The organism is Lyngbya aestuarii BL J (assembly GCF_000478195.2).
GTDB lineage: Bacteria > Cyanobacteriota > Cyanobacteriia > Cyanobacteriales > Microcoleaceae > Capilliphycus > Capilliphycus aestuarii.
The window spans coordinates 1-48,808 of the sequence record NZ_AUZM01000046.1 but is presented as its reverse complement, the minus strand read 5'-3'; the positions used below and the strand labels follow the sequence as shown (position 1 = coordinate 48,808).

The window sequence follows — 48,808 nt, the reverse complement described above, 5'->3', positions numbered from 1 at the left end:
AGTGGGATTGTAAATTAATTGAGTTTAACGGGGAAGACAATCATGTTCATCTTCTTTTTCAGTACCATCGGTGACATTGCTTTAAGTAATTTGGTTAATAATCTCAAATCTGTAACGTCCCGAAAGCTTAGACAAGAATTTTCCGACCACTTAAATTCTTTCTATTGGAAAGATGTTTTATGGAATGGCTCTTACTTTGTTGCTAGTTGTGGTGGAATAACTATTTCAACTCGGCGACAATATATCGAAAATCAGAACAAACCTAATTCCGATAAACCCTGACCGCAATTCATCTCACGCTGCTCTGTCGGGTCAGACGTGAGGCTTCTTGGGGAAGAAGCTAAAAATGGAAAAAGTACCTGGGAGTCTGGCCGTGTTTCGACCCCAAGCACTTCTTCTACAGACCTCACTCCTCACACTGATACTAATATACACGATAATCTCAGCTTGTCAAGCGATCAGTCTGTTAAATAAATCTAAACTCATCTAAACTCATCTAAACAGTCGTTGCGGGTTGAGGTTGGAACTGGAACATCGAATAGATCACATTCCGGCGAATGTCGGTCATCATATCGAGGAATTGTTCATAACCTTCCCGTTTGTACTCAATCAAGGGGTCTTTTTGACCGTAGCCCCGTAGTCCAACTGATTCGCGTAACGCATCCATCTGCTGAAGGTGTTCGCGCCAGAGGGTGTCAATTTGCTGCAAGATAAAGAATCGTTCCGCTTCTCGCATCAAACCCGGTTTAATTTGATTAACTTGGGCTTCCTTGATATCGTAGGCGTTGCGTAACTGTTCGTGTAAGAAGGTCTTAATCTCATCGACATTCAAATCAATCAGTTGGTCTGCATTTAAGTCTGACAGCAAATAAACAAACTCTTTGACCTTACTGACCACATTTTCCAAATCCCACTCCTCCGAGGGCAAATCAGGGTTAATATAGGCATCAACAATGTCATTCATCGTCTGTTCGCCGTACTTAATCACCTGTTCTTTCAAGTCCTGACCTTCCAACACCCGACGTCGTTCGGCGTATATTGCCCGTCGTTGGTTGTTCATCACCTCGTCGTACTCAAACACCTGTTTCCGGATGTCATAGTAATAGGTTTCGACCTTTTTCTGAGCATTTTCGAGCGATCGCGTTAACAGTTTCGACTCAATGGGCATATCCTCATCAACGTGAAACGCATCCATCAAACCTGCGACCCGATCTCCGCCAAAAATCCGCAGTAGATTATCCTGCAAACTGAGGAAGAAGCGAGTCGAACCGGGATCACCTTGTCGTCCTGCCCGTCCTCGCAGTTGATTATCAATTCGGCGAGATTCGTGACGTTCAGTCCCGATCACGTGTAACCCTCCGAGTTGAACCACTTCATCGTGTTCCTGCTCAGTAAAATTTTCGTATTCGGTAACAATGGTTTTATAAACTTCTCGCAACCGTTGAATCACCGGATCAGTCGTGGGTGCTTTTTCTGAGGCAATCGCCAGTTTGTCTTCAGCCAACAATTCCGATAAACTGCGATCTCCGTATTGAGACACCGCAAACTCAACCGTCTCTTTTAGTTGTTGTTCAGTCTCTCGCGAGAGTTGAGTCGGAAAAATTTGAGGGGAGACTTTCCAAGATTTACCCTTTTTCTCACCCCCAAAGCCCTGACCCCCTCCGCTTCCGCCTCCACCCGAAAAAGCCCGTTTCATCGCGAGTTCTCGTTCATCTTCGGGCTTAACAATGCGAGGCATGAAATATTCCCGCATTTTTAGTCGGGCCATGAAGTCGGCATTTCCCCCTAAGATAATATCGGTTCCGCGACCGGCCATATTGGTGGAAATCGTTACCGCCCCTTTGCGTCCAGCTTGGGCAATAATTTCCGATTCCCGTTCGACGTTTTCCGGTTTAGCATTGAGCAGATTATAGGGAATCTGACGTTCGGCCAACAACCGAGACAGTAACTCAGATTTTTCAACACTGGTGGTTCCCACAAGCACCGGACGGCCAACTTCATTCATTTTGGCGCATTCTTCAGCGATCGCACTCCATTTCCCCAGTTCAGTTTTGTAGACCACATCAGATAAATCTACGCGACCTGTGGTTCGGTTTGTCGGTACAATCGTGACTTGCAGGCTATAAATTTTCTCAAATTCAACTTCTTCTGTTTTCGCCGTTCCCGTCATCCCCGATAATTTGGGATAAAGCAGGAAGAAGTTTTGATAGGTAATAGTCGCTAGCGTTTGGGTTTCGGGCTGAATATCAACGCTTTCTTTGGCTTCAATGGCTTGATGTAAGCCATCACTCCAACGGCGTCCCGGCATCACCCGTCCCGTAAATTCATCGACGATCACCACTTCATCCTCACGGACAATGTAGTTGACATCTTTGGTAAATAGCTCTTTGGCTTTGACCGCGTTAAACACAAAATGCGCCCAAGGGTCGTTGGGATCGTATAAATCTCTGACCCCAAGTAGTTCTTCTGCTTTGGCAAACCCTTCATCACCCAAAAGTACATTCCGGGCTTTTTCATCCACCTCGTAATCTTCTTCGGGTTGGAGTGTTTTGGCCACTTGAGCCGCACGAATGTATTTTTGGCTGGGACGTTCGACTTGACCCGAGATGATCAAAGGAGTCCGGGCTTCATCAATGAGAACCGAGTCTACTTCATCGATAATACAAAAGTTAAAGGGACGCTGAACAACATCATCCATAGAGGTTGACATATTATCGCGGAGATAATCAAAGCCCACCTCGCTATTGGTTGCATAGGTGATATCACAGCCATAGTTTCTCTGGCGTTCCTCTGGACTCATGCCCTGCTGAATTAATCCAACGCTCAATCCCAGAAAGCGATGGACTTGACCCATCCATTCGGCATCGCGGCGAGCGAGATAATCGTTAACAGTAATAATATGAACGCCATGACCCGATAGTGCGTTGAGATAGGCGGGTAGGGTTGCTACGAGCGTTTTTCCCTCTCCGGTTTTCATTTCGGCAATTTCGCCTTTATGAAGGATCATCCCTCCCAACAGTTGCACATCAAAATGGCGCATTCCTAAAACTCGCAGTGCAGCTTCTCGGGTCACTGCAAAGGCTTCGGGTAGAATTTCATCTAAAATTTGCTCCCGCTCATCACGCGATTTTGCTTTGGCTAGAATTTCTCTAAACTCTCCCGTTTTTGCGGTCAATTCCTGATCGGAGAGTGCGTGAATTTCTTCTTCTAAAACATTTATATCCGTTACGATCGGTTGATATTTCTTGAGTTTGCGAGCGTTTGGATCGCCCAGCAGAGCTTTCAGCATGGCAACAACAGGACCTTTACACCGACGAGAACTTATTGCTTATTGTAGCAATTGATGCCTCAAAGCTGGATCTTTTCGGGGATGAACCTTGAAATTTTGCCGATAACCTGCCTGATTTTTATGATTTATTTTTAAGTTTCGAGCCGTTGAAAACCGTGTTGACCTATCGGTTTAAGGAGAATCTGTCCATTCTGAGGTTAATTTCCGAAAGTTATATTCGGAGGCTGATGGATGACAATTGAGGCAATTCTTGACCGAGATCGGTTGAGAAAATTCAACGCGCGGATGAAGGGCTTTAAAAAAACGAGAGCGTTCAACTCGAAAGGGAAGTTGTTCTTCTTTGAGGTCTAGGGGACGTGAGAAGGTTTGTAAGTAGTTCCAAATCAGTATCCGAGGGGGATCGACGAGGGGTTGCAGTTGGCGTCCGTAATGTTGGGTATCTTGGAGAAGTTGTCGCCAGGTTTGCGACGGTAAGACGGGGGGTGGAAGGGCAATATGACAAGCCGAACAGTTTTCAAGATAGAGTTGTTGTCCGAGTTCAAAGCGTCGGGGAACCCGATCTACACTGGCAATTTGATTGGAGGAGAGGGCAAGAGTATCTTGACTCTGAGGCGATCGGGGGATTGAACTTTGAGCCACCCAGTGGCCCAATACTGAAAAGAGAACAATTCCCAAGACAACTACCCGCAGACTCCGTTGCCTGAGTCGGGAAAAGTATCGTTTAGAATCGGATATATGCCGTCGTATCGGTAACTTTTGATTCACTGGCTTGTCTCTCAACTGAGGTTGGCGAGAGTCTAAAGGCTTGATCGTTTTGCTATCGGGGGGTTGAATTAGTTGATTTGCAAAAGCATTCCTTCTCGCGCCACAACTCCTTCAGGAAAGACGGCTTGTACATCGGCCTCAACTTGATCGAGAAAGTCATCATCGTGAGAGGGATCATGTTGATACATGACTATTTTTTTGACTCCGGCTTTTTTGGCAACTTCGACTCCCACTTGCCAGGTTGAATGTCCCCAGCCGACTTTAGAAGATTGAGGATGGTAGTATTCCTCGTTAGTATAGGTGGCATCATAGATTAGGACATCAGCACCCCGAGCCAAATACAAGACATTTTCATCGAATTGGTCTGGAAAATGTTCGGTATCACTACAATAAACCACGGTATGTCCTTGCCAAGTGACCCGATATCCGATGGCTCCATTGGGGTAATTCAAGGGAGCTGTCTCAATTTTGATATCTTCAAGTGATACAATCTCGCCGGGAATAATATCATAAAATTTCAGATCCGATTGCATGACGTGCATAGGAACCGGAAAGTTGGGATGAACCATCTGGTCGGCTAATCTTTGTTCAATGGTGCTACCATCTGGGGTAATTGCACCGTAGATGTGGAAGCGATTGATGGGGATAAACGCAGGCACGAAGAATGGAAACCCCTGAATGTGATCCCAGTGGGTATGAGAGAAGAACATACAGGCATCAAGAGGCATTTCTTTGAGTAAGCTTGTCCCCAGAACTCGTAAGCCTGTTCCGGCATCAAAAATTAGGAGTTTTTTCCCCAAGCGCATTTCGACACAAGAGGTATTGCCTCCATAGCGAACGGTTTGGGGGCCTGGAGTGGGAATCGTTCCTCTTACCCCCCAAAATTTCACGTAGAAGTCTAGTGAGGGGTTGGTTTCCATCTGAGCCTGTTCGGAAGGCTGTTGACTCTGAGCAGGTGGATCAGAAACTGACGACATCTTTGTGGTATTCAACCTTAAACGTAGGACTAAAAATTTAAGACTTGAAAGCCTCATCTCTTGTACTGATGAGGGGTACTTGATCAATTATGGAACAGTTGCACCGCTGTTTTTTATTGTTGTTGAAGATTTTATTACCGAAGCACCAATATTATTCTAGCCCCGAACCTCAAGAATTCGGTTTTTTTCGTCTACGAAAACGATTTTAGGAACGTGGGTTTTGATTTCTTCTGGAGTCAACTGTCCGTAAGACATCACAATGATCCGATCACCTGTCATTCCTAAGCGGGCAGCAGCACCATTAAGTTCGATAGCACCGGAACCTGCCGGCGCGGCGATCGCATAGGTGATCAGGCGCTCCCCATTAGCGAGATTCACGACTTGCACTTGTTCATGGACGAGAATATCGGCTGCTTCTAGTAGAGTTTGATCGATACTAATACTACCGACATATTCTAAATTAGCAGTCGTGATGGTGCAGTTGTGAATTTTCGCTAATAGGAGCGTGCGATACATGGTCTTACCTTCGGGGTTTACCGATCAATATTTTCTTAAACCGAGTCTCGACCTTTGGAGTTCCCGGCAGCGATGCACTCTTGTATCAAAGGATTGACCTGATCGACATCTTTCCACCCGAGAATCTCGGTGACTTTTTTTTCTAAGTTTTTGTAGGTTCTGAAGAATTCAGCAATTTCATCTAAGCGATGAGGAGCAACATCTTTGAGTGACTTCACCTGCTTATAGCGAGGGTCTTTTTCCGGAACACAAAGGATTTTTTCGTCGCGATCGCCACCATCTATCATTTCTAGCATACCGATGGGTCGGGCTGTGATCACACATCCGGGGAAGGTGGGTTGATCCATCAGCACCATCCCATCAAGGGGATCTCCGTCATCGGCGAGAGTATTGGGAACAAATCCGTAATCATAAGGATATTGTACGGAGGCGTAAAGCACCCGATCAAGGGCGAAGGCTTGTAAGTCTTTGTCGTACTCGTACTTATTTTTGCTTCCGGCAGGAATTTCAATGAGTACGTTAATGAGTCCCGGCTCTGGCTGGGCTGGAATCTGCGATAAGTCCACTGATCGTTCTCCAAGCTATTTTTTAGGGGAAGTCTTCCTGAATCAGGCTGTCGAGTCATCAACAGATTGGAATGGATGATCTCCCATTTAGCATTCTAGGAGCGATCGTGTGATCGAGCCAACCCTAAACTCAGGAATTGAGCTGCGGGATCTCCCCACAGGACAATAGGAGTTGATCAGAAGCCTGGTTTAGAGGCTGGGCCGTTTCATTTTCCCCCTAAAATTTGATTGGACCGGAGTACCGGAGGTGGGGAGGTGGGGAGATGGGGAGTACCGGAGATGGGGAGATGGGGAGTACCGGAGGTGAGGAGTACCGGAGATGGGGAGTACCGGAGGTGGTGAGTCCACCCCCGTGCGCGGGGAACCCGCGTTGAGGGGAGTGGCTATCGGTGTTGGGGGAGAATTTCTATGCGCGAAAAAACTATTTTTAATCAGAAGCGCACTTCACCCATCACTCCCGGAACCCCATACCCCCGGCAATTTTTAACTCGGGAAGCGAGTCATCGCAGGCGATGACTTATAATGAAACAGCCCTGGGGTTTGGAGGGAAAAAACACCTTCCGTCTCAAAATTCTGAGCCGACAGAGAGCGATTTGGGATTTTTAGGGTTGATTGTTGGTTAAACCTTGGATCGGATAGGGAGGAGATTGCCAAGTTGCACCTTGACTGGGGGAATAGTGGGCAATCGTGAGTAGAGGTAGCGTTAGCGTCATTAGGGCAATGACTGTTCCCACAAAATTTGCAAACCAGTCGCTAGCATGACTAGAGGCACTAGGAGGGTGACTATCAGATTCCATACAAAATTCTTTCAAGCTTTGGAGCGTATATTCGGCGAGCTTTTACTGATTAAGTATAGCACGAAATTACCGGGTTTTATCTATCATCCCGAAGACAGATTTTCGGGTTCTCTTGACCTTGATGAGAACGATCAAGTTTCAGAAATTGAGCTGATTATCGGCATTGCATAGAGAAGTTGACCGGGTTTGAGAGTTAATCGAAACATCATCAAATGTTAACTTTTGGAGAGAATTCTCCTCTAATTTGGGGGGGGTTCAATGGACATCTGTCGTCTGAGTCTTAATGGGAGGATTGATGGATTTGGCTGTAGATTTCTTTGACGACATCAAGCAGAGTTAAGACTTGTTGCCATTGAGGAAGCTTCGGGTTACTGCTGCGGGCAAGTTCTGCTTGCAAACGGTTTTGAAGTTGCTCAATAAGCTGTTCGGTAGAAGTCGAGTCTTCATCTTTTTTGGACTCATGGCTGAGGGGAGTTGCTTCATTTTCCCACTCAACTTCACCGTTCTCTGGCAAATTTTCCCGTAAATCCTGAGCGGTTTCTGCCAGCATTAAGGCCCTTTGAGCGATGTTATCGGGAAGTTTAGGACGCTCAGATAAGGCAATGCGAGACAGTTCGAGTAACAGTTGCCGAACCTCTTCTAGCCACTGACTTTGTTGCTGCCAATTCAGGTCAGGGTTGAATTGGCTGGTGTTTTGTTGAAGGACTTGTGCATTTTGGGCGAGGGGAAGGGCTTCTGTGGAGACTCTTTCGGGGAGTCGAGGTAAGTCAGCTAGTGATGCCCGAGCGATTTCGATCAACAGATTGTGAACCTTCTCCAGCCATTCAACATCGGAAAAATGGGAACTTAGTTTAGTCATATCTTAAGCACACTGTATCTCAAATTTTGAGGTCTATCGCCTGGATTTCATCTGTGAAAATCCTCTAGAATTTATTAATTCTATACCAATTTTATTCAGTTACACTCTTAATGCGACCAAAATTGAATCTAAAATTAACATTGTTTCAGATGTTTTCACAGTAATGATTGGCGATCGCGACTGAACTCCTGGGGGAGACTGTTGTCTAGCGGTTTTCTATTTTTCGGTCAACTTCCAAACACCATCCCAGTTTTCGCTCGGCGGTTTTGTGGTTTCATACAAAATACAACGATCAACATGAAGTTTAGCCGCTTTATTTTTAGGATCAATGTTTAAGACTTCCAAAAATTCTCGTTTGGCTTTTCTAAAGGCTTCTTTAGCTTGAGTCGCAAATTCTTTTTTCGCCAGATCAATCAGCTTTCTTAACTGAGGGAGTGACATTTCTTTGGCTTCATCCTCTAACATCTGCTGATTTTTGGGATCTGCACTAAACTGTTTGAGTTTAGCGATGAGTAATTTTTTGGTATCGCGAGGGGTAATTGCTTTGGCTTTGTCTCGAACATTGACGAGTGCTTGTTCCAGCGGACTTGCCTTCAATGCTTCGAGTTCTAGGCGATCTACTGTATTTTCTCCAAGAATGTCAACTAAGGTGGTTAGTGACCACTCCAACAGCATTTCTTCGATCAATTCTTTGTCATTGTAAGACAACTTTTTGATTTGGGCTTCAGACAGTTCTTCTAACTGATGTAACAACTCGATCAGATGTTGTTCGCTGAGTTTTTCTCGGGCGGTTTTGAGATAATACTCTCGTCCTTTGTGATAATGGTCGATGATGTTTTGTTGATCTTCTGAGAGGGGACGCGCAAGTTTTCCTTCCCGAATTCCAACTAACTCATAAATTTTAACGGGTTTACTTTTCCCTTTGACGGTGATGTAGTCAAGTTCACGGACAATTAACCGTTCTGCGTAGCGATGATAAGTATTGTCGCTAATAATAATATCGGTTCCGTATTGTTTACTGGTTCCTTCTAAACGAGAGGCCAAATTCACCCCATCTCCAATAGAAGTTAATTCCATCCGTTTACTAGAACCAATATTCCCACTGATGACTTCATCGGAATGTAATCCCATACCAATACTAATGGGTAATAACCCGTGATCAACTCGGATCTGATTAAATCCTTCCAAACGATAGCGCATTTCAAGGGCTGCTTGCATTGCCATCCAGGGATGATCCTCGAGCGGGGCTGGAGAACCAAATACCGCCATTAACGCATCGCCGATATATTTATCGAGAGTGCCTTTGTAGTTGAGTACGGTGTCTACCATTTCCTCAAAATATTCGTTGAGCATGGTAACGACTTCTTCGGCTTGTAGCTTTTCCGTCAGGGTTGTATAGCTTCTAATATCACTAAAGAGAACCGTAACATCTTTGCGTTTACCGCCTAACCCGATATCCCCACTGGCGAGTAATTGTTCGGCGACTTCTGGAGTCATGTAGCGATAAATGAGATTTTTGACCTCTTTTTCACCGCTAATATCTTCCATCACCACGAGAACCCCACTGACTTTTTTGGGATCGCTGACATCGGACATGGAGTTAATGGAGAGGTTAATACTTTGGGGTTCTTCTGCTGCACCCGATAATAGGGTTTGATCGGGATAATATTGTTGTCGATCTTTGGTGTCTTTTGGATGTAGGGCGGTTTCAAACCATTTGGTAAAGTCGCCTTCTTTGAGATGAATCAGATCGGGAACATACTGTCCGGCGGTGACATCGGCATCACTTAACCCGAGTAATTCTTGAGCGCATTCATTGGTGGCAATAATTTTCCCGTTTCTGTCAGTTGAAATGACGCCGTTGCTCAAACTGCGAAGAATATCGCGCTGCATTTGTTCTTGCTGACGCACGGTTTCAAACAGTTTGGCATTTTGTAGGGCAATTCCGGCTTGAATATTAAAGGCCCGCATGAATTCTAAATCGTTGCGGTTAAAACTGGCTTTCCATTGTTCAGGAGGTTCAGGCCAAGTTTCGGGGTCGTAGGGGGGATAGCCGCCTTGTTTTTTCTTGTTAATCAGTTGTGTGACTCCGATTAATTGGTCATCGGAATTGAACACGGGCATACACAACAGGCTACAGGTGCGATATCCAGTTTTTTGGTCTGTTTCTTGAGATTTAACGGAACGGGGATCTTCGTAAACATCAAAGGAAATTAGCAGAGGTTCCCCCGTGTCAGCGACGATTCCGGCAAATCCAGCATGAGCAGGGATGCGGATTTCGGTGAGTTTGCCCTCAATCGGAATTTTTGTCCAGAGTTCGCCTTTTTCTGCATCGAGAAGCCAAAGGGTGCTGCGATCGGCGTTCATTAGTTCTTTGGCCTGATCCATGACGTTTTTAAGCGTTTCTTCGAGATCCAGGCTACATTTACTCAGGGAGTTCACCGCATTCATCAAGGCTTTGGCGGCTCGTTGTTTTTGAGTGGCGGCGTAGAAGGATTTGGAGGACTCAAGAATCAGGCGAATGGAAGGGACAAACTCGGTAAACAGTTGCTCATCGTCTTCTGTAAACCCGCGCTTATCTATTTTTTCTTCTAGGGGGGCTTCGAGATCGCTTTCGGGTTTGAGTTTATTGAGAAGTTGGACAACCGCCACTAATTCTTCTTCTTCGTTGAGCAGCGGCATTGCCATCATGGTGTAGGTACGATACCCATATTTGCGATCTGATTCCTTGGCGGCTTGGGAACGAGGATCGTCGTAGAAGTCGTAAGGAATACTGACGACTTTTTTGGAGGTGGCTGCTTCTCCAGCAATTCCAGCATTACTGGGAATTCTTAATTCTAGGGGTCTTCCGTCTTCTCCTTTGGCAACAATTGACCAAAGTTCTTGTTTGTCATCATCGACTAACCAAATGGTTGTCCGATCGGCGCTGAGTAATTCACCAGTTTTGAGCGTGATCGAACAGAGCATTTCGTTGAGGATTGCCTCAAACCCTTGGGCGTCGAGCAAGTTGTCGAGAATCGAGAGGGTTTCATTAACGGTTTTGAGCTTTTGTTCAACCTCTTTGACGACTTGAACAAAGTTGTCCTTTTTCAAGGGGGCCAAAAATGAGGAAAAGCTACCACTATTGCTTGATCGCACAATCGCAGCACTACTTCCTCCATTCCCTGTAGATTGACCTGGGTGTATATTGTCTGGGGAGACAGAGGAGGTCACGTCTTGAGATGAAGAATCACTGTTTTGGCGATCGTGATCAACAGTAACGTCTACTGTTTTGAAGACGGTTTGCTCTTTGGGATTGCCTGGAGATGCAGATTTCATAGACCTTTACCAAAAAGACCTGTACTTTAAAATCATCGTTAATACAATGGACAGCAACTTTTGGGAGAATGAGTTGATGTCTCTACGTTATACAGATGAGCTTGGATATTCTTCAGTTTACGCGCTTCAGTCGGTCGGTGGTTAAATTATCAAACTGTGATTAAAGAACTGTAATCAATTTTTGCACTGATAGCCAGCAAAAGGATGTGCTTACTTCTACCAATTTTTGATTGGAGTTCAACGATCAAAACTGAGTTGACCCAGATTAGCTAAAAATCTAATGCCGACAGTAGACAGACTCAACTGAGTATATACCGAAGATAGAGCATAGAGAATAAGTTAGTTAATAGTATAAGGGTAAAGGTTAATATCGGGTAGGAAGTTACTCCCCCTTTTTTAATGAGGATCACAAGTCACAGGTTATAAGTCACGGTCTTTTGGGGTCTGAACTCCTAAGCGATGAAAAAAGAATATTATCCGAAGTGTCAGTCTCATAGGTATAATGGTCTATGAAGTTGTAATTTTCAGTTGACTTGGGTTCGGACTCTAAGCAAAATCTTAATGCAGAGGACGAGCTTTTGTACACTGAGACTAGGTTTCGTTAAATCTTCAAACTTCTTGTCTAGACTGAGGTCTTGATGAGATTTTGGGGGTGTTGTCTCTAAATTTTTTTAAAAAGAGGTTGGGATTGGGTGCTTAATGTTTGTTTTTATTGTGAGAGGGTTGTTTCGTCAGACAACAAAACAGCATGACAAACGGATGTACATATAACGACTATCAGGCGGAATCCTATTCCGAGGGTTATGCCACCATACCCGATCCGGAACTAGATCAGGAGGTCATCTACCAGTTTTTTCTCAAATCTATTCATCAGTGGGAACCTAAAAAGGTTTTAGATGAGTTTGAAAATATCTTTATTCATCTATGTTGTCCTGAGAGCGAACAAGTTGTTCAAGCGATCAACAATATCATTGAGTCGAAACGAGAGTTGAGTTTTAGAAATACTCTCAAGCGGGTTTGCTATATTCTGATTAATAACTGGTACATTAATAGAAAGCATAACTTTGTTCAACAATTTATTGAGTTATTAGAAGAAACAAAAGAAGATGAGAGCATTGCTATTGCTCCGAATTTGAATCGTTTGGGAAGTTGGCTGCGGAACTTCTTTAAGACTTCAGAATATCAAGCGATTAAAAACTGTGCATTAAAATCAAAAAAAGATTGGAGTCATCGTTATACTTCGTATTTACTGGTTCCCGAGTATATCAACAACGAAGATAACTCCCATGAACAAAAAGAATTTGCCCGAAATTTATCAAAACAGCTTAAAGACAAGTATAAATTTGATTTAGCCATGTATGTGGCGCGAGCAAATTCGACAACGATGTTGGGTGAAAAACGCTCAAATCCGACTCAGCTCGGAGATGATGTGATTCAACTGATCAAAAGAACAATATCGGCTCAAAGAATCTCTAGCTACAATCAGCAAGCTACACTCTTTCTCCGAGATACCCAAAATCTGAGTTACGCAGACTTCAAAAAGACCTTACCTCAATACTTAATGCTCTCCGGGAGCGATCAATTTCCGATTAATAAGGTTCGGGAAAAACTGAATAAAAAACTCAACATTCTTTACACCCATTATGAAGAGCGGGTGATCAATAAAGGCTTAATTATTCGCACTTGTAACCGTCTGATTGAAACCCTGACCACTGAAGACAGTAAAACCCCTTCTCCGATCTTTTCACTTTTAACTTCCCAGGGAAATCCCTTGACTCTGGTGATTCTGCTGTTAAAAATCGTCTTGATTTGTAGTTCGGCTCGGACTTACCTCGAACTGTGTATATCCAAGCTGATTCAACAATACCAAGACTATGAAGAAAACCAATGTAAACGTCTCATTCACTTTTTAGAAGTGTTTAATTTGGTCTTTACTATTTTCACAGAAAATGTACAGTTTCATCTAGTAAGAGTTCCTGAAGAAAAAGCTTCTTCTTTCGTAACCAGTTTTGACTCTTGTCGGATTTTTTGTCAATCCAAAGGGCCTGATTTGCGAGGAATTAACCTCAAAGGTATAAACTTGGGAAGTCTCGAACTTCGGGGTGCGGATCTGCGAGACAGCGATCTCAGCGAAATTGAACTTGTTCAAGTAGACTTACGACTCGCCAACCTCAGTGGTGTCAATCTCAGCGGTGCTATTTTAGATCAGTCTCAACTGTTAGTTGCTAATCTCACGGAAGCGGACTTAAGCCATGCGAGTTTAATTGCAACAGATTTGCGACGCGCCTATTTGAATAAAAGCAATCTCACCAATGCTAATCTGACTAAAGCAATTCTCGATTTAGCAAGTCTCCGACAGGCTAAATTAACCCACGCTAATCTCTTGGATGCCAGCTTAAATGCAACCGACTTGAGTTATGCAGACTTGTGTGGTGCGGATTTACAAAATGTTAATCTCAGAGGCGCTAATTTAACCGGAGTAAACCTCACCTATGCGAACCTAAAAGGTGCTAATCTCCAAGATGCTAACTTAACGGGTGCTAATCTGAGTGGAGTTAACTTTTCCAACGCTAATTTATCTCAAGCTAATCTCACCCGTACAAATTTAGAAGCCACTAATCTTTATCGAGTTGACTTAAATAAAGCCAATCTGAGTGAAGCCAATTTGAGAAATGCCAATCTTAGCGAAGCAAACTTAAAAAATGCGAATCTCAGCGAAGCAAATCTCAATTGTGCGATTTTACGTCAGGTCAACTTAAATCATGCGGTGATGGTCGGGGCGCAAATTTGTCGGGTAGATTTAACTCGGGCGACACTGGTTAAAGTCGATCTCAGTGAAGCGAATCTCGCTTATGCCCAAATTCGTCATGCTAATCTCAGAGCAGCGAAACTATTCAAAACCAATCTACGAGGGGCTAACTTATTTGGGAGTAACGTGATCGATGCGATTGTCAAAGAAGCAAAACTCGGGAATAATTCGGGACTATCGGATGATGTTCGTCAGTGTTTAAAACTGAGACAGTAGAACATCTTAACAAAACTTCGGTAAAGACGTTCTCTTGAACGTCTCTACTGTTGTTAACGGGTTGGGGTGAACTAAATCAGCTTAATCAAACGAAACGCAAACAGAAATCCGAATGCAACCGCTAAAGCAGCGACATAAATTCCACCATAAGCAATTACGGCACCAATACTCATTCTTTATTGCTCCACGAAACATCATAATCACTATTGAAACATGAGGTGAGCTAGAATACATCTGTGTCGGAATAAATTGATCAGGGGGACACAATGGAATCAGTGATTCGGGTGAATTTAGAACAGATGTCTTATGATATAGCGATCGCGCCTGGAAGTCTAGAGAAATTGGGAGAATTGATCACGCCTCTCCAACTCGGACAAAAAGTGTTGATTGTGTCCAACCCAGAGATTTTTCACCACTATGGACAACGGGTGATCACCTCTGTTGAAAAGACTGGCTTTGAGGTGGCTTGCTGTACCCTTCCAGCAGGGGAACCCCACAAAACCCTAGAAACTTTGCAAAAAGTCTATGATCTCGCCTTAGAACATCGCCTGGAACGTTCTGCAACGATGATTGCTTTAGGTGGGGGTATTGTTGGGGATATGACTGGGTTCGCGGCTTCGACTTGGTTGCGGGGGATTAATGTTGTCCAAGTTCCGACGACGCTGTTGGCGATGGTGGATGCGTCTATTGGCGGAAAAACTGGGGTTAATCATCCTCAAGGTAAAAATCTGATTGGGGCGTTTCATCAACCCCGAAAGGTGATTATTGATCCACTGGTTTTAAAAACGTTACCAGAACGAGAATTTCGGGCGGGAATGGCGGAAGTGATCAAATATGGAGTGATTTGGGATGGGGAGTTATTTACCCATTTAGAACAAGCCCAACGCTTAGATCAAATGCAGTTTATTGAGCCTTCGTTATTACAAGAAATTTTACAACGGTCTTGTCAAAGTAAAGCCGAAGTTGTTAGTAAAGATGAAAAAGAGTTGGGACTGCGGGCGATTTTAAACTATGGTCATACGATTGGTCATGCTGTAGAAAGTTTAACCGGATATACAACTGTTTTGCATGGGGAAGCGGTGGGAATTGGTATGGTTGCCGCGAGTCGAATTGCGGTAAAATTGGGGCTATGGGGTGAAGATTGCGATCGCCGTCAATTGGCTTTAATTGAAAAAGCGGGTTTACCGACAAAGTTACCGACGGGTCTTAATATTGATGATATTTTAACATCGTTACTAACGGATAAAAAGGTTAAAAATAAGAAAGTGCGGTTTATTTTACCGACAGAAATTGGTGTTGTGACGATTACCGATCAAGTTTCATCTGAGGTGATTCGAGAGGTTTTGCAAGGAATGTTTTAAAACTTTTTGAGTTAATTTTTCAGATGTTCTCCAGGAAATAAGTCAATTCCTAATGCAGATTTGATGAGATCAAGTCACAAATTAGAAGCCCCCAAAAGTATAGCTCAATAACAAGGTCAAAAAATAAAACTAGATAGCCTTATCAATTTTAAATAACTGTTTTACAAGACTAAACTTAACCCGGCTCAATATTTTTAGGTTTATTAAAGATTGTTGCTCTAGTTAAGAACAGTTTAATATTAGGTTAATTGAGGTTATCAAAAGATTAACTTAATTAAAGATCGGGTTCCCAGAGACAACGACCAATCATAGAAGTTTAAAAAATTTAAACAGTAGAAAAATCCTCTTAAAAACTTTGATATAGTAACGCTATCTTTCTATAAATTTCTATTTTAAAGTTGAGGGACAAACCATGATTACTCTAAAATCAACTTGGCAACGAACCCTAACCGCCTCTGTTGCAGTCGTTACGCTTTCATTCGGTACAATCGGCCAAGCGATTGCGGTTTCTCTCCAAGGCGCAGGGGCTTCTTTTCCCGCACCCTTGTACAAACGTTATTTTGAGGAATTTAACAAAGATACGGGTATTACTGTTAGTTATAATGCAGTCGGAAGCGGCGCCGGCATTGAACAATTTATCGCCAATAGCGTTGATTTTGCCGGAACAGATGCCCCTCCTACCCAGTCCCAGATTGATACAATGCCGAATGGAGTCGTGCAAGTTCCCACCGCAGGCGGCGCTGTTGCTGTTGTTTTTAATGTGCCTGGTGTCTCAGAGTTGAAACTTCCTCGTTCTACGGTGGCCGATATTTTCCAGGGAAAAATCACCCAATGGAATGACCCCAAAATCGCCAAAGCTAATCCGGGGGTGAATTTACCAAATTTGCCGATTAAGCCTGTTGTGCGTGAAGATGGAAGCGGTACGACCTATATTTTCACCCGCCACCTTAGCTCTACCAGTCCCCAGTTTAAAAAAACCGTTAACGTTTCTCCGCTTCCTAATTGGCCCGGAAGTCCGCTAAAAGCCCCCCAAAATACGGGGGTTGCGAATACGGTTCAACAAACTCCAGGGGCTATTGGCTACGTTCAAGATACCTTCGCTCGTCAAAATAATCTCTCCACCGCCCAACTGGAAAATTTAGCGGGTGAATTTGTCGCGCCGACGTTTGAGGAAACGAATAAAGCGCTGGAAACTGTGCGGTTTTATAACGATTTTCGCGCCGCCAACCTGCAAGACCCAGAAGAAGGTTATCCGATTGTGGGAATTACTTGGATGCTGGTTAAACAAAATTATGATAACCCAGAAAAAGCAGATGCGGTTAAAAAGATGGTCGGTTGGGTGATGAGTGAAGGTCAAGGGTTAAATCAAAGCTTAGAATATACTCGCATTCCTCAAGCAGTGAGTAACAATATTATTGAAGTTGTACAGGAGAAAGTTGCAGCAAATTAGTTGCGAGTTAATAGGGAGAAAATTCACTTTCTTGTAAGGCTTCTTCCCGTGCAACTTCCTGGTTTCGACGATAGAGAGAAGCTCGATTTTGAGCGGTAGCATAGCGGGAAAATTCTGAGGAAACTGCTTCCATTAATTCTGCGGCTTCCCCCCAGGTTTCGGCTATTTCCGACCATTCCTGACGAGTTCGAGCGACTTCTCCTGCGGCTACTGCTTCTTGGGCGAGTCGAACGGCTTGAGTAAATTTTTCGGAGTCAGTGGCTTGGTTTTCTGGAGTTGGAATTGGTGTCGGTGTTACCACTGGAGTTGAGGGAGTTTCTTCAGGGTTAGAAGTTTGTAAACTCAGCCATTGATAGACTCCAAAACTGACTAATAACGCCGCCAGACTGACAATCATTCCTCCGATTAATCCTCGCTGGAAGGGTTGATTTTGTTGGATAGAATCAGTCGAAGTTGTTCTCGGAATTGCCCAAGTTTGAGTTAAAAATTGCGTCTCTTGAATGATTCCGAGAAGTTGTTGAGGAAGGGACGGCTTTTTGAGTTTAATATCTTCATACCACAACAGTTGAGTATTGGGGTTGCGATTGATTTCCTCAAACCAAAGCAGTTGTTGTCTTTGAAGAAGACGACTATTAATCCTCACTCGGTGAATATGGCGAGGGGAGATAGAGTCTAAAATATTCTGAATTCGGATAACAATTGTAGAGCGTTCAAGCTGTTCGGGTTGCGTCGCTTCACACAACAATTGTAGCACTCCATCGACAAATACCGCTCGCGTTTTGACCCCTATTTCGGCGAGTTGGGAGTTGAGAACTTGAACAACAGCGACGACATTTCCTTGATGAGCCTGTTTTGTAATATTATCCATTAAAGTAGACATTTTTTTAAATTATTACTCACTCACGAGAGGTTAAACAAGGTTTGAGATGAAAATAATATAATACTATAATACAAGAGAGTAGGCTCTTTAATTATGATTGATTAATAATATATATGAAAATTTTACTGGTAGAAGATGAGCCGGATTTAGGTGAAGCAATTAAACGAACGTTATCTCAAAATAGTTATATTGTTGACTGGGTAATGAATGGTGAAGAAGCGTGCGTTTATCTTGAAAGTCAATGGACCGATTATACTTTGACTATCTTTGATTGGTTGCTCCCCGGACTTTCAGGGCTTCAACTTTGTCAGAAATTGCGACAAAAAGGAAGTTCTATTCCGATTTTGATGCTCACCGCCAAAGATACAGAAGCCGATAAAATTTTGGGTTTAGATGCGGGGGCTGATGATTATCTCGTTAAACCCTTTGGAATGGGGGAGTTATTGGCAAGATTGAGAGCCTTATCCCGGCGATCGCCCCAGTTAAAATCCGAACAATTAAAACTCGGAAATCTTATTCTTGATTATCGCCTTTATACGCTATCTTGTCAACAAGTTAATGGCACAATTCAAACCATTAACCTGACGAATAAGGAGTTTCAACTGCTGGATCATTTTCTGCGACATCCCGAACAAATTATTACTCGCGATCGCCTTTTAAATCAACTTTGGGAAGTGGGAGCGGAACCGGAAAGTAATGTTGTTGCGGCTCAAATTCGCTTGCTGCGTCGCAAACTTGCAGAAATTGGATGTGATCGTTATATTGAAACGGTTTATGGACTCGGATATCGTTTTTCTATCCCCAAAACATGAAGCAAAATCAACTGTTTCAACAAACCCGTTGGCGCATCGCGAGTTGGTATGCGGGAGTGATGGGAATTCTTTTAAGTTTATCGGGTTTTGGAGTTTATGAAGCCATCTTTCACGCTCATAAAATTACTGTTGATCGCGAAATTGCAGCAGTTGCGGGAACGTTGCATGATAGCCTGGAAACTGTTTTAAAAACTTCCGAACAATTTGAGCCGGATGTTTGGCGAATTTTACCAGATTTATGTGTGATTTAAGCTGAAGATGATTGTCAAAAAAATGCTCAAGAAACTCGGGTTGAAAGTAGTCATTTTCATCCCTCTCCCCTGCATCAATATAAAATTTTTAGTCGAAATTATTACTATATTCGATTGTTAGATGCGTCAGGAAATTTAATCGCCGTATCCGGTTCATCATTGCCAAGTTTACCGTTAAAATTAACTTCTGAACCTTGGCAAACTTTAGAAGATGATCGAGGAAATCGATACTTATTTTATTCAACTCCATTACACACTCGTAATAATCAAATTTGGGGGAGGTTACAATTAGGGCGATCTCTACAAGATTTTGATGAATATTTGGCGAATGTTCGTTTAATTATGGGTTTGGGGTTGCCTTTAAGTTTAATTGGTGTAGCGATCGCTAGTTGGAAATTAGCCGAAATTGCCATGCAGCCTATCTATAAATCTTACCAGCAAATTCAACAATTTACAGCCGATGCAGCCCACGAATTACGCACCCCTTTAGCGGCGATTCGAGCCACCGTAGAAACGACTTTAAATCAGGAAAATTTGAGCGAAAATCAAGCCAGAGAAACCCTAGAAGTTGTCGAGCGTCAAAATAGTCGCCTGTCTGAATTAGTAAAGGATTTGTTATGGCTGTCTCGCATGGAACAAAAGACCCTATTAACTTCTCAGAATCCCTGTTGTATTAATGATTTAATTAGCGATACCGAAGAAGAACTCGCCGCTTTAGCCATTCAGTCTCAAGTTACCCTAATAACAGAAATAAGAGCTAAAAAATCGGTTATCGTTAAAGGGAACGAAGCCCAACTTTATCGGGTAATTTTTAATTTGGCAACTAATGCAATTCAATATACTTTACCCGGTGGCAAAGTTACAATTATTTTAGACAGTAGCGTTAATTATGCTATAATTCAAGTTAAAGATACAGGAATTGGGATTCCTCAAGAAGAAAAAAGAAAAATTTTTGATCGATTTTATCGGATTAATAGCGATCGCTCTCGGACAACTGGGGGATCTGGTTTGGGATTAGCAATTGTGCGGGCAATTATTCAAGCTCATCAGGGTACAATTGAACTCGATAGTCAAGCTAAAAAAGGAAGTATTTTTACCGTTAAATTGCCGTTAAAAAATTAACATTTACCCCGTTTATGGGTTCATTTATTTATAAAAAATCGAAAAATTTGCATCAATTCTGTAGCAAACAATTCAATATGTAAATTACATTTTCAGTAAAAACGCCATAGAGCGCAGAAAATCAAAATTTCATCCTCATTTCATTTTTCTGTGCAATACTCAAGCCATATTTTCAAATTCTGCAAGTTTAAGCAATGTAAAAGCTTATTTTACTGTTAATATTTTACCGTTATGAGCTAGACAGATATTATGAACCAGCCCTTTTATCCCCTATCATTTTTAAAATATTCTGGAGTGCTTCTCAGTCTGCTTTTATTAATAAGTCCGACACCCGTTTTCGCTCACGCCGGACACGGAGACGAATTTCATAGCAAGTCAGAAGCCACAGTCCCCAGTGGAATTACAGTCGATAATCAAACCCTTCAACGCTTAGGAATTCGCGTCGAACCCGTGTCAAAAGACTTCATGGATATGGGGATAAAAACCACGGGTCAAATTGAAACTTTACCCCGTAAAACAGTAGAAATTACCTCACCTTTAGCCGGACGAGTCATTGAATTATTAGTTGAACCCGGAGACACAGTTACAAAAGGGGAAGTTGTCGCTGTATTATCGAGTCCCGAGTTAGTTTCATTGCGAGTAGAAGCCTTACAAAATCAAGGCGAAGCCGAAGCACACCTCAAACAAGCCCAAGCCAATTTAGAACTCGCCCAACAAAATTATCAACGTCAACAAAATATCGCCGAAGCCGAAATACAACAAGCAAACAATCAATTAAAAACCGCTCAACTTCGCTACGAACGAGATAAAGCGATAGTCGAAACCGGCGCCGTTGTTGGGGTAACGCGAGAAAATTATCAGCGTCAAATTGAAATCGCCAAAGCCGAAATTGAACAAGCAGAAACTGCTTTAGAAGTAGCTTTAGAAAACTATCAACGGGATGAAGAATTAACCAATGCGGGTGCATTACCCCGACGTGATTTTTTAGAGTCAAAAGAACGGTTAGCTAACGCCAAAACTGATCTTGCTCGCGCTCAAAGTCGTCGAGAAGTTTTGAGTGCAGAAACAGAAGTTAAACAAGCAGAAATAGACTTACCCGTGCGAGATTTGCGGGAGTCAGAAGGGTTACTCGCCGAAGCTCAATCGCAACAAATTAGAGCTAACCAAAAACGAGAAATTTTAGAAGCCGAAGCAGAATTAAAACGCGCAGAAGCCGAACTCGAAGCCGCAAAATCTAATATAAATTTAAGCAAAACAACCTATGAAATGCGACTTCAACAGTTAGGAACGAATGGCAATAATGAAGGTAAAGTTATTATTACGGCTCCTATATCTGGTGTTGTAATTGATCGCGAAATTACGTTAGGTCAATCCGTTGATGATGCGGGTTTACCTTTAATGACAATACAAGATAATAGCCAAGTTTGGGCGACTGCAAATCTGTATGAAAAAGATGTCGCTCAAGTGCGTTTAGGACAGAATGTTCGGCTAACAGTTAATAGTTTACCTGATCAAGTTTTTGAGGGTCGTATTGCTCAAATTTCGCCGATAGTTGAGGGAGAAACTCGGGTTATTCCCGTTAGAGCCGAGTTAGAAAATAACGAAAATTTACTCAAGCCGGGAATGTTTGCAGAGTTAGAATTAATTACAGAAAAAACGACTAATTATGTAGTCTCTATTCCTGAAAATGCTATCGTAGAGGCGAATGGGAAAGCGTTAGTTTATGTACAAAATGGTCAAGATTTCGCACCCGTAGAAGTAACGCTCGGACAACAATTTGCGGATAAAGTTGAGATTATTCAAGGTTTATTTGAAGGCGATAAAATCGTTACCGAAGGCGCGATTCAACTTTACGCTCAATCCTTGCGAGGGGGAAGTAAAACCGCAGATAAACATGAGGATGAAACCCACAGCGAACAGCCAGTTAAACCTCAAATGATGGGAATAGAAATGCCGCAAAGTGTACCCGGATGGTTGGTTTTTCCAGCTTTTGGGGCGATTGCTTCTACAGCTTTTTGGTTGGGGCGTCGCAGCCAGAATACACCAGAAAAACGCGCAGAAGTTATTGATTCTCTGGTTAACTTAGATGAAACAATTTAGATAAAATTAACGGCAAACTTTTGACGCTTGACTTATGCTAGATAACATTTTAAAATGGTCGATAGCTCAACGTTGGTTGGTGGTTATTGGTGCAATTATCGTGACATTTTTGGGCATTCATACCGTTTCTAAAATGCCTTTAGATGTGTTTCCAAACTTTGCACCTCCCCAAGTCGAAATCCAAACCGAAGCGCCGGGATTGGCACCCGAAGAAGTTGAATCTTTGGTCACTTTACCGATAGAAAGCGCTGTTAATGGTACCCCCGGTTTAGAAACCGTTCGTTCGGCTTCTGCGGTGGGACTTTCGGTGGTAAAAGTAACGTTTAATTGGGGAACAAATATTTATCTGGCTCGTCAACTGATTACCGAACGTTTACAACAAGCTTCAGAACAGTTACCAGACAGCGTAGAAACGCCCCAAATTTCTCCCATTTCTTCGCCAATTGGTACTATTATTCAATATGCTTTTACTGTCGAATCCGGTGGAAAAACAACATTAATGGATGTGCGACAGTTAGTAGATAAAGACATTACAAACCGTCTATTAGCCGTTCCCGGTGTGACTCAAGTGATTGCTTACGGGGGAGATGTTCGCCAGTATCAAGTATTAGTTAATCCGGCAAAATTACAAGCCTTTGATGTCTCCTTAGAAGACGTGACAGCCGCAGCAGAAGCCGCCAATACCAACGCAGCAGGAGGATTTTTAATTAGCCCCGATAAAGAGTTATTAATTCGGGGAATTGGACGCATAGAATCGATTGAAGATTTAGAACAATCCGCGATTACCGCTCGTCAGGGTACACCCGTTTTATTGCGGGATGTTGCTGATGTGAAAATCGGCGAAGCATTGAAGCGGGGAGACGGAAGTTTAAACGGAAAAAGAGCCGTTGTTGTGATGGTCAATAAACAGCCTTTAGCCGATACTCCGACTGTTACAAAAGCGGTTGAATCTGCAATGGAAGAAGTAAAAGCCAGTTTACCCGATGATGTGGAAGTGACCGTTACTTTTCGCCAATCTGACTTTATTGATGCGTCGATAGAAAATGTTAGGGATTCCCTCAGAGATGGGATTATTATTGTTTCGATTATTCTGCTGTTATTTTTAATGAACTGGCGAACCGCTATCATTACTTTAAGCGCTATTCCCCTGTCTTTGTTAATCGGATTAATGATTATGAATTTATTCGGTCAGGGGATTAACACCATGACGTTGGGGGGGTTGGCTGTTGCGATTGGTTCGGTGGTTGATGACTCAATTGTTGATATGGAAAACTGTTATCGAGGATTGCGAAAAAATCAACAATTAGAAAATCCCAAACATCCCTTTCAAGTCGTTTATAATACCTCCGTAGAAGTTCGGGTTAGCGTACTCTTTTCAACCGTTATTATTGGAGTGGTTTTCGCGCCAATTTTTACTTTAACTGGCGTAGAAGGTCGCATCTTTGCACCGATGGGAATCGCCTATTTAATCTCAATTTTCGCCTCAACTATTGTGGCGTTAACCCTCTCCCCCGCTTTGTGCGCTTTCTTACTCGCATCCCAACAATTACCCGAAGATGATACTTGGATTTCCAGACTTTCTCAAAAACTTTATCAACCCGTCTTAAAATTTTCCATTCAGTTTCCCAAAGTGATTATATTCACCGCAATTGCGGCTTTTGTTGCATCCTTAACGCTTTTTCCAACACTGGGACGGGTGTTTTTACCGGAGTTTCAAGAACGCTCTCTTGTTAACGCAATGGTACTCTATCCCGGCGTCTCTTTAGAAATGACAAATCGAGCGGGTTTAGCCATTCAAGATGCGCTGATGGATGACCCCCATTTTGACTCAATTCAACTGCGTTCGGGACGGGCGCCAGGAGATGCGGACGCCGGGGGTGTAACGTTAGGACATTTGGATGTATAACTCAGCGATTTAGGACTAAAAAATCGGGAAGAAAGTATCAAAATTATCCGCGAAGAATTTGCCAAATTACCCGGAGTCGCGCCGAATATTGGCGGGTTTATTTCTCACCGTATGGATGAGGTTTTATCGGGGGTTAGAAGTGCAATTGCGGTGAAAATATACGGTTATGATTTACAAGAACTTCGCAATATTGGCGCCCAAGTTCGAGATGTAATAAGTGAAATTCCGGGAATTGTTGATTTGCAGCTTGAACCGCAAGTTCCGATTAAACAAATACAAATAAAATTTGACCGTTCGGCTGCGGCGCGTTACGGTTTGAGCGTTGGAAATTTAGCTGAAATTGTCGAAACTGCTCTTAATGGTCGCGTGGTTTCACAAGTTTTAGAAAATCAACAGTTCTTTGATTTGGTGGTCTGGTTGCAAGAAGAATATCGCAATAATTTAGATACCATTCGCAATTTGTGGGTTGATACGCCAACGGGTTCTAAAATTCCTTTGGCGCAAGTCGCTAAAATTGACTATGGAACCGGACCCAATACAATCAACCGCGAAAATGTTTCCCGTTTAATCGTCGTTTCTGCGAATGTTTCCGGTCGAGATTTGGGGAGCGTTGTTGATGAAATTAAAGCCGAAATTAATCAAAACGTTCACCCGCCAACGGGTTACTTTATTCAATATGGTGGTCAATTTGAATCGGAAGAACGAGCCAGTCAAAACTTACTTATTTTTGGCAGTTTAGCCTTAGTTGTTATCGCTGTTTTAATGTATTTTGCAGTAAAATCTGTTTCCGCAATGATGATGATTATGCTCAATTTACCTTTAGCGATAACCGGGGGAATTTTTTCTGTCGCTGTGGGTGGGGGGGTTCTTTCGGTGGCGTCTATGGTTGGGTTTATTACGTTGTTTGGTGTGGCGACTCGCAATGGTTTATTATTGGTTGATAACTACAATCAAAAAATTGCCGAAGGAATTTCCCTAAAACAGGTTATTTTCGACGGTTCAACTGAACGTCTAGTGGCAATTTTAATGACCGCTTTTACCTCCGCTTTGGGAATGGTTCCCCTCGCTTTTGGAACCGGAACGGGTAAAGAAATTTTGCAACCTTTAGCCGTTGTTGTATTAGGGGGATTATTTAGTTCGACTATACTCACTCTATTAGTTCTTCCGGCTTTATATTCCCAATTTGGACGATATTTGGTTCCCCAAACAAAGAAAGATACAGTTGTAATTCAAGATTTTTATACTCCTGATGAAACTTCCATTTTAATAAAATAACTTTCATTTTTTTCTGATTTATTTTCTAAAATAATGTACAATAATTTTAGAAAAAATAACAGCATTTTCAACTATTATAGGAGTCCAAACCATGAAACGTTTTTTATTCAATATTGTTATGATTAGCAGCCTGGGATTAACCGTTTTAACCGCCTGTTCTCCCAGTGAAACTGCTCAAAACACCACCGAAACCACCCCATCACCCACTGTAGAAACCGCCTCAACCGAAACCGCAACCGCAGACCATTCCGCACCCCAAAAAGGCGGTCAAGTCGTCGAAACCGGCGCCTATCATTTGGAGTTTGTTGCTTTACCCGAACCAGGTGGAACTCACCTTGATTTTTACTTACAAAGTGGGGATAGCCATGAAGCGGTTCCCGGTGCAAAAGTTACCGCTCAAATTCAGTTACCCAACGGCGAACAACAAGCATTAGATTTAGAATATGATCAAGCCGGAAAACATTATGCAGTCTTTTTACCCGGAGAAGAAACGGGGGAATATAAAGTTGCTGTCTTGAGCGATATTAACGGTGAAAAAGTGAACGGAAGATTTAATTTCAACCGATAAACAGTTAAAGCTTTATGAAATGCAAGCGGGTTTATTTAGGTTGCTTCTCAAAATAATTCAATCTTTATAGACTCGCGTTAATGAATAAAAGTAAATTTCATTCCGATTTCATAAAGTGATGTTATTTTCAACTTTATCACTCTTGAAAATTGAGTCAAAATATTTAAAATTATGAATCGTTTTCTAATTTCTCTCTTTGCTGTTCCATCATTATTGACTTTAATCCAAAGTTGTGCTGTTAATTCTCCCTCAAAAGATGCTTCTACTCAAGCACAACAAACCCATCAAATGAATCATAATAGTGGTGATAATTTAAGCGCTCATCATCAATCTTCTACTCATTCCCATTCAAATCATAGTTCAGAATCGGCGAGTTTAACGAAAGCACAACTCACAAAACCCAGTCAAATTGCTGTTAATCAACCGCAGACTTTCTTGATAGAAATTCAAGATAAAACTGGAAAACCGATTACTGATTTTGAGACGTTTCAAGAACAGCTAATGCACTTAATTGTTGTTAGTGAGGATTTAGACGTATTTGAACATCTTCACCCGGAATATGACGGCGACGGTTTATTTCAAGTCGAAATCACCTTTCCCAAACCCGGAAGTTATACCCTCGTTACCGACTACAAACCCAGTAGAATGTCAGAAGAAATTACCCTTTTAAATGCTCAAGTTCCCGGAGTTCAGCTAACTTCATCTGTTAAAATTAATGAAAATATGAGTCAAATTTTAGAAGATACACAAATCACTTTGACTTCTTCCCAACCCGTGCTACAATCAGGTCAGGAAGTCACTTTGAAATTCAACCTCAAAGATGCAAAAACAAATCAGCCGATTAATGATTTAAAACCCTATCTCGGTGAACAAGGTCATTTGGTTATCTTTAAACAATCTAATCCTTTAACCAAAGCAGACTATATTCACGCTCATGCGCTCAAAAATACTCCACCCGATGAAGTGCATTTTATGACGAACTTTCCTAAACCCGGAACTTATAAAGTCTGGGGACAATTTAACCGCAATGGTAAAATTATTACATCCAGTTTTTGGGTAAAAGTTTCCTGAAGTGAAGATTGATTACTTAAAAATCAGTTAATTCAAAAAAACCTAACACCAGTCACTTCAAAGAGAGTTCGCCAGTTTTAGAACGATGAATTAAATCGAAGTTTGCGATCGCATTTTCCCCTTTTATTCTGACGAACTCCTTAAACCGTGAGACCAATCTCACTCTATTCTTCACCCTTAACAAACGCTCCTAATTCCTCAGTCATCCGAGCAACTAAATTCGGAGTATTGTTAGATTTAGCTTCGACTTGCGCTTCGATGTTCTTAACAACATCTTCCGGTAAATCGAGTAACTTGACTAGCTTTTGATAAGCGGCTTCTTCTTCTTTATTAATATTAGGTTCATGGGGAGTACGAGCGCTAGACCCAATCACTTCATAGCCTAATCTTAATACTAATTCCCGTTCTTCTTGAGTTTTTAACTTCGGAATTAATTCTTCTAACGGAATATTTTGCATCAAATATTCTGTTAATTCTTGTTGCAACTTTTCCTGTTCGCTTCCCACCGCAAATAAACGACTAAATTCATCAAGCATCAAAGCAACTTCTTCCTGTGCTAGATGTCCATCCGCCCAAGCCATCGCCGTGACAACTCGCAGCAAATTCATCTGACGGGGGGTGATTGGGGGTGGAGGGGGTACTTGCATTGACATTGTTTTAATTGTATGATTTTGAGACAACAAATAATCTCCGCAAAAACAGATTTTATTCAACTGCTTTGCTTCGATATATGACATCATCTCACAACTTGTGGTAAGGACATCCTAACCATCCTGAAAAGTTTCTTTGATTTTGGGGTGATGGATCTTTAACAGAAGCAATTTTGTAGCTACTGGGGCGAGGTTCAGCGAGTGTTACCGAACAAGTCTGTAGCTGATCTTGATGGAAAATAGCCAATTCTACTGTCTCACCGGGCTGATAGTCTTTGAGGCGATCGCTTAACTGTTGAGCATTCACCCGGAAGCCATTTAAAGCCAGTAATTCATCGTCTGGATCAATTCCGGCGATTTGGGCAGGACTTCCGGCTTCTACAAATTTTATCAGTTCTCGACTCCCATCAGAAATCACTTGTAGTCCTAAATAGGGAACGCTATCCGATTTTTCTGCTTTTAATCGTAAGCCAAACGGTTCTAAAAATTCATTCAAAGGTAACTCGTCTGTTCCATAAATATATCGCTCAAAAAAGTCCGTTAAATCGGTTTCGGCGACAGATTCAATTACCTGTTTAAGCTGTTCGGGAGTGTAGCCAATTTCTTGGCGTCCAAACTCCTCCCACATTCGCCGCATGACATCATCTAGAGAACGACGGTTCCGGGTACGTTCTCGAATTAATAAATCGAGTAAAAAGGAAACAACTTCCCCTTTCAAGTAATAAGAAATCTGACAATTATCGCTATTGGCATCTCGGCGATAAAGTTTAATCCAAGCATCCCAGCTGGACTCACTTAATGGTTGAATTTTGCGCCCAGGTATTGTTTGTAAGCGGGTAATATCTTTTGAAAGTTCTTTAAAAAAGGTTTTGACATCAAAAATACCTGATCGCCAAGGAATCACGATGTCATAATAACTGGTTGTTCCTTCACAAAACCATAAAGATTCTGTATAGTTTTCTTGCTCATAATTAAATACTTCTAAGGCTTTTGGACGAATTCGCTTCACATTCCATAAATGAAAAAATTCGTGGGCGACTAACTGCATAAAGCGGTTATATTTGTCTTTGTCGCGTAAACCAAACCGAGGATAATTTAAAGAACAACTGTCTTTGTGTTCTAATCCTCCAAATCCTTGGCTGGATAAATGCAATAAAAACAAATAGCGTTCATAGGGTAAATCTCCAAACAAATCAGCTTCTTCTTCGATAATTTTTTGGAAATCTGCAATTAAGCGATCGCTGTCTCCGTTTCCCTCGCCCCAAATCGCGAGTTGATGAGATTTTTCACGAACTTTAAACTCATAAATCTTGTGGGTTCCAATTTCAAAGGGAGTATCAACTAAAGTATCTAAATCTACAGCTTTAAATGTATTAACTTGATCAGAAACTTTCGGTAAAGTTGTTGTAACTTGCCAATATTCTGGCGGTTCAATAGTTACCCAAATCGGATGTTTTTCCCAACCAGGAATGTAGAAAAACAGAGCCGCACTGTTAAAATATCCGTGAGTTTTATCTAAGTGATTTGTACGAACCGTTAATTCGTTGGCAAAAATCTGATATTCAATGAATAATTCCTGAACATTATTAATATCAATTTGCCAATGATTTTTGCTAAGTTTCCGCCAAGTGCAGGGTTGTCCAGCTTGATCATAGGCTTGAAACTTTTGGAGATGTCGAGAATATTCACGAACTAAATAGGAACCGGGTGTCCATACAGGCATTTTCAAATCTAGAACCCCAGATTTTACTAAATGTCTCAATTCCTGATCAACCCGAACACATAATTTAACTTCAAATAGATGAGATTGGGGTTGAGACATCCCCACCCTATATTGCATCACCGGGATTTGTTCCGCTTGGAGGTGAGGACGAGATTGAGTTGCTTCAGTCATTTAATTTTTGATTCTGGATGGACAATTTAGTTCAGAAAAGACTTTTAAGTTAAAAACTATTTTTTCATTTTACAACAAACTATTGGCTAGCGAGATGACTTAAATGTTTGAGGTTAATTAAATGCAAAGTTTGATTGTCCTCATCTATTTCTAACCACCCTTTCGAGATCAACTTTTCCATAATTTTGTTGGTTTCTTCAAAGCTAATATCTGTTACATCAGCTAAATCTTGGTAAGGAATATTAAAAATATCCGCCCGTTTTTCAGTGATTTGACCATAATTTTCAGCCAATTCCACTAAAGTATTTGCTAACTTCACAGCCGGAGGACGGTGGCGAATTTGGTAGCGTTGATTGGTTTGGCGAAGACGACGTACCATTAACTGCAACATCCGATGATGTAACTGTGGATCTTTGAACAACGTTTGAATAAATCGTTGAGCTGAAACACTGATCAACCGAACTGGAGAGAGAGCGATCACGTCATTTGAGCGAGGAGATTCATCCAAAATTGCCATTTCTCCAAAAAAATCACCCCGGCCTAAAATTGCTAATGTCACCACGTTATCACCCGATAAGCGTCGGACTTTCACCCATCCGGAGACAATAAAATAAACCGCATTCCCCCAGGCATCTTCCATCACGACAGCACGATTGGCTGGATAATCATGCTTAACCGCAACGGATAGGAGCCATTCTAAGGTCTCTGGATTTGCCCCTTTAAATAAGGGAAAAAGCTCGCTGAAAGCTTCAGTCTGCATGGAACTCGCTACAGTTGGAGATTAATCTAACTTGACACACGTTCGGCATTAACCGCAAGGGGTCTGAGGGTATATTCTCGAAGTCGTACTTCAAAGATACTGCTACGATTACCAAGCTAGCCGATCACAGCTTAAGGCTGTAATTCCCTCAACTTGTTCACGCTTGCAGATAGCATTGACGATTAAAAGCCCAAAGAAGATTCATCAGGCTGCATGGGATCGTCAGAAGCGCTCAGAAATATGCCACTCAATTATATCAGCTATATTAGCTTCGAGATATTGATCGCGACTAATCGATGGATTTAGGGAGCGGAGGAGGTCGGGGAGAGCCGGAGAGTTTGACGCAGGGTACGAGTGATCGCAGGCGGTGTACCGATGACTTTTAACCCTAGAGAAAACATGGGACACTGTTAATGCCTGATTGCCGGATCGCACAATCGCGGTGTTGTATCGAGTACAATAAGCACACAGATCAATCTATATTGCTACACAGTCAGAACCGTAAAGGGGTCTGTTTTCTTGTCCGTTGTGTTCTGTCAAAACGTTATTATGTATCCTGCTAAATTACTCAACTTAACAATATTACGCTTACTGATTGCGCTATTACTGCCAAGTGCGATCGGCGGTGTAATTGTTGCCGAAAACTTTTTCAATCCTTCTGTTAGTAAAGCCCAAAGCGCTCCGCCCGCCAAACAAGATCCCGCAACGGCGATGACCGTTCGCTCTGATATTCAAGAAGCAGATGCGAATACCGGAATTGTAACAGCCCGGGGTAATGTTCAAATTAACTATCCGGCTCGTAATATTCAAGCCACTGCCGCTCAAGCTCAATATTTTAGTCGAGAAGGACGAATTGTATTGAGTGGAGATGTCTACATTTTGCAAGAGGGGAGTAGTATTCGTGGAGAAACCGTTACCTATCTGATCGAGGAAGGACGCTTTGTTGCACTTCCGGCGGGAGGTCAACAGGTAGAATCGATTTATATTGTTCCAGACGACAGCAGCAGCACCAAAAATGCTGCCGTTGAACCCTTTAACCCCAAACCTGCTTTTAAAAATCCGTTTAGCGCTCCTCCTGCCCGCTAAATCCCGACCCAGTAACTCTTTTAACTTATGGGGATGATCAGTGAATCGGAGAAAACTGCCGAAATAGACCCTCGTAAAAGAGTAGATATTTTGTTCGTGCGAGTTGACCCCTGATCCGACTTTTTGAGTCTAAATCTTGTACTGGGGTTTAGTCGTGTTTGTCTGAATTCACTGACATCGGCAGAAGTATAGGTTGATCAATTTATGAAAATTGTCCTGGAAAATATCCACAAATCCTATGGAAAACGCACAGTTGTCAGTCGGGTAAACTTGTCGGTTTCTCAAGGGGAAATTGTCGGCTTACTTGGGCCAAATGGAGCCGGAAAGACAACCACATTTTACATCGCTACAGGACTCGAAAAACCCGATGAAGGTAAGGTTTATCTCGAAGAACAGGACATTACCACTTTACCTATACACAAACGGGCGCGACTAGGAATTGGATATCTGACACAAGAAGCGAGTATTTTTCGTCATTTAACCGTAAGAGACAATATTCTGTTAATCTTGCAACAAACCCAAGTTCCTCCCCATTTGTGGCATTCTCGACTAAATACTTTATTGCGGGAGTTTCGCTTGGATAAAGTGGCTGATACCATGGGAAATCAAGTCTCAGGAGGAGAACGACGACGAACAGAACTTGCCCGTTCTTTGGCTTCTGGTGTCAGACTTCCTAACTTTTTGTTGCTTGATGAACCATTTGCAGGAGTTGATCCGATTGCCGTTTCTGAAATTCAACAAATTGTCGCCCGACTTCGCGATCGCCAGATGGGAATTTTGATTACCGATCACAATGTTCGTGAAACGCTGAAAATCACCGATCGAGCTTACATTATGCGAGACGGACAAATTTTTGCTGCGGGTTCAACCGAAGAACTCTACAATAATCCTCTAGTACGACAATATTATCTTGGTGATAGCTTTCAACTATGAAAACATCAGTTTCCAAGTCTATTAATTCTTTTCAATTTCCGAGTTTCTATCTATCGATTTTAGATCGCTATATTATTAGTGAACTCATTGCCCCATTTTTGTTTGGTGTCGGATTATTTACTTCTGTCGCTCTTTCGATCGATACGGTTTTTGACTTAGTTCGGAAAGTGGCTGAGTCGGGTTTGGATGTGAGCATTGCGATCCAAATCTTTTTATTAAAGATGCCTGAGTTTGTTGTCTTATCCTTTCCCATGTCAATGGTCTTGACAACGCTGATTGTTTATGGGCGAATGTCGAGTGATAGTGAAATTGTCGCCTTGCGAAGTTGTGGAATTAGTATTTATCGGTTGGTGATTCCGACGCTAATTTTTAGCTTATTTATTACCGCCTCTATGTTTGTTTTCAATGAGTTAATTGTTCCAGCAACTAACTATCGGGCTTCAATTACTCTCGAACAAGCCTTGCATCAAGATCGGCTTCCGGTTCAAGAAGAAAATATTTTTTATCCCGAGTATCGTACAATTCCTATCGAAGACTCCGATGAAGAAATAACTATTCTTGTGCGGTTATTCTATGCTCAAGAATTTGATGGAAAATACATGAATGAAGTGACGATTTTGGATAAGTCTCAACAAGGCATCACTCAAATTATCTCCTCTGAATCAGCCGTCTGGAATGGGAAACAACAGAGTTGGGACTTTTTTGATGGTACGGTTTATATGATTGATCCTCAAGGCTCTTATCGTAATATTATCCGTTTTGATCACAAAGAATTAAAATTGCCTCGGGTTCCTTTAGATTTAGCGAGTCGGAAACGCCGCTATGACGAAATGAATGTTATCCAAGCCCATGAATATTTAGAACTGATGAAAAGTAGTGGGAATGAAAAGATTGTTCAGAAAACTAAAGTTAGAATTCAACAAAAATATTCCCTTCCGTTTGTTTGTGTGGTGTTTGGATTATTAGGGGCTGCTTTGGGTTCTCAACATCAACGAACGAGTCGATCAACCAGTTTCGGGATTAGTATCATCATTATTTTTTCTTATTATATGTTGGCATTTATCACCGGGGCGTTGGGACAAAAAGCCATTATTAGCCCTTTTCTTGCGGGTTGGCTACCCATTGTGATAGGTTTAGGGGCTTCAGGATTTTTCCTTTATAAAACCTCTCGTTAAAACTACAACTTAAAAAACTTTCAAAGCATCCTTAAATCATCGGGAGTATCTGTCGTTTCAATATGTTCAACCTGAAAAGCTTAAAACCATTTTCTCATCGCTTAATTAAACGTTTACATCGGTTTTTAACTACTCAAACAACTTCTCTTTCTCATCCTACTCTAAGATTTTGTCTAGTTCTGAGTCTATTGATTGTATTGGGATATGGTTTGCTTTCTATGCAACAAGCTTTTACAAGTGAATATGTGATTCAAGATGATGCAAGACAACACGTTTTTTGGATGCAAAGATTTATTGATCCTGAACTTTTTCCTCAAGATTTAATTGCGAATTATTTACAATCTCTCGCCCCTTGGGGTTATACAAAATTTTATGAGTTTCTCGCATTTTTAGGAATTAATCCTCTAATTGCAAGTAAAGTTTTACCGTTAATTTTAGGCTTGATTACGACTGGCTACTGTTTTGCTGTCAGCTTACAATTCTTACCTATTCCGGCTGTGGGTTTAATCACAAGCTTAATTTTAAATCAAACTTTATGGATAGAAGATGATCTCGTTTCTGCAACGCCGAGAGCCTTTGTTTATCCTATATTTTTCGCATTTTTATATTACTTATTACGGAACTCGTTATTTCCTTTGCTGATTATTATCGCTTTATCGGGTTTATTTTATCCTCAAATTACACTCCTGTTTTTAGGAATTCTCACCTTAAGACTATTTAATCTACAAAATTATCAAATAAAACTTTCTTCGCTTAAATTCAACCGTTTAGCATGGTTATTCGGAGGAGTTGTCGCTGTTTTGATTTTACTTCCCTACAAACTGACAACAACTGAATTTGGTGAAATGATCACCATTGCTCAAGCAAAATTAAAACCTGAATTTTATCCTCTAGATGGTTTATTTGGACGAGCTTTTTTCTTTCACGATAATCCTTTCATTTACTGGTTAGTCGCCCCTCAAACGGGTTTACTGTTTTTAGGAATTTTACCGCCACTCGCTTTATTTGGATTAGGATTTCCTTTTTTAGCTAAACAAACAGAACGCTTTTCTCTCGCTCAAAAAATTCATTATAACGTTATAATTTTAGGACAAATTATTTTAGCTTCTTTGGTATTATATTTCTTAGCTCATGCTGTTTTATTCCAGCTTTATTTTCCAACTCGCTACACCTATCATAGCTTAAAAATTGTCTTGATTTTAGCATCCGGTTTAGCTGTAACATTAATCTTAGAAGCACAATTACGAGCTTTAATTCAAATCATAGAAAACGGTTTAACTCGATATCAGTTAATGCTTTTTAGCTTAACGTTCTGTTTGGGGGTTGTGCTAGTTACTGTTCCTTTTTTACCTGGAGTTACTCTCCCGAATCAACTTTATCGTACTGGAAAAGAACCCCTCATCTATGAATTTCTTCAGAAACAACCCAAAGATACATTAGTTGCGACTCTCTCAGAAGAAGCCGATTTTATTCCCACTTTAGCCCAACGTTCAACCTTAATTGCACAGGAATATGACTACCCCTACCATACGGAATATTACACTGCATTTCAGCAACGGTTAATAGACTTGATTAACGCTCAATATAGTTCTGATCTCCGTCAAGTTCAAGACTTTATCCGTAAATATGGAATTGATTTTTGGTTACTCGATGGAGAAAGTACATTTAAAGCCGATTATATTTCCACTCGTGTTTTAATTCGACAAGTCGAGTTAGTTGAACCCATTTTAAACAGCATCAAACAAGAACAAGTATTTGTCCTATCAACCTTAGTCGAAGGCTGTGCAGTGGTTAGAAGTGAACACCGACAACTACTCGATGCTGAGTGTATCTTAAAACAAGGTCAAAATTAGCGTTAAGGGTTAGCAAAAGTGTTGATTTCACCCCCTCCAATTCTTCGCCCGGGAACGGGACGAGGTGCAGAGAAAGGACGCTGATTCATTTGATTAAATTGATCCGCCTGATTATTTTGTATTAGGGTATTTTGATTAACTTGATAATCTTGGGGATTCGTAGAAGCGTTGTTAGAATAGCCCGGATAGGCTGAAGGAGAAGAAGCATTATTATTGGGAAAAGGAGCGCCGTAGGAACCGTTAGAATTCACGTTAGGATAAGCCCCATAGGAATTATAAATACTCTGTAGATCTGGAGTTACAGCCGCCCCAGTTCGAGAAGGCTGAATAATCGGTTGAGCAGGAATAACAGGAGAAGTAATCGAAATATTAGTTTGATAGGAGTTGGTCGTCGGTATCGGGCTGGTGGGGGTAGTGGGAGTTGTCGTTGTACGAGGAACAATCCATGTGGCTGGTGGGATTTGAACAGTTGGTTGAGTCCCAACGGTTGTCGGAGTAGAAGGGATTGGTCTTCCGGGAGTATTGATAGAATTAACTTGAGGTTGATTGAAGTTCAGAACCGGATCATTATAGTCAGTAGACGGGGAAGATGAGCTAGAACTCTGAGATTGTCCTTGTCCAGAAATAGATTGTTGATCCATCGCGGCTTGTAAGGGACTCTGCGTTGATGTTCCTTCCTCTGTCGCTGTCGCACTCGGAAAGTTTGCATCAAAGGTCATCTGAGGCGTTAAGCCCGAAGGATTTTGAGGTGAAGGGGTGGTCGTTGATAAAGTCGGCGTTGAATTGAAATTAAGAATATTATTCGGTTCAGAGGGAGTTGGTGTCACCGAAAAAGTAGGTAAACTGTTATCCGATGGTGATTGTTGTTCCAACCGGGGATTAGAGGAAGTTTGAGGCGTTGTAGAGCGATCTAAACGAGATTTACGCACCTGATCTTGAACCCCAACTCCTGCATTAATCGGAGTGTCCATCGGAAAGGGTAACAGTTGTGGCCCTTCTAATTCCTTGAGTAAGACGGCTGAACTGTCAATATCTGCGGCGATTGATCGTTCTTCTTGAGAAAGTCGATCCTCTAAATTACCCGAATCGGAAATCGCTTGCTTGATATCATCCAACTCAAACCATTCAGGATGTTCTGAAACTTGCCAAATAAAAGCAACAACAACCGCCGTAACGCCCATTGAACCCCAGAATCTCGGTTGGGTCAGGGGTTTGAGAGCGCTGGTCACACCACTGAGAGACTCAGATGTTTTTTTAAAGATAGACATCGGTTTAGTTTCCGTTCCAGAGGGATTAAAGAAATTATTAGAGTTCTCACCGCAAGCAGTCAATCACTGATAATCTCAGGGTGTAACCTAGTCTTGGGCTGGATTAATTCGTCACTGCCATTCTCACGGGTTTGCTATTCAAACTCTAACAGTTTTATTTTAGCTGTTGATTTGGTCAGGAGCTAGGTCAAAGAGAAACTAGGGGTTAAACCCACGATTAATCTACAATTCCTGATGCTTGATGCCTGTTATTTGTTGTTGAACTCGATTGAAGGACAATGAAAAAAAATATTGAAGTTTTTCCCAGTCGTGATCAGCTTGTAGAACGAGCAAAAGCGATTATTTTGGACAAAATTGCACCCGCTATTGAAGCGCGAGGAAGGTTTACGCTGGTGTTGGCCGGAGGAGGTACGCCCAAACCGCTTTATGAAGCACTGGCGACTGAAAATTTACCTCTCGATAAAATTCATATTTTTTGGGGAGATGAACGCTACGTTGCTCCCGATCACCCGGATAGTAACGAAGGGATGGCTCGTCTGGCTTGGCTTGACTGTGTAGCGTTTCCGGCAGATAATATTCACCCAATGCCAACGGCGGGAAATGATCCGCTCGCTGATTCTCGTCAGTATGAAGCCGAATTGCAGAGATTTTTTCAAGTCTCACCGGGAGAATTTCCAGCTTTTGATGTGATTTTGCTCGGTATGGGCGATGATGCTCACACTGCGTCTCTATTTCCCCATACAGAAGCGTTACAAGTTCGTGATCGCTTAATTGCAGTGGGGAATAAAGCGGGTCAACCTCGTCTCACCTTTACGGTTCCGCTCATTAACCAAGCTGAATGCGTCCTGTTTTTGGTTACAGGTGCAAACAAGCAACCCGCATTAACCCAGGTTTTTGCAGAAACAGCCGATGAAATGGCTTATCCGTCTCGTGCAATTCAACCTCAAGGGGAACTGTGGTGGCTATTTGATGAAGCCGCAGGTCAAGTCTTGACAGTGAATAGTTAACAGTGATCAGTGACCAGTCTTGAGAGTGAACAGTTAACAGTTATCAGTTGTTTTCAGCGATCACCTGTAACCTGCAACCTGTTGACTGTTGCCTGTTGCCTATTCCCTATTTCTCACAATTTCATAGCTGATAGTGTCTTAAGGTGTCAGAATTGTAAGTAGCTGACTACTGAAAAAGTGATGATTGTTTGTCCAAATTGCAATCACCAAAATCCCGAGGGAGCAACTCAATGTGAAGCTTGCTATACTCCCCTACCGAGTACAATGGCTTGTCCCAGTTGTGGTGCAACCATTCAAAGTGATGCGGCTTTTTGCGGTCAATGTGGCTACAATTTACAGCCCACACCGACATCGCCATCTTTAGAAGAACAAGAAGCCGCTCTACCGACTGTGGTTTCCCCGCCCTCTGCTCCTGTGACACCTGAGCCGTTGGTGATGCCTGAACCTGTTGTTTCTTCTACATTAGAGTCTCCCGTTTTAGAAAAATCAAATCCCGATCCCGATCCCGATCCCGATCCCGTGGGGGTTGCGTCTGTTGCCAATCCTGACGAAATCAATCCGACTCCATCAACAGTATCGGCTGCAAAAACGGCGAGTACAAATACTCAGCTTCAAAGCCAATCGGCACATTTACTTCACATCCAGACGAATGTAACTGTAGAACTCCCTCTCAATTTACCTGTAATTCACGTGGGTAAACCTAATGAGCTAGTTCCTCCAGATATTGATGTTTCGGGTTTCCCGAGTTCGGAAGTTGTCTCTCGGACTCATGCCGATATTCGCATTGAGGGAGGTTTCTACTATATTGAAGATGTCGGCAGTTCTAACGGAACTTATGTCAATAATATTCCTCTGACGAAGGGAAATCGACATCGATTGCGACCTGGCGATCGCATTTCTCTTGGAAAAGGTGACCTTGTTTCATTTATTTTTCAACAACCCTCCTAAGTTAAATTTTAGATGTCCGGTATGATTTTGAACTAAACTTTAAAAGGAAAATTTTGAGATGTAACCTGATCAATCAGTCACGATTTGTTAGGGTTCAAAATCGGTACGGAAAATCTAGAATTCGTCTTGAGTGCTCTACTTGAACTGAAACCTGTCAATGTGATTACCTTAACTTTACTTCATCCCAACCAATCTATCCCCGTTCGGACTTGGACTTTTGAACAGAAGGAGGTGATTCGGATCGGCCGTTCTGTTAAAAATGATGTTGTTTTATACAGTGCTGTTGTTTCTAGATATCATGTCGAGCTAAGACATCAAGAAAAAACTTGGACTGCTATTGGTTTAGGAACAAATGGCACTTATCTCGACGGCAAACTGATTCAAAAATCTCCGATTGTCGATGGACAAATTATTCATTTAGCAATTTCGGGGCCAAAAATTAAGCTGAATATCTCTGCTGAGAAAACTCAACATTTAATGCGTCGAATCGGAATTACACAAAGACAAATACAAACGGTTGATCATTTGAATACTGAAGTTCAAATTGATTCGATTTCATCTTCTACATCTTCTCAATTAATCTCTGCTGAACCCTATGAAGATGATATTACAGAAACTGAGTGAGGTTTATTTTAGATTGTTTTGTACGGTTTTAGCGGTGTATCAATTTCAATAGAAAATCAAGAGGATATCAAGATTTAACGGTTATCAAACTGTCATTAGTATGGGGACTGACTCTATGAATACTGAAATTAAGATGATTAAACGCAGTGAGTTAATCAATCGATTAGTGCTAGAACGGAATACGGTTGAAGATTTAGGTCGAGTGGAACAACTGTGGCTTAATTCTCAGTCCCATCAAGTCATGGCTTTGACTTGTAAATCTGGACTGCTTCGAGGTCAAAAACGAGTTTTTACTTGGGACGATATTACTCAAATTGGTGAAGATGCAGTTCTGGTCAATTGTCGCAGCTATGAAGCGTCTAAAAATGAGGCTAAACCTGAACAAGCAATTCACGTGATGAATCACGAAGTTTGGACAGATGGTGGGAATAAAATTGGTGCAATTGTTGACTATGTTTTTGAGTTGAAAACAGGGTTTGTCTATAGTTATCTCTATACGTCTCAGGGGTTACGAGGTGTATTGGAAGGGGTTTATATTCTTCCCTCAACAGCAGTTTCGAGTGCGGGAAATAAACGTCTAATTGTGTTAGAATCTGCCCTCAAAAACCCTCAGCAATATTCAGAAGGGTTAGGGAAAAAGATGGGTCAAGCGGCTGAATTCTTACAAGAGGATTTTGAGAAAACCCGAGAACACTTGGAAGGATTGAAACGGAATGCTCAAAAAATGACACAAGGAAAACAGGAGGAGATGAAAGAAATTAAAGCTGAAATCATTTCAGAAGAAAGGGAAACAGAGGATTCATCGCCCAAAATGCTTCCCTCGAATTCTTCCGAGACTAATACTCAAAATACTAACTCGGAACATTCTGAAAGTTCTTCCTCAAATTAAATTGAAGTTATGAATAACTCAAAAATGATCAGTTTTGCGAGACTTCGATCAAATTTAAAGCCAATAAAAAGCAAATCATCGGACTAATAAATGATTCAAACTCAACCTTTTAGGTATATTTTTATCTCAGTTTTAGATCCATAAGTGATTACTCTGATCCTCATTCACCCAACTCAACCCATACCTGTCAACCGATGGACTTTTAAAGAGAAGTCAGTCATTCGGATAGGCCGTGCAAAAGATAATGATATTGTGATTTATAATGCTGTTGTTTCTCGTCATCATTTAGAACTCTGGAACCGAGAATCAGGGTGGGAGGTTGTCAGTTTTGGTACAAATGGTACATATATCAATAACAAACCTTTAAATCAGTTTTTTATTAAAGATGGAATGGTCATTTGTCTCGGCAATTCAGGGCCTAGATTAATGGTGAAATTTAGTTTAGGTGAAATGAATAAAACACCTTCATCTGATGAGAGCAAAGATTCTCAAGGTTCACAAACTTTGACTTCAGATGCGTTTACGACAACCGAAGACATGAATAAAATTCAACAACAAAAAGAAGTTTTAGCAGAAGAAAAGTTTGAGTTTGAAATTGATGATGATGATGATGATGATGAAGGTGATAGTGATGATAACTCAACGACAAGGATAGATTTCTTGGAATAGTAGTATTTCTCAGCAGGAGAGTTAGCTCTACTCTCTCTCTACTGTGACACTTCTTTAAATAATTGGAGGGGATCAGAGAAGCGGAATCAACTCACAGAGGGGTCCACGTCTTTTCTCGTTGATTTTTCAAGGGGTTAACTTTAAGTTAACTTAAAATTAAACCACAAATGATACAGAAAAAGATTAAAATTCGTCTTTAAATATTATTAAATTTTTCGCTAATCTCACTCAACATAACAAACCCAATACTAAGATCAGCTTTTTTTAAGCTTTATTTAAGTTTCAATCACCCTACTATAATTCGGTCTAAATTTCTGTAGAGTAGCACTCATTATTACTTTCATCATACCGAGTAGGATAAGAAATAGTTAAGTATCCTGAAAGTAATACTTTTAGGTCAAAAACCTCGGTTTCCTCACACAAATAAGGAGAAAGTCTCAGTATGGAAGTTGTTTTGGTTTACCTTATCCTCGCCGTTGTTTTAATCTGGAATGATCAGGGATCATCTTCCTCAAATGAACAAGATGATCGAAGCTTCGAGAAAAGTGATTACAACAAAGATTGTTCTCAGCCGACTTATTTTATAGATAAAAAACAGCCTGAATATGTACGTTATTCAGACGTTGAAGATCTAGAAATGAATCATCCTCGCAATCGTTATAGTTCCATAAAAATATAGCTTTATTTAAGGATATTGAGCTTTTAATCTGAGTTTTGGTGACTCAGTAAAAGAGGTTCTAAATTACTTTTTTTAGGTGTGAGGAACGGAGATCGTCTATCCTGTGGAACAGTCCCGCTTAATTATTGTGTTGAAGTGGCTCAACCTCATCAGCCACTTTAATCTTTGCAAATTCCCGATCAAGACTCGCCAATTGATACAGATCAGGTGTAACCATTGGTTTCTAGGGCTTCTGGACTTTTGTTTTTAAGTTTCCTCTCCTCGAAGTGACAAAAAAAGCTGATGGTTCCCTATTCCTCGTTCCACGACCCACCCACCAATCTTAAACCGATATACAAGAACTTAATCTTTATTCTTTAAGAAAAAAAAATAAATTTACCTTAACAACAGACGAAAGATATAAAACTTAGCTTAAAATTTGGCCGTCTGACCCAAAAAGTCTCCTTAATATAGATGGAGATCTTTCTGCTGTCAGCCAGTCAGTAGAAGTCAAACTAAAATGCTTGTGGACTCGAAGTCGCAAAAGTTAGATTTTTCTGAAGTCTAGTCCAGCAAAAAGAGGAAACAGCAAAAATCTCTCGACAAGTTATAAAGCTTGTAGGTGAGACTGTCAAAGGCGAGACGAGTAGACACCGGAGACGAAATCATGGTTCAGATTCCAGCCAAGCCTACGCCCTCCGATCCGATGGATCAGGGACAATATATAGATCGGGACTGCACCACGCTATCCCGTCATGTTCTCGAACAACTCAATAGTTTTTCACCCGATGCTCAAGATATCAGTGCATTGATGAACCGCATCGGACTAGCGGGTAAGTTAATCGCACGCCGTTTGAGTCGAGCGGGATTAGTCGATGATGCTTTGGGGTTCACGGGCAGTGTGAACGTCCAAGGTGAAGAAGTCAAGCAAATGGATCTCTATTCCAACTCAGTGTTTATCTCCGTTTTCAAACAAAGCGGCTTAGTCTGTCGCTTGGCTTCAGAAGAAATGGAGAACCCCTATTACATTCCTGAAAACTGCCCTGTCGGACGTTACACCTTGCTATACGACCCCTTAGATGGTTCATCCAATCTGGATACGAACTTGAATGTGGGATCAATTTTCTCAATTCGACAGCAGGAAGGCAACGACGAAGACGGTACGGCTTCCGACTTGCTGCAACATGGACATAAACAAATCGGCGCTGGTTACATCCTCTATGGCCCAAGTACATTGCTGGTTTACAGCATTGGAACAGGCGTACATTCCTTCACCCTTGACCCGAGTCTGGGTGAGTTTATCCTTGCAGATGAGAACATCAAAGTTCCGGATCATGGCCCGGTCTACAGCGTTAACGAAGGCAACTTCTGGCAGTGGGATGAATCGATTCGCGATTATATCCGCTATGTTCATCGTCACGACGGTTACACGGCTCGATATAGCGGTGCGTTAGTGGGAGATATTCATAGAATTTTGTATCAAGGGGGTGTATTCCTATACCCCGGTACGGTGAAAAAACCCGAAGGAAAACTCCGTTTGCTTTATGAGTCGGCTCCGATGGCGTATTTAATGGAACAAGCTGGAGGACAGGCTTCTACCGGAACAGAGGAAATTATGGATGTGGTTCCAGAAAAGTTACATCAACGTACACCCCTAGTTATTGGGAGTAAAGAAGATGTGACCTTAGTGAAGTCCTTTATTCAAGATCGGGAGCGTCGCGATCAAAAATAGTCGTTTCTACACGCACGAGCGGTCAATATTACCAGAGTTCGGCGTAAAAAAAACACCATCATCATCTACTCTAAAAAACCCACCGATTGAATTTGTAGACGTTACAGGAATTGCAGTTATGACCACAAATCATCTGCTAGAAATTGGCAATCTCGGTCAAAGTATCTGGATGGATAATTTAAGCCGTGACATTATTGAGTCCGGTGAATTAAAGACCTTAATGGTTGAAAAAGGGATGAGGGGAATTACTTCTAACCCGGCGATTTTTGAGAAAGCCATTAAGGGAAACGCTATCTATGATGCGGAGATCGACAAAGGGATTAAAGCCGGAAAGTCGGTGATGGAAATCTACGAATCTCTCGTGTTTGAGGATATTCGCAATGCTTGCGACATCTTTAAGCCCGTTTATGAACAGACTGGGGGATTAGATGGTTATGTCAGCATCGAAGTTCCGCCGACGATTGCTAAAGATACGGAAAGCACTGTGAAAGAGGCTTTACGCTATTACAAAGCAATTGACCGAGAAAATGTGATGATTAAGATTCCTGGAACCACTGAAGGACTTCCGGCGGTAGAACGGGTGATTGCTCACGGCATTAATGTTAACGTCACATTACTTTTTTCGGTGAAATGTTATGTTGATACGGCTTGGGCTTATATCAAAGGCTTAGAAGCTCGTGTCAACAAAGGGGAAGACATTAGCAAGTTGGCTTCGGTTGCGAGTTTCTTTCTCAGTCGCATTGATAGTCAGATTGATGATACTGTTGATGCCAAGCTCAAAGGAGTTACCGATCTCAATCATCAAGCCAAACTGGAGAAAGTTAAAGGTAAAGTGGCGATCGCCAACGCTAAAATTGCGTATCAAGAATACAAGAAAATTATTCAAAGCGATCGCTGGAAAGCTTTATCGGCCAAAGGAGCAAATGCACAACGGCTCTTATGGGCAAGTACCAGTACCAAAAATCCGGCTTACAGCGATGTGATGTACGTCGATGAACTGATTGGGCCGAATACGGTTAATACTTTACCCCCGAATACCATTGATGCTTGCGCCGATCACTGTGATGTTGAAAATCGCGTGGAAACTGAGGTTGATCAAGCCTATCATTTGATTGAAAGTCTCAATGATCCAAAGATTAATATTGATCTCGATCAAGTCATGGATCAATTGTTAGTCGAAGGCATTGATAAGTTTGTCAAACCGTTTACTTCGTTAATGAGTTCTCTCGAAGAAAAGGTTAAACAGCTTTCGACTGTAGGATAGTGAGTGCAAGCGAACAAACTTGTTAACTAAAAACCCGATTTCTCATCGATTGAATGCAATTGAAGTGAGTAAGTAAAACCGGGTTGATGGGAAAGTCTGATTGACCAAAGGTGATTAGCGGGTGACAACCGGATCATTTAGAGATGAGAGCTTCAGTTGAAAACCGGATTATTTTAGGTATCCTAGAGAAACAAAGCAGAAAGATTAATCGGCAAATTCTCACTCAAGAGCAAATCCGAGTCAGGCTTTCAACCTCAAAGATTCCTTGCCTAAAAAGTAAAATGGGTAACTGTTCATTTCTAACGGTTTGCTAATCGCCAAAAACAGATAATTAACACAAACAAAAAGTGTCACCGCCTCAACCAAATTGACAAGGGAATGTAAATGGTTACACTACTGGAAAATCCGTTACGGGTTGGACTGCAACAAGATCGCGTCCCTGAACCTCAGATTTTAGTGATCTACGGTGCATCAGGGGATTTAACTCAACGTAAATTGGTTCCAGCCCTCTATCAGATGCGGCTCGAACGCAAGCTCCCTCCGGAACTAACCATTGTCGGAGTTGCTCGACGAGATTGGAGTCATGACTACTTCCGCGAACAGATGCGAATCGGTGTCGAGGAGTTTGGCGGTGGCTTACAGTCAGAAGAACTGTGGAACGACTTTGCTAAGGGGTTATTTTATTGTTCCGGTAATATCGATCAGTCAGAAAGTTATCAGAAACTCAAAGTATTTTTGAGTGAACTCGATGAACAACGGGGAACACGGGGAAATCGTGTTTTTTATCTGTCTGTCGCCCCGGCTTTCTTTGGAGAAGCGATTCAACAACTCGGTGCTGCGGGTATGTTGCCAGACCCGAAAAAGCAGCGTTTGGTGATTGAAAAACCGTTTGGCCGCGACTTGAGTACCGCCCAAGTTCTCAACCGGATTGTCCGTGAGGTTTGTGCAGAAGAACAAGTTTACCGGATTGACCATTATTTGGGCAAAGAAACGGTTCAAAACTTGATGGTGTTCCGGTTTGCCAATGCGATTTTTGAACCCCTGTGGAATCGTCAATTTGTTGATCACGTTCAAATCACGGTTGCAGAAACCGTTGGTTTAGAAGGACGGGCGGGTTATTATGAAACCTCCGGGGCGTTGCGCGACATGGTGCAGAACCATTTGATGCAGGTTTTCTCGCTCACGGCGATGGAAGCCCCCAACTCCCTTGATGCTGATAGCATTCGCAACGAAAAAGTGAAGGTGTTGCAGGCGACGCACCTTGCCGATATTAACAACCTGGAAAATTCGGCGATTAGAGGTCAATATACTCCCGGCTGGATGAAAGGCGAACAAGTCCCCGGTTATCGAGACGAAGAAGGGGCTGACCCCAACTCTACTACGCCGACTTATGTAGCGCTGAAACTACACATTGATAACTGGCGTTGGAAAGGGGTGCCATTTTATCTACGAACCGGAAAACGGATGCCGAAAAAAGTTTCAGAAATCGCCATCCAGTTTAAAGAAGTTCCCTATTTGATGTTCCAGTCGGCGGCGAAACAAGCGAACCCCAACGTTCTCGCTCTGCGGATTCAGCCCAATGAAGGGATTTCTATGCGGTTTGACGTGAAAACGCCGGGAAATTCATTGAGAACTCGTTCGGTTGATATGGATTTTCGCTATGACTCCGCTTTTGGCAAGCCGAATACCGATGCTTACGCTCGTCTATTGATTGATTGTATGCTCGGTGATCAAACGCTATTTACCCGAGATGACGAAGTAGAAGCGTCTTGGAAGATTATTACTCCCCTGTTAGAAGCTTGGGATGCACCTGCTCCCCCTGATGCGATTCCTTTCTATGAAGCGGGAACTTGGGAACCTGTAGAAGCGGAATTGTTACTCAACCGCCATGGTCGTAATTGGCGCAGACTGTAGAATTGTGGGGAGAGGCAATCGGAACAGTGACCAGATGACAGATGACAAATGAACAGAACTGATCGCTGATGATTGTTGTCTGTTACCTGCCTGTTCCCTCTTGCATGAGTACCTGTCCCCGTTTTTAGGATCTAAACTAATCACTATCCGGGCATAGCACTGACTGGAATGAGCGATACTGCTGATGCCCGATTGTCAAAGACTTCCCACAGATGTTTTTACTGAACATCTCTAAAATTAACAGCTAATCACTAACGACTGACACCATGAAGAGTACACCACTTGTTGCACTGCAAAAACCAAAAGATATCTCCCTTAACGAAATTGAGGAAGAATTAAATGGGATCTGGCTCTCTCAAGCTGCTGGGAGCGGAAAGACTACGGCGGTTGCTACCCGGGCGGCGACGTTTAGTATGGTGATTTATGAGCCGGAAGAATTTCAACAACTTCTAGCCGGGTTGGGGTTTTTCTCCGGGCAAATTGATGGGATTCACGGTACTGAAACCCGCGAAGCTATTAAAGAAGCTCAAAAGACTTATGGTTTCAGTATTACTGGTCGGGTAGACTCACACACACTCGCTAAACTGCGTGAAGAATTTGCGAAGTTACCCAGCGATCGCCAAAAAATTTCTAATTTAGATGGTCGCGGTTTTAGTATTAGTGAAGCGATCGCCGCTCAAAATCCTTGTCGGATTATCACTCTTTGTCCGACGATGGGGGAAGATACAGGTGTCACGGCTCAGGTTTCTGCCTATTGTCCGATTCAGCAAAAAAGCGAAGAAAGTCTGATTTGTGCTGAATATATTACCCTACGTGGCACTAAAGAAGCATTAGAACGGGTCGATGATATTGTGGAGTCTTTGCTGATTCCTGACTTACCGAAGTTTGTTTGGTGGAAGGCAACACCCAACCCCGAACAAGATTTGTTTAAGCGGTTGTCGGGTTGTAGTAATTGTTTGATTGTGGATTCTTGTTATTTTAGTGATCCGGAATCGGAATTGCTGAAAATGCAAGAATTGATCGAACAAGAAACTTACATTGCTGACTTGAATTGGCATCGTTTGGCGCCCTGGCAAGAATTATCGGCCGCTGCTTTTGACCCCCCTGAACGTCGGATGTCGTTGGGTGAAATTGATAATGTGGCGATTGATTATGAAAAGGGAAATGCAACTCAAGCGTTAATGTTTTTGGGTTGGTATGCTTCTCGCCTCGATTGGAAACCGATTTCTTTTACTTCTGAAGGCGGAGACTATGACTTGAAATATGTCAAGTTTAAAGCTCCCAATGATAAGGAAGTTGTTGCTGAGTTGGCGGCGATTCCTGCTGCTGATTATGGTGAAATTCCCGGTGATTTGGTCGGTTTGCGGTTAACTTCTAGTAACCCTAATGCCAATTGCTGCACGATTTTGTGTTCAGAAACCACAGGTTGTATGCGGATGGAAGCCGGCGGAAGCGCCCAATCTTGTCGCACGGAACAGGTGACAGCGACTTCTGATCAAAAAGCAGAATCTCTAATGACGCAACAATTGCAACGTTGGGGTCGTGATGTTTTGTATGAAGAAAGTTTAGCGTTAACGGCTAAAATTCTTCAATTGCGTTAGTTTTAGAATTGTAATTCAATCTTTTGGGGCGCAAGGTTTGCGCCTCTTGTTGTTTTATGAGTTATAAAAACCGGGTTTCTATAGCGCTAAATTTGATGTGATGGAAGCCTTACCACAAGCGTTCGTTTATCTGTCGAATAGTCCGAATAGGGATAAACCAACCTTTGGTTTTTTAGTGAATGGTCGAGAGTTTGTATTTGTGAAATGGGTTAAAACTGAACCGCCTAAATCTGGTTGTTCTTATGCGTTATCTATCGAATGATACAACTAAATTGAACAAGTTTTAGCCGCACTCAAACAAATTAGTAAAATTTTAATTAATTCCTAATTGGCTTTTTTTCTAAAGTTATAGCACTTCGCCCAGGCAATAGGAAGTTGAAAAACGCTCTCAATCTTCGGTTTTAGAGTTTCTGCATTTAATCAATTTATGAAAGCTACCATTCTGTTAATGCGATCGCAATTCCCTGTTTTAAACAGGGATCAAGATTAGGATGTTGGGCAAGTTGTTGAAGTCGTTCATAGACTGAGGGAGAATTTAAGGGAGAATCTAACTGTTTTAAGGCGGCGATACAATGAAATTGAACAGTGGTTTCCGAATCTGCTAACAGTTGTACCAAAGGATCAAAAGCAGTGATATTTCCTAACTGTCCTAAGCTTAAAGCAACCAGTTGTTTAATCGTCGGAATTTGCAGAGAGGGATGTTGACTTTGGAGAAATTCAACTAAAATTTGACTGGCTAGAATTTTCGCTTCAGGTTTGCTCATTCGTCCCAATCCTTGAATGATTTCTTGATGAATTGAGAAGGATGAGGGGTTAGAAGTTGGCTGATCTAAACTCGTGAATAAAATATGTTGAAGTTGATCAATAGCACTCAGAGTTTCTATCCAACAAAGCGATCGCACGCCGTTGAGTTTAACCGTTAAAGGAGTTGTTGTTGAGAGAATTTGCTCAACTAAAGCAACCACTGCTTGATCC

Annotated in this window: 39 protein-coding genes and 2 pseudogenes; 26 read left to right on the top strand and 15 right to left on the bottom strand. The window is 41.9% G+C overall.

The features are described 5' to 3' along the window. Positions 1-282, top strand: a pseudogene (gene tnpA / locus M595_RS29405) (IS200/IS605 family transposase); the annotation flags it as partial. Positions 283-496: 214 nt separating this feature from the next. On the opposite strand, the gene secA reads toward tnpA, so the two are convergent. From secA to M595_RS18275, 8 genes are all read right to left on the bottom strand, one after another. After that, entirely contained in the window at positions 497-3,289 is a 2,793-nt protein-coding gene (gene secA / locus M595_RS18310) for a preprotein translocase subunit SecA (RefSeq protein ID WP_023067854.1), read from the bottom strand. A 171-nt stretch (positions 3,290-3,460) separates the two neighbouring features. Further along, positions 3,461-4,054, bottom strand: coding sequence for a cytochrome C (locus tag M595_RS18305; RefSeq protein WP_338041659.1), 594 nt, complete (start codon positions 4,052-4,054; stop codon positions 3,461-3,463). A gap of 68 nt (positions 4,055-4,122) precedes the next feature. Continuing rightward, positions 4,123-5,031: an MBL fold metallo-hydrolase gene (locus M595_RS18300; protein WP_040484320.1), complete on the bottom strand. Its 909-nt coding sequence runs from the start codon at positions 5,029-5,031 to the stop codon at positions 4,123-4,125. A 156-nt stretch (positions 5,032-5,187) separates the two neighbouring features. Then, positions 5,188-5,547: an aspartate 1-decarboxylase gene (gene panD / locus M595_RS18295; protein ID WP_023067853.1), complete on the bottom strand. Its 360-nt coding sequence runs from the start codon at positions 5,545-5,547 to the stop codon at positions 5,188-5,190. A 35-nt stretch (positions 5,548-5,582) separates the two neighbouring features. Beyond that, positions 5,583-6,113 (bottom strand): inorganic diphosphatase, encoded by a 531-nt coding sequence (locus tag M595_RS18290; RefSeq protein ID WP_023067850.1) that lies wholly within the window; start codon positions 6,111-6,113, stop codon positions 5,583-5,585. 602 nt (positions 6,114-6,715) lie between these two features. Then, positions 6,716-6,910, bottom strand: a complete 195-nt coding sequence (locus tag M595_RS31575; protein WP_023067837.1) for a TLTLP motif-containing protein — start codon at positions 6,908-6,910, stop codon at positions 6,716-6,718. Positions 6,911-7,190: 280 nt separating this feature from the next. Beyond that, positions 7,191-7,769: a hypothetical protein gene (locus M595_RS18280; protein ID WP_023067835.1), complete on the bottom strand. Its 579-nt coding sequence runs from the start codon at positions 7,767-7,769 to the stop codon at positions 7,191-7,193. A gap of 216 nt (positions 7,770-7,985) precedes the next feature. After that, positions 7,986-11,087: a GAF domain-containing protein gene (locus M595_RS18275; protein ID WP_023067836.1), complete on the bottom strand. Its 3,102-nt coding sequence runs from the start codon at positions 11,085-11,087 to the stop codon at positions 7,986-7,988. A gap of 748 nt (positions 11,088-11,835) precedes the next feature. On the opposite strand from M595_RS18275, the gene M595_RS18270 reads away from it, so the two are divergent. Beyond that, on the top strand, positions 11,836-14,112 hold the full coding sequence (locus tag M595_RS18270) for a pentapeptide repeat-containing protein (RefSeq protein WP_023067851.1): 2,277 nt from the start codon (positions 11,836-11,838) through the stop codon (positions 14,110-14,112). Positions 14,113-14,183: 71 nt separating this feature from the next. On the opposite strand, the gene petL is transcribed toward M595_RS18270, so the two are convergent. Beyond that, positions 14,184-14,285: a cytochrome b6-f complex subunit PetL gene (gene petL / locus M595_RS33095; protein WP_445974341.1), complete on the bottom strand. Its 102-nt coding sequence runs from the start codon at positions 14,283-14,285 to the stop codon at positions 14,184-14,186. Positions 14,286-14,378: 93 nt separating this feature from the next. On the opposite strand from petL, the gene aroB reads away from it, so the two are divergent. Continuing rightward, positions 14,379-15,473 (top strand): 3-dehydroquinate synthase, encoded by a 1,095-nt coding sequence (aroB, locus tag M595_RS18265; RefSeq protein ID WP_023067834.1) that lies wholly within the window; start codon positions 14,379-14,381, stop codon positions 15,471-15,473. A gap of 412 nt (positions 15,474-15,885) precedes the next feature. Beyond that, entirely contained in the window at positions 15,886-16,923 is a 1,038-nt protein-coding gene (pstS, locus tag M595_RS18260; protein ID WP_023067858.1) for a phosphate ABC transporter substrate-binding protein PstS, read from the top strand. 7 nt (positions 16,924-16,930) lie between these two features. Here pstS and M595_RS18255 read toward each other — a convergent pair whose 3' ends face one another. Continuing rightward, entirely contained in the window at positions 16,931-17,803 is an 873-nt protein-coding gene (locus M595_RS18255) for a hypothetical protein (protein WP_023067847.1), read from the bottom strand. A 113-nt stretch (positions 17,804-17,916) separates the two neighbouring features. On the opposite strand from M595_RS18255, the gene rppA reads away from it, so the two are divergent. From rppA to M595_RS18225, 7 genes and pseudogenes are all read left to right on the top strand, one after another. Beyond that, on the top strand, positions 17,917-18,615 hold the full coding sequence (rppA, locus tag M595_RS18250; RefSeq protein WP_023067861.1) for a two-component system response regulator RppA: 699 nt from the start codon (positions 17,917-17,919) through the stop codon (positions 18,613-18,615). Next, positions 18,612-18,866, top strand: coding sequence for a hypothetical protein (locus M595_RS32915; RefSeq protein ID WP_023067833.1), 255 nt, complete (start codon positions 18,612-18,614; stop codon positions 18,864-18,866). Before rppA ends, M595_RS32915 begins: the two co-directional genes overlap by 4 nt. 69 nt (positions 18,867-18,935) lie before the next feature. Next, a complete protein-coding gene (gene rppB, locus M595_RS18245; protein WP_338041660.1) occupies positions 18,936-19,988 on the top strand; it encodes a two-component system sensor histidine kinase RppB in 1,053 nt (350 codons plus the stop codon). Between the two features lie 249 nt (positions 19,989-20,237). Then, entirely contained in the window at positions 20,238-22,088 is a 1,851-nt protein-coding gene (locus M595_RS18240) for an efflux RND transporter periplasmic adaptor subunit (protein WP_023067864.1), read from the top strand. Positions 22,089-22,122: 34 nt separating this feature from the next. Continuing rightward, positions 22,123-25,269, top strand: a pseudogene (locus tag M595_RS18235) (efflux RND transporter permease subunit). A 91-nt stretch (positions 25,270-25,360) separates the two neighbouring features. Further along, on the top strand, positions 25,361-25,837 hold the full coding sequence (locus M595_RS18230; RefSeq protein ID WP_040484318.1) for a hypothetical protein: 477 nt from the start codon (positions 25,361-25,363) through the stop codon (positions 25,835-25,837). A gap of 171 nt (positions 25,838-26,008) precedes the next feature. Then, entirely contained in the window at positions 26,009-26,908 is a 900-nt protein-coding gene (locus M595_RS18225; protein ID WP_023067842.1) for a DUF8832 domain-containing protein, read from the top strand. Between the two features lie 164 nt (positions 26,909-27,072). Here the strand turns inward: M595_RS18225 and M595_RS18220 are convergent, their stop codons facing one another. From M595_RS18220 to M595_RS18210, 3 genes are all read right to left on the bottom strand, one after another. Beyond that, entirely contained in the window at positions 27,073-27,555 is a 483-nt protein-coding gene (locus M595_RS18220; protein ID WP_023067830.1) for a tellurite resistance TerB family protein, read from the bottom strand. A 94-nt stretch (positions 27,556-27,649) separates the two neighbouring features. After that, on the bottom strand, positions 27,650-29,452 hold the full coding sequence (locus M595_RS18215) for a M61 family metallopeptidase (protein WP_023067856.1): 1,803 nt from the start codon (positions 29,450-29,452) through the stop codon (positions 27,650-27,652). Between the two features lie 79 nt (positions 29,453-29,531). Next, complete coding sequence (locus M595_RS18210) at positions 29,532-30,212, bottom strand: Crp/Fnr family transcriptional regulator (protein WP_023067859.1); 681 nt, start codon at positions 30,210-30,212, stop codon at positions 29,532-29,534. Between the two features lie 549 nt (positions 30,213-30,761). On the opposite strand from M595_RS18210, the gene M595_RS18205 reads away from it, so the two are divergent. From M595_RS18205 to M595_RS18190, 4 genes are all read left to right on the top strand, one after another. Beyond that, positions 30,762-31,298, top strand: coding sequence for an LptA/OstA family protein (locus M595_RS18205; RefSeq protein ID WP_023067871.1), 537 nt, complete (start codon positions 30,762-30,764; stop codon positions 31,296-31,298). 204 nt (positions 31,299-31,502) lie between these two features. Next, positions 31,503-32,231 carry an LPS export ABC transporter ATP-binding protein gene (lptB, locus tag M595_RS18200; protein ID WP_023067855.1) on the top strand — a complete coding sequence of 243 codons (729 nt, stop codon included), beginning with the start codon at positions 31,503-31,505 and terminating at the stop codon, positions 32,229-32,231. Then, on the top strand, positions 32,228-33,406 hold the full coding sequence (locus M595_RS18195) for an LptF/LptG family permease (RefSeq protein ID WP_023067863.1): 1,179 nt from the start codon (positions 32,228-32,230) through the stop codon (positions 33,404-33,406). The genes lptB and M595_RS18195 overlap by 4 nt, the downstream gene beginning before the upstream one ends. A 62-nt stretch (positions 33,407-33,468) precedes the next feature. Then, complete coding sequence (locus tag M595_RS18190) at positions 33,469-35,259, top strand: hypothetical protein (protein WP_023067844.1); 1,791 nt, start codon at positions 33,469-33,471, stop codon at positions 35,257-35,259. Between the two features lie 2 nt (positions 35,260-35,261). On the opposite strand, the gene M595_RS18185 is transcribed toward M595_RS18190, so the two are convergent. Next, positions 35,262-36,527, bottom strand: coding sequence for a hypothetical protein (locus M595_RS18185; RefSeq protein WP_040484317.1), 1,266 nt, complete (start codon positions 36,525-36,527; stop codon positions 35,262-35,264). A 278-nt stretch (positions 36,528-36,805) separates the two neighbouring features. On the opposite strand from M595_RS18185, the gene pgl reads away from it, so the two are divergent. The 11 genes from pgl to M595_RS31225 all read left to right on the top strand — a co-directional run bounded on the left by pgl (position 36,806) and on the right by M595_RS31225 (position 48,095). Then, entirely contained in the window at positions 36,806-37,534 is a 729-nt protein-coding gene (gene pgl / locus M595_RS18180; protein WP_023067867.1) for a 6-phosphogluconolactonase, read from the top strand. Positions 37,535-37,714: 180 nt separating this feature from the next. Next, the gene (locus tag M595_RS18175) at positions 37,715-38,482 is read left to right on the top strand and encodes a double zinc ribbon and FHA domain-containing protein (protein ID WP_023067838.1); all 768 of its coding nucleotides are present in this window, start codon (positions 37,715-37,717) and stop codon (positions 38,480-38,482) included. 126 nt (positions 38,483-38,608) lie between these two features. After that, positions 38,609-39,106 carry an FHA domain-containing protein gene (locus M595_RS18170; protein WP_338041658.1) on the top strand — a complete coding sequence of 166 codons (498 nt, stop codon included), beginning with the start codon at positions 38,609-38,611 and terminating at the stop codon, positions 39,104-39,106. Positions 39,107-39,221: 115 nt separating this feature from the next. Next, a complete protein-coding gene (locus tag M595_RS18165; RefSeq protein WP_040484323.1) occupies positions 39,222-39,995 on the top strand; it encodes a PRC-barrel domain-containing protein in 774 nt (257 codons plus the stop codon). Between the two features lie 144 nt (positions 39,996-40,139). Beyond that, positions 40,140-40,664, top strand: a complete 525-nt coding sequence (locus tag M595_RS29400) for an FHA domain-containing protein (RefSeq protein ID WP_023067869.1) — start codon at positions 40,140-40,142, stop codon at positions 40,662-40,664. 442 nt (positions 40,665-41,106) lie between these two features. Continuing rightward, positions 41,107-41,343, top strand: coding sequence for a hypothetical protein (locus M595_RS18155; protein ID WP_023067848.1), 237 nt, complete (start codon positions 41,107-41,109; stop codon positions 41,341-41,343). Positions 41,344-41,989: 646 nt separating this feature from the next. Next, positions 41,990-43,054, top strand: a complete 1,065-nt coding sequence (gene fbp, locus M595_RS18150) for a class 1 fructose-bisphosphatase (RefSeq protein ID WP_023067841.1) — start codon at positions 41,990-41,992, stop codon at positions 43,052-43,054. Positions 43,055-43,172: 118 nt separating this feature from the next. Beyond that, positions 43,173-44,318: a transaldolase gene (gene tal, locus M595_RS18145; RefSeq protein ID WP_023067866.1), complete on the top strand. Its 1,146-nt coding sequence runs from the start codon at positions 43,173-43,175 to the stop codon at positions 44,316-44,318. A gap of 384 nt (positions 44,319-44,702) precedes the next feature. Continuing rightward, positions 44,703-46,232 (top strand): glucose-6-phosphate dehydrogenase, encoded by a 1,530-nt coding sequence (gene zwf, locus M595_RS18140; protein WP_023067862.1) that lies wholly within the window; start codon positions 44,703-44,705, stop codon positions 46,230-46,232. A gap of 266 nt (positions 46,233-46,498) precedes the next feature. After that, positions 46,499-47,833, top strand: a complete 1,335-nt coding sequence (gene opcA / locus M595_RS18135) for a glucose-6-phosphate dehydrogenase assembly protein OpcA (RefSeq protein ID WP_023067868.1) — start codon at positions 46,499-46,501, stop codon at positions 47,831-47,833. Between the two features lie 100 nt (positions 47,834-47,933). After that, entirely contained in the window at positions 47,934-48,095 is a 162-nt protein-coding gene (locus M595_RS31225) for a hypothetical protein (RefSeq protein WP_023067846.1), read from the top strand. Positions 48,096-48,267: 172 nt separating this feature from the next. On the opposite strand, the gene M595_RS18130 is transcribed toward M595_RS31225, so the two are convergent. Continuing rightward, positions 48,268-48,808: HEAT repeat domain-containing protein (locus tag M595_RS18130; RefSeq protein WP_023067843.1), on the bottom strand; the 541-nt coding region annotated here is incomplete at its 5' end.

Excerpts from the sequence above, each read along its gene's own strand:
- secA (WP_023067854.1), bottom strand. The coding sequence starts at position 3,289 with ATGCTGAAAGCTCTGCTGGGCGATCCAAACGCTCGCAAACTCAAGAAA.
- M595_RS18300 (WP_040484320.1), bottom strand. The coding sequence starts at position 5,031 with ATGTCGTCAGTTTCTGATCCACCTGCTCAGAGTCAACAGCCTTCCGAA.
- panD (WP_023067853.1), bottom strand. The coding sequence starts at position 5,547 with ATGTATCGCACGCTCCTATTAGCGAAAATTCACAACTGCACCATCACG.
- M595_RS31575 (WP_023067837.1), bottom strand. The coding sequence starts at position 6,910 with ATGGAATCTGATAGTCACCCTCCTAGTGCCTCTAGTCATGCTAGCGAC.
- M595_RS18280 (WP_023067835.1), bottom strand. The coding sequence starts at position 7,769 with ATGACTAAACTAAGTTCCCATTTTTCCGATGTTGAATGGCTGGAGAAG.
- M595_RS18275 (WP_023067836.1), bottom strand. The coding sequence starts at position 11,087 with ATGAAATCTGCATCTCCAGGCAATCCCAAAGAGCAAACCGTCTTCAAA.
- M595_RS18270 (WP_023067851.1), top strand. The coding sequence starts at position 11,836 with ATGACAAACGGATGTACATATAACGACTATCAGGCGGAATCCTATTCC.
- petL (WP_445974341.1), bottom strand. The coding sequence starts at position 14,285 with ATGAGTATTGGTGCCGTAATTGCTTATGGTGGAATTTATGTCGCTGCT.
- aroB (WP_023067834.1), top strand. The coding sequence starts at position 14,379 with ATGGAATCAGTGATTCGGGTGAATTTAGAACAGATGTCTTATGATATA.
- pstS (WP_023067858.1), top strand. The coding sequence starts at position 15,886 with ATGATTACTCTAAAATCAACTTGGCAACGAACCCTAACCGCCTCTGTT.
- M595_RS18255 (WP_023067847.1), bottom strand. The coding sequence starts at position 17,803 with ATGTCTACTTTAATGGATAATATTACAAAACAGGCTCATCAAGGAAAT.
- rppA (WP_023067861.1), top strand. The coding sequence starts at position 17,917 with ATGAAAATTTTACTGGTAGAAGATGAGCCGGATTTAGGTGAAGCAATT.
- M595_RS32915 (WP_023067833.1), top strand. The coding sequence starts at position 18,612 with ATGAAGCAAAATCAACTGTTTCAACAAACCCGTTGGCGCATCGCGAGT.
- M595_RS18240 (WP_023067864.1), top strand. The coding sequence starts at position 20,238 with ATGAACCAGCCCTTTTATCCCCTATCATTTTTAAAATATTCTGGAGTG.
- M595_RS18230 (WP_040484318.1), top strand. The coding sequence starts at position 25,361 with ATGAAACGTTTTTTATTCAATATTGTTATGATTAGCAGCCTGGGATTA.
- M595_RS18225 (WP_023067842.1), top strand. The coding sequence starts at position 26,009 with ATGAATCGTTTTCTAATTTCTCTCTTTGCTGTTCCATCATTATTGACT.
- M595_RS18220 (WP_023067830.1), bottom strand. The coding sequence starts at position 27,555 with ATGCAAGTACCCCCTCCACCCCCAATCACCCCCCGTCAGATGAATTTG.
- M595_RS18215 (WP_023067856.1), bottom strand. The coding sequence starts at position 29,452 with ATGACTGAAGCAACTCAATCTCGTCCTCACCTCCAAGCGGAACAAATC.
- M595_RS18210 (WP_023067859.1), bottom strand. The coding sequence starts at position 30,212 with ATGCAGACTGAAGCTTTCAGCGAGCTTTTTCCCTTATTTAAAGGGGCA.
- M595_RS18205 (WP_023067871.1), top strand. The coding sequence starts at position 30,762 with ATGTATCCTGCTAAATTACTCAACTTAACAATATTACGCTTACTGATT.
- lptB (WP_023067855.1), top strand. The coding sequence starts at position 31,503 with ATGAAAATTGTCCTGGAAAATATCCACAAATCCTATGGAAAACGCACA.
- M595_RS18195 (WP_023067863.1), top strand. The coding sequence starts at position 32,228 with ATGAAAACATCAGTTTCCAAGTCTATTAATTCTTTTCAATTTCCGAGT.
- M595_RS18190 (WP_023067844.1), top strand. The coding sequence starts at position 33,469 with ATGTTCAACCTGAAAAGCTTAAAACCATTTTCTCATCGCTTAATTAAA.
- M595_RS18185 (WP_040484317.1), bottom strand. The coding sequence starts at position 36,527 with ATGTCTATCTTTAAAAAAACATCTGAGTCTCTCAGTGGTGTGACCAGC.
- pgl (WP_023067867.1), top strand. The coding sequence starts at position 36,806 with ATGAAAAAAAATATTGAAGTTTTTCCCAGTCGTGATCAGCTTGTAGAA.
- M595_RS18175 (WP_023067838.1), top strand. The coding sequence starts at position 37,715 with ATGATTGTTTGTCCAAATTGCAATCACCAAAATCCCGAGGGAGCAACT.
- M595_RS18165 (WP_040484323.1), top strand. The coding sequence starts at position 39,222 with ATGAATACTGAAATTAAGATGATTAAACGCAGTGAGTTAATCAATCGA.
- M595_RS18155 (WP_023067848.1), top strand. The coding sequence starts at position 41,107 with ATGGAAGTTGTTTTGGTTTACCTTATCCTCGCCGTTGTTTTAATCTGG.
- fbp (WP_023067841.1), top strand. The coding sequence starts at position 41,990 with ATGGTTCAGATTCCAGCCAAGCCTACGCCCTCCGATCCGATGGATCAG.
- tal (WP_023067866.1), top strand. The coding sequence starts at position 43,173 with ATGACCACAAATCATCTGCTAGAAATTGGCAATCTCGGTCAAAGTATC.
- zwf (WP_023067862.1), top strand. The coding sequence starts at position 44,703 with ATGGTTACACTACTGGAAAATCCGTTACGGGTTGGACTGCAACAAGAT.
- opcA (WP_023067868.1), top strand. The coding sequence starts at position 46,499 with ATGAAGAGTACACCACTTGTTGCACTGCAAAAACCAAAAGATATCTCC.
- M595_RS31225 (WP_023067846.1), top strand. The coding sequence starts at position 47,934 with ATGGAAGCCTTACCACAAGCGTTCGTTTATCTGTCGAATAGTCCGAAT.